Raw genomic sequence first — 57,671 nt, forward strand, 5'->3', positions numbered from 1 at the left:
GCTCTTTGACTATTTTTAAAAACAACATTTCCTCCGCTGGCATTTCCAAAGACGAAGAATCCTTGTCCAACAGGGATGTAAGGTTGGGGTGGTATAGCTTTGCTTGTTGAACCTGCTCCACTAATAAAATCAACACCAGTTGAACTTGGGGCAACACCTCCTGAAATATTATAGATGCCATACCCTCCTTGATAACCTGAGAGATTGTGCGTGGTATTTGAGGCGTAATGTTCCCAAAAATAGAGTGCTCCATCAGTAGCTGGGATAGTTGTTGTAACGTCAATGCGTAATATATTATCGTTTATAAATTTGTCTGCATCTAAGGCAGATGGATATGGGTTTCCAACAAGCAACAATTGATTTGCAGTAACAGTGTTCGTTATTGTACCATTATTGGGTTTTCCCACAAAGGTCAAATTTTGAGTAGCAGTTGCCGCACCACTTCCTTTTAGGGTAAAACCTTTGCCCGCTGTTAATGAACCAGTTTCCAGAATTTGTATCCAATTGGCATAATTATTACTGGCATTGTCAAATTTGTAAATCCAATAACGGGCTAAACTGATGGGATTTCCAGGTGATCCATTGTATCCATTAACCCAATTTATAGCAATAGGTACAGCGGGATTTGTACCATCTTGTAAAACACCTCCAACTGTAAATGGATTGTTATTAGTGGTGTTGTTAATTGTACCTACAGGGGAACTCCAATAATTGTAATTGTATTTATTAGATTGTCCTTGCTGGTCTCGTTCTATTGATCCTGCACTTGTTGCATCCAGGTCGCTGCCTTCCGTTTGTACTAATTGCGAACGGCCAACCAAATCGATTTTTCCATCTAATTTCAAGTAATGGGAAACTTCAATTTTTGATCCCGTAGCTTGCGTGGCTGTAGTTGCAGTTGCTAACAGACTGCTGCCTGTTTCAAGTAATAATGCAAGAGCCTTTTTATTGCCCAATGAAGTTAAGGTATGGCCACTCTTTACTCGGATAATAGTTCCGTCAACTGAATTAGATTCAACTGTACCGTCACTTAATCCATTAGGTGGAGGAGGACCAGTACCGCTTGGATTTTCTACTGATGCACTATTTGGAATATCTTGAACGTCGCCATTTACCCATGTGGTTGACGACGACCATTCCCCAGTAGTAGACGTTTCGTAGGGTAGTGGCGCTGTTTGAAGATCAACTGTATTAATGTTTTTTAAGGCAGCAGTTAATCCGTATCCAGATTTGTCTTTTACGTTGTTAATAGAAAAAGTAGACATTGGATAATAGGCAGTAAGATTAGACCAAGGAATTGCCTTTATTTCGTTAAGTGTAATTGTATTGGGAATAATGACACCATTTGTGATTCCTGCATTATTTATGATTTCTTGATTCATCACATACTTCAGTTGCATTGCAGTTAACGCTACATTCCAAATTCGAACTTCATCAATAGACCCCTCAAAAAATGCTGTGGGTGCAATTCCATTGGCAGCAGCAATTAAAAACGAGTTATTACTACTTGTTGGTGCACTTGCAGCTACACTGTTTTTATTTACTCCATCAATGTAAATTTTAGCGTTTGTTCCATCATATACCACCCCAATATGATGCCATTTTCCTGTATTTATAGCAGAATAAGAAGTTATAGTGTTACCATTCCAGCTCATCTCCGCCTTGCCGTTAGTATTAATTTTCAAATCATATCCTTGCGTGAAAGCACTGTTTCTCTTTGATAAGATTGTCATGTTTGTTTTCGTAGATTTTACCCAAGCCGATACCGTAAACTGAGCATTTAAATTCAATACATTCCCTGCATCTAGGTAATCATTGATCCCATCGAATTTGATGCAACGAACAAAAGGTTTTTCAGGTGCATATCCAAAAGTGATATATTTAGTTCCATCAAAGTTATAAGTAGTTTCCAGACTGCTTCCATTAACAGTCATAATTCTCGCTTCGGAGGTGGCGTCAAATGTCGGAGTGCTTGAAATAAGCATTACATAATCCCCAGTTGCAGTCGCAGCAGCGGTGTAAGCCGCAGCAATTTGAGTAGTAGGAATCGCTACTTTACAAGTAGATACGTCGCCGCCAGTTTCAACCACTTTCCAAATTTTAGCGATTCGTTGGTAACTAACATCAGTAGTTAATGCTGGTGAAATTCCCGAACTTAAATTAACCGTTACTGCTTGTGCTGTCAGTGCGCCACCATTATTACCCCAAACCAAGAATTTTTTATCGGTATCGAAAACATTGGTATTGGCTATATTGGTAGGGGCAATTTCACCTAATCCAATGATGATTCCATTTGCATTGTTGATACTTCTGGATTGTTTCTGGGTTAACTTGGTGATATCGTCTCGTCCTATACCAGCAATGTCATAATTATATCCGGTTGCTGTAGCGTCCCAAATAATATTTCCATCAGAATTCGTATAATTCATAGCAGTACCGTTGACTCCTAAGGTAATCCCGTATTTTATAGCTAAATAGCTTCGAATGTTACTTCTTTTCGTCTCTGAGGTTCTTGAGCTGTAGGTAATCACTTCAGCGACTTTTGCATTTAGCGTTCCATCTATGCCTTTACTTCTTCCAATCCAGTACTTGCTATCGGAAACATTAGCAAATGAGGCAGATGCTGATGAATTAGTACCAACATTATTACCATTATAGTAAAGTTCTTCAGCAGTTGCAGAATTTGTTGAGTTATTTCGTGCACTTATAATTCCTGCTGAACTATAGGTGGCGCCTGCACTTGCGTCAGCGACACCATAGCCGTTATTAGAACCAGTTGTAGTTCCAATTGAATAGGATAATATTTCGCCTGTAATTCTAGTGGTGTAGTCGCCAAATCCTATTCCTGTTTCATCATTTTCGGTAATAGATGGATTTTTATCGCCGGTAAAGATCGCCATTTTTGGTGTAAGTACAGTTACGGGTGTCTTTGGAACTAGCACGACAAAAGACTCCTGACTATAAAACCCGGAAGTACCCTTTAAATATTGTCTTTTTGGTGAACTATCACCATATGTTGTAGAAATAGTGCTGTTATTTGTAAAGTCTACTACGGAGTTAAAATTTAAATTATCGAGCGAATTATTTTTATACTTTGGAGCTCCTTCAATTGCCGAAGCAATAGCATCACTACCTTTGGCTTGAGTTTTCCATGTAGAGACATCCGTATCATTTATAACTGATGTTGTGCCATCTAATAAATCGGAGCGTAGCCATAATTGTAGATTGGCTGTTACTCCTCCTGGGCCATTTTGCATGGTTGGTGTTATACGAACTTCACCTCTTCCTCCCGAAGCACCATAATAGCCGTTTGCTCCACTACTACTGTAAGCACCACCACCACCACCACCGATTGCAAAACCTGAATAAGCTCCATTAGAATTATTATCTCCGATACCACCTTTTCCTAAAGCATTTCCTGCACCACCGGCACCTGCTAACATTCCAGTTGCATTTCCACCGTCGCTACTTGAGCCAGCACCACCACCACCACCACCAGAATAACCTTTATCACCACTTCCAATACCGGCAGCACCGGTTGCCCCATTTCCTCCATTGTATTTTATATCACCAATACAATTTACTGCTTGACCTCCAGGTGAGCCTTCACGCTGTTGATTACCAGCGCCAATTCCGCCGACGGCAAGTATTGTTGTAAGATTATTAAAATAAGAATCCCCACCATTTATAGCAGTTAATGAACCCCCATTAAAAACTCCGCCTGCGCCAACGTTAACTGTATATACGGTTCCAGGGGTAACACTGATGTCACTTTTTGCGTAAGCACCACCACCACCACCACCATATCCGTCACCCGCACCTGTACTAACAGCGCCGCGACCTCCGCCACCCCATGCCTCAACAGTTATTCTAGTGACTCCTGCGGGACAGGTCCATGTCGATGTCCCGCTAGTCTGAAATGTAGCTGGAATACTTTGTGCAGTGGTGAAATTTGCTACTAGTAAAAAAAACAGCGCTAAAATACTGCGGCACAAATTGTATAAAATTGTTGTATTAAATGAATTGTTGTATTTTGAAGTTTTATTATCACTTTGCAAGTATTGTTTGGGCAAAACAGTAATTGACAAGAAGTATATTTGTTTCATAAAAATTTAACTAAGATTTGGTATCCAAAAATAACGTATTACCTCAGAAAAGTACTGTTATTAAAGCTAAAATTTTATGTAGTTGAACGGATTTTTGTAGCTGTTAATCGACAAAATCGTTAAACAGATATAAATTTGTTAGTAAAATGTTTATTTTGTTTGATTTGTAACACTGGATTTCATCGGATTTTAAATGCTTTTTGTCGTATTTTTTAATTCTTACAAAGCTGGACGTAAGATGTTTAGCATATTGGATTTGCAATTGATTATTAGTATAACCAGGCAACTTGTGGCAGTGCTTCATAAGACTCAAATCGAAGTTATTTGCATAAATTTTTGTAACAATTTTACAAATGGGAAGCTTTACCTTGCCAAGAGCTTTCTTTTATTGCAAACCGCATGAAAATGCATTCAACAGTTAAAAAACATCTATTTTCATACGGTTTTTATGGCCATACCACGTTTCCTTTTTTTTTTGTGATACGCTGCGGATAAAAATAATCCACTTATGATTAATCATGAAAAAATTGACAGATGGATGTAACTCGAATTTTTATCATTGCCCTTTTTAATTTCTTATTGACTATGTAATTGTTTTACTCTAATATAAAACCTGCAAACAGACGTATAGAAATATCAGTTTTGAACCTGTGGCAATTTGGTACGAAAGTAACTTGCAGTAGTTGAAAAATCGACCGTTACATAACTTCATTAAATTTAAAAAATAGGTATCCTTTGTAGTATTCTTAGGTATTGACATTTAATAATTTAGAAAAATTAATATTTTTCGAGACTAATTTTATTTATAAAAATAATTGGATTTTTTGACACATTTACAGGTGAGATTAGTTTCTAGGAAATAACCTATTTTTCAATATAATTTCATTTTTTGAAGAAGGTTTCATTTGCTTGCGAACAATATAATGCAGGTTCGAAAATCATGATTAATTATTGATTAAAATACATTGAACTTTAAGTACGCATGGTGAAAAAAATAGGAGGAATGGTTTAACTTATTATAAAAAAAACCACTCGGTTAGGAGTGGCTTTTACAGTGATGCTTTTTGATTAATATATTATTTTTTTGGAAACAACAGTGTCATCTTCCAAAGTGATTTTCACAATTAAGCCTGCGGTCATTTTGGTTAAATGATTCAACGTATATTTTAAAGCGCTTACTTTTTTATAACTGTCAATTTTTCTGCCCAATAAATCATAGACAACGATATTTTTTATCAGTTGGTTTGACGATTGAACGGTCACGTTTTGATTTACGATGACATTTACTTCATTGGTTGTGGCCAAATTAAATGTATCCGTTCCTAAAGTTTTATTTGTGAAAAGAAGAACAAAACGTTCGTCAAAATCACCAATTTCTGTTTTAAAAACATAAGGCGCTTCTTTTAAATCATGAATAACATTTTGTACTTTATCTTCTAAATAGATGTTTTGGGTGTCAAAAAGACCATCTATATGATCAATTCGTACCGACAGTTCTCCAGAAATTTCAGAATTATAGCCTAATGGGATATGGTCATTTTCATCAAATGGTAATCCGCGTCCTTGAATGGTTAGTTGAGCTTCGGGTATAATAGAGTAGAAGCTAACATCGTTTCCTCCCAATGATTCTCCGTCAAAACTCCGGTCTAAATGTTCTGTCGCGCCCGCTACATATCCTAATAATGTTTGACTAAAAGCTCCTGAGTTATTGGTCAAGTTCAACCAAATACGGTGTCTTTCTATTTCGGGAACACTCTTTGGAATGGCTTCGTTTTTTTGGTTGTTAGTTAATTTAAAAAAATCTCCATTTTTCCCTTCTGTACCCACACGCATGCTATTATTGAAAGTGGCATTTAAGGTTGTACCATTTGTCATGCTATTAGCCGCTTTTACAAAGAAAGATTGCCCACTGGCAATATAGCCGCTTGGCACGGAGCCTCCTGTACTTGCGGCAGCTGTTGCTGTTCCCCCAGTCGTATTGAAGACAGCATAATCATTTTCTGTGTAGTTTAATACATAATCGCCATAAAAAGGATCCGCATAGGCACTGCTTGGTTGGGCATTGTGTGTCCAAAGATATAAAGTCCCATCAATAACAGGTACATTAGAAGCAAGATTTAAGAATGTTGCTGCATTAATCGCGGAAGGATAGGGATTACCTATGAGGTTCCATTCGTCATCCTCGTCGTTAACGCCTATCGTACCGCTTAGAGTTCCTTTTTGTATTGGAGTTGTTATATCACCATTGTTAGGTGTTCCCACAAATGTGGCGGTGTAAGATGTCTTAATAGTTGAGCTAAAAGTGTTGGGGGCTCGTACAATATATCCTTTGCGAGGATCCATTTTTGTGATGGAAGTTTCACTTTGCCAGTTGCCAGGCCCATTTGAAATTGTTGGTATCCAAGAAAACATCAAAGGACTATTAGGAGATAATAATCCTAAAGTAAAATTAGAAGCTAATGTTACTGGCGTACTCCAATAGGTGTAATCGAGTTTAGACATTGGTTGCGTTATCCTTTGAATATTTGCGATTCCGGTATTAGCGACATTATTTGTTTGAATTAGACTGGCATTGTTGGCTATATTAAAACTTCCTCCTGCTGTTACTGTTACTTTATCAATAACAATAATTGTATTTCCGGAAGTAATATTTAAAACGGAAGCTGCATTTGTTAATGCTAGATTATAAGCATAAGCTAAATCTGAAGTAATTGGATTTGGAGTTATGTTAGAAACTTCTACGCAGTTGCTGGTTGTAGGTTTACCAGGAGGATACCAGTTACTAGGTTGATTATAATTAGAATTAACGGATCCATTCCATGTTTTGGTATTATTAGGAACAGTAATAGTTTTGTTTATTACACAACCATTTGGTAAAGTTGTTTGTGCTGTAAAATCCCACTGGGTTCCTGTGGTTACATTTGGTTTTGCATATACCGTAGCAAGAGGGGTCTTTCCATCATAAGGAATAGTTGCATTTAGATCAGAATATAAATCAGCTACATTTGTACCACCCCAAACAAAGGTTGAAGTTAAAGGTTTTGTTCCAAATAATTTTACATTATCTAATGCGTAACCTTCGTCCCAGCCAGCAGAATATCTGAATCTGAATTTTAAATTAGCCTGATTGATAAAAGATGTAAAATCTACCGTCTTAGTTGCAAAATTCCCTGCACTTCCATCATCGGTTGTATAAGTTATTACTGGTGTAGTAGACCATGTTGTTCCGCCGTCTGTGGAAACTTCAATATCAATTTTATCGGAAGTTCCGTAGTCAGCGTAATAATGATCAAAAGTTAAAGTAAGATTTGTAAATCCATTGGTGTTAATGGCAAAAGATTGTATGGTTGTGTTTACTGTTGTTCCGTCTGCAGTATCTGAAGTAGTAAATGCAAATTTATTTTCGCTAGTACCTGCCCCTCCAGAATTAATCGCGGGCTTAAAAACATTGGTATTTATTGGCAAATAAGAACTAGTTTTTACATTCCATTCTTCCGCTAAAGGGGTATTTCCTTTAGTATTAAAATTACTGATGGAGTATGGTTCAAAATTTCCTAAAGTTCCTCCTTCAAAATTTTCAGTAAATAGATCTTCAATTGCAGAATCGCCGCTTGCACCAATAGTCAATATTGTACCAGATCCGCAAATGGTTGGTAAAGCGGGAGAAAAAGCAATATTGGCAATGGGATAAATAATAGCTTTTACGGCCACCCTAACTAATGATTCGCAACTACCATTATAAGAAGATACATAGTAAGTTGTGGTTGCGGAAATTGATGGCGTTGTCCAAGATCCAGTAGCAGTAGTACCTAATAAAGACCCTCCAGTTTTAGCAGAATACCATCTAAATTCTGTAGCACCACCGTCACTAGCTGCTCCTATATTGACAGTTCCAGTGCCACAATTTGTCCCGCTGGTTACTAGACTTATTTTTGAAGCACAATCAGAAACAATACTTATGGTGAAATCTTCAGCTTCACCTGTAGAATAACCTGTATCACAAGCTAATATAGTGGATGAATCGCCATAACTTCTGGTTCTGACCCGCATTCTATAATTACCCGGGCTTTGGGATGTTGGTACAATAAATCCGAAAGAAGTATCGTTTGTGGCGGTTGTTCCAGTTGTGTAAACTTTTTCTCCTGCATCTAGAAAATCGCCGTCGGAATTCCAATCTATAAAAACGGAAATGAAAGATCCAGTAGGACCTGTTACATCAATATTTAAATTTATTGCTCCTCCGGGAATTTGCCTCCCCAAAATTATCGAAGAATTATCGTCATACCCACTTGCATTATACCCTGCCGATGAACTACTTACCAAATCTTGTAATGTACCTGTGGTTGCTAGGCCATCTATGTAAGTTGTAGAAGTTGTAGAAGAGGGAGCACAATAAGTTTGTGTAACAGTTAAATTACCAGGAGTTGATGTTGCATTGCCACAAGCATTAGTTGCTTTTACTTTATATTTAAAACCTGTCATACTTGACGGAGCGGCAGAAATGGTTAAGGTAGGTGTAGTGGCTCCACTATAAACACCTCCATTTGTAATTATTGAATAGTTTGTGCCGCCATCAGTACTTACTTCCCAAATAATGCTATCCGGACTATTTGCTATTGTGGATGTAAAAGTAGTGCTAGTACCTGAAGCAATAGATTTATTTGGTGGTGTGGTAACTGTAGGTGCCGATGTACATGCGACTGCTGCAGTAACATTTAAAGTGTAATCTTCGTAAGTTCCATATGTTCCCGTGTAACAAGGGGTTGGTGTTCCCAAATCTATCGCACCAATCCTAATTCTGTGATTCCCTATTGTGGCTCCTGACGGAATGGCAATTGTAGCTGCTAAAGTTGCGGATGTAACGCTGCCCGAATACACATTTTCACCAGTATCATTAAAATCTAAATCATCATTCCAGTCTACCCAAATTATCAATTGATAAGCATAGGATAATGTGGAAGTAGTTATATTTATAGGTACAGATGTTCCTTTAATCCCAGTACCTATCATAGCGGTATAATCGCCATAATTAGTAGTTTCGGCAGCTGTGGTATTATTTACGGTGCTAAAAGATACATTAGTAATTCCTGATGCGTCTACTGAACTTGGAGCAGGAATACAATATCCGGTCAAGGTGGTGCCGGTTCCGGTTAATGCTCCACCCGTTTTGTATACAGGTCCGCCGGCACAATTGGTATCGTTATAAGCAAAGATAAAATAATAGTAGGTTGTGCCAGAACTTAAACCAGTTTCGGGTATGGATGTAGTAGCAGCACTTTGAACAAAACTGAAGGCAGCACCTAAAGTGGCAACGTTAGCAGTTGTGTAAATAGTTCCATTTACCGGCTGGGAGGGTGGGGTACTTGTTAATGAACGAACTATCAAATAGCCGCTTGCAGCTGGTGACGATGCCGTGAATGTAAAGGGTAGTGAAGTACTAGTTTTAGTTCCTAATACAAATACGGTTGCTTGAGTAGGGGCGTTGCATGTTGTGTTTGCTATACTTATAGTGTAGTCCTCAGTTTCTCCGTATGTTCCTGACATAGTACAACTCATTCCTGAACCTGAAGCAACGGTTGTGTTATATGCATAACGGACGCGCATTCGAGTTATTCCAGTGGTTGCACCTGCAGGAATAGGAATAGAAATTGTTTTTGTTGTGCTAGGATTAATGGCATTACTGACAAGGAAAAATTCCCCGGAATCTGAAAAACTTCCGTTCTGATTAAAATCAATCCAGACGCCAGCACCATGTGTGCCTGAACCATTTCCAACACTTAGATTAAAGTTGTAGCTTGAGCCTCTAAGTACGGTAGTAGTTTGTGTTCCTGTCGCAGCATAGTTAGTATAGCCACCAGCACCGCAAGTTGAAGTGGTGTTGAGTGTGTTGAAGGTTACATTGCTAATAAAATCGTTTACAGTACAATTTAGATTGCCTGCTGGAGTGCAATAACTCTCTGGTTGTACGTTATCATATTCTATAATTGATATATCATCCAAAATCATCTGAGCTCCGTCGCCGGTCGAATATAAATTGAAACCAATATATTTTATTTCATTTGAACTAACCGTGAATCCAGCTGTATATTTAACGTAACCTGTTGAAGTTACATTATAGGTAGATCCTGCATTTAAAATAATATCAGAACCGGTTGCAGCTTTCATTGCAGCATTAGTAGCTGTTGTACTTTTCATAATTTTAAGCATCCCGGTGGTTACACTTGCTTTTGCATATACAGTTACGAGGTAAAATTTTCCAGTATTTAGTGACAAGGTGTTGTTTGTAATTATAGATCCGTCATAGTACTTACTATTTCCAGTTGATGGTGAAGTGATTTGTACAGATCTTGCCGCGAGATTACCTCCTGTTGTTTGAATATTAAATGATGAGCTGTTAGTATTTGATAAAATTGGTACAGAATCTACACTTTCAAATCCTGTACTCCACAAAGTAGTCTGCCCATTCATCTCATTTCCTAAGAAAAATAGAAAGAACAAACTTAAAAAGGCTATGATAGTTTGGGTGTTATTTTTGGGTGTTTTTGCAGTAGTCTTGGAACAAATTCGACTATAATTTATAATAATAAACTTACATTTTTTATTTTTGTAATAGTAATTTTTGATCATAGGATTTTGTGGTATTATTTGCCGCAAAAGTACCTTATTGATTTTTGTAAAACAACATTTTAACGATTAAATGTTATATTTTTTGACGTAGTTTATCGGATATTTTGCTACTTTCATCGATGATTATGAGGTTTTTATGAAATTCAGTGTAGTTTAAGCCAATTATACGTTAAAAAAGATAAATTAATTGGTATCTGTTTTTGCCTCTAAATGTTGAAAAAAAATTTTTTTTATTATGAAAAATGCAATTTTTTGTAAGAAATAGATTTGATATAAGTGAGCATTTCGAATAGCTCAAATGATTCCAGTTTTTTTTGCATCAATTGGGCAAAAAATCGAATAAGTATATTTTTTTCTGTAAGGGAATACGTGATTTTAATACGAGAAAGACGCACACTATTACTTTTCGCACATTGAGTCATAAAAAAAGTAAATCAATTAGTTTCATAGAAATAATTTCCCCAAACAGATGATGACGAACTAGATTATTAATTTTAGCTTAAGTGGAGTGTGTGATATTTAAAATTTATTTTTATTGTGTTGACCGTTATGTTATTATTATTGTTTTTAAGCATTTTATTTTTATTACTTTGTAATCTATAATCTTTAACACAAAACCTACCCAATAGATGCTTCTAATTGTCACTAAATATTTAATTCCCAAAGGGTATCGTGGATTGACTGCGTTTCCCTTTGTCTTTGTGAAATATCGGGTCGACAAAGAAGATCAGGTTTTTGTAAATCACGAAAAAATTCACCTCCGCCAGCAAGTGGAATTACTGGTACTTCCTTTTTTTATTTGGTATTTTCTCGAATATCTTGTAAGATTGATTCAGTATAAAAACACTGAAATAGCCTATCGGAACATCAGTTTTGAGCGGGAAGCCTATGCCAATGAACTCAATTTAGAGTATTTAAAACACCGCCCTTTCTTTCGATTTTTAAAATATAATGTCAAAAAGAAGTAGTTATAATCGCACTTACAAATTGTTTTTTTTAGCAAAAAATTGACCGCGAGTTCGCTAATTAAAAAAGAAAAAATTTAATTAGAGAATTCGCGGTTTAAATTTTCTTACCTATTTCTAATCTTTATTCCCGACCTACTTTTACACTGTTTTTATAGTATTAATCTAAAACCTTAGCTCTTATGGTTTAAGGTTTTTTAAGTTCAATTTAAATATAAGAAAATTCATGTAATTTAGTTATAAACATGTATTTCATCGATTTTTATAGCTTTTTAACGTATTTAGTACTCTTGTCAAGCTTTCTTTTGTTGTAACTTTATCAAAAAAAAGAGCCTATTTGTAAATTTTACCCAAATTTTTTTTTATTCCTAAGAATTTGCTGATTAATTAATTCAGCTTCTGTTAATCAATTAACAATCAGATATCTGAAATGTATAATAATTTGCAACCTTGGAATCCAAAAAAAAGCAAAGTGTTCTGTAAAATTCAGATTCATTTTTTACGCAGGTAAAATTACAGTGGAGCATAAAAGTATTTTTAAATTAATTAAATCCACCTGTTTATGAGCACAAAAATACTAAATCGATTATTCCTGTTTATTTTCGGGTTTCTAGTTCAAAATTTTGCAAATGCACAAATGTTTGTTAGTCCAAACACTAACGTTTTTGTTAACAATGAAGTGGTGTATGTGAAGCAGGACTTAGAATTAAATGCGGCAAGTAGTAATTTTTACTTAAGAAAAGATGCGCAATTGCTTCAAGGAACTACAGTTGCCGGAGCCAATAAAGGCTTAGGGAATTTATCCGTTTTTCAAGAAGGATCAACTAATAATTTTCAATATAATTACTGGTGTTCTCCTGTTGGAGGAAATATAGCTACTGCGGGAAATGCTACTTTTGGTATAACGCAATTAAAAGATGTCGCTGATTTAACGACTAGTAATGCCCCAAGTATTTTGGCATCGAACAATTATAACGGCACAGCAAGTCCTTTGGCAATTGCTCCTTATTGGATAAATAAACTCACTCCTTTAAATGGGAATTATAACTGGATTCAAGTGGGTTCAACGGCTACTTTGAATGCTGGCGAAGGTTTTACCATGAAGGGAACATCAGGAACTAATGCCATAACAGTAAATGGGGTTCAAAATAACCCAGGAAGCAAACAACGATATGATTTTAGAGGAAAGCCAAATGACGGTACAATTTCTATTCCTGTCGCAACGGCACAGTTCACTTTAACTGGAAATCCATATCCATCAGCAATTGACTTGTCAGCATTTTTGACCGATGCGACGAATTGTACCGGTATTGCTTATTTCTGGGAACAGGATAAAACAGTAAATTCACATTATATAGCAGACTATAAAGGAGGTTATGGAACATTTTCACCTGTAAGTAGATTAGGAAGCGGCATTTATGTTGCGGCAACTTTTTACTCTTACGATGGATCTGGGAACGAAATAATTTCAACTGGAATGGGGGCTAATTATGAAAGACGCTTTTGTCCTGTCGGTCAAGGTTTTATGATAGACGGCGCCGCTAATGGAACAGTTGATATGAAAAATAGTTATAGAGTTTTTGTTAAAGAAGGTGCTGCAAATTATTCGCAGTTTGAAAAAATTGCAAATAGCACTAAAACTAATGACAGTAATGGAAAATTGGCTGCTGTTCAGTCTGTTTCGGGTTTTGATTATAGTACGGTAACAATAACTCCAACGCCGCAAATTAGGTTTAATACCTTATTAAATAATCAAGGAGTGCGTCAATTAGCGTTGGCTTTTATTCCGGAAGCGACAGACGGGGTGGATCATGCCATGGATGCACTGTCTTCGGGTGATGATTCGAGTGCCGATGTCTATTTTGTTTTGGACGATTCAGAATATATCATTAATGCATTAAAATTTGATATTGATAAAAGCATTCCTATTGGTTTTAAAAATGCCCAAGAAGCTAATTACAAAATTACTGTCAAAGAGATTTTAAATTTTAATGCTGCGAATAATGTTTACTTACACGATAAAACGGCTGATTTATATTATGACATTAAAAATAGTTTTCACGAGATGACCTTGCCTGCCGGAGTCAATAATAAACAATATGAAATTACCTTTAAGACTAAAACTACTTTAGGGCTTAATACGGAAGCCACTCAAAATTTTGTCGTGTACCAAAACAATGCTACTAAAAGTTTAACAATTAATAATGCGTTATTGATGGATCTTGATGCGTGTAGTTTGTATGATGTGGCTGGGAAAATAATTTTTAGTAAGAAGGATTTGGGCGTCAATTCCACTTATAAATTTTCTACATCAGGACTAAGTGACGGTATTTATATCGTTAAACTATCCACAAAGGATAAAATAGAAGTGGGTAAAAAAATTATCATTAAAAATTAAAATTGTAGGAAAGAGCAAAAAAATAGAAGTGCAATATGTTAAGATTGCACTTTTTTTATATATAAATTTTATCTTTGCAGAAAACATACTTGGTTTGAATCAACAAATAGCATTAGAATTTCCAAACTCTATTTCACTGCATATCAAAAGGGAAGATTTGATTCATCCTTTCGTTTCTGGAAATAAGTTTAGAAAGCTAAAGTATAATTTGCTTCAAGCAAAAGCGGAGCATCAGGAAATTTTGCTAACTTTTGGAGGTGCGTTTTCCAATCATATTGCGGCAGTAGCTTTTGCAGGGAAAGAAAAAGGATTCAAAACTATTGGTATTATTCGAGGGGATGAACTGAAGGACAAAATTTCGGAAAATCCAACCTTGACATTTGCTCAAAGCTGCGGAATGCAATTCGAATTTGTTAGCAGAGAATCCTATCGGTTAAAAAACGAAATTCCATTTTTGGAAAATTTAAAACAAAAATTTGGTGATTTTTACCTTATTCCAGAAGGAGGAACCAATGCATTGGCCATCAAAGGCTGTGAGGAAATATTAAATGAAAAAGATGCCGACTTTGATTATATCTGCTGTTCAATTGGAACAGGTGGAACCATTTCGGGACTTATTAACAGTATTTTGCCACACCAAAAAGTTTTAGGATTTCCAGCATTAAAAGGGGATTTTTTAACGGATGAAATTCGTAATATTGTAATAAATAATAATTGGGAATTGCTAACGGATTATCATTTTGGAGGCTATGGGAAAGTAAATAGTGAGTTAATCGCATTTATAAACCAGTTTTTCAAAGAAAATAACATTCCTTTGGATCCTATTTATACTGGAAAGATGGTTTTTGGCGTTATAGATTTAATACACCGGAACTATTTTCCAGCTCAATCAAAAATTTTACTCATTCATACTGGTGGAATTCAAGGAATTCAAGGGATGAATATGAAACTAAGAAATAAACAATTACCAACAATCGACATCAATGTTTAAAAAAATTATACTCATTCTCATCCTAATAACTTTAGTAGGCTGTAACGCAGCTAAACCAGTTGTTATCACTACTAAAAAAATGCCTTTGAATCAAAAGAAGGTGATTGTTCATACTACTAAAGTAACAAAAGTAACAAAAGCGCCAATTACGACAAAAACAATAGCAGCAAAAACAATAGTTACAAAGACAGCTTTAAAAAAGCCTGTTGTAGAAAATCAGCCAGAACAAGAATATCCTAATCAAATAACGGAAGTAATAGTTTCAACTTCGCAAACAGTAGTTAGTAGTGATGTGGTCGTTAACTATGTCGCTCAATTCAAAAATGTAGCGATGGATAACATGAGAATTTATGGCATTCCGGCTAGTATTGTTTTGGCGCAGGGAATTTTGGAATCAGGAGCTGGAAGAGGTGATTTGGCGGTAAATGCTAATAATCATTTTGGAATAAAATGCCATGAAGATTGGAGAGGCGATACCATAAGACATGATGATGATTCAGATCAGGAATGCTTCAGGAAGTATGATAATGTATCGGAATCTTTCAAAGATCACGCCCTGTTTTTAACCAGTAGAGGGAGATATTCTAATTTGTTTGCCTTGTCAAAAGGAGATTATAAAGGATGGGCAAGAGGATTAAGAACTGCAGGCTATGCAACAGATCCTAAATATCCTAATAAATTGATTTCCTATATCGAGCGTTACAATTTACAACAATATGACAGTGAGGTGCTAGGAATTGAATATAAAGCAATTGAAAAGCAATTAACAGCCAAAATTCCTATGGAGGCGATAAAGAATACAAGTCGGGAAGTAACTTCATATCAGGTTCAAAAAGGCGATACGCTTTATTCGATTTCCAAAAAATTCAACTTAGTACTTGAGGAACTAAAACACAAAAACAATCTTAGGGACAATTCCGTTTCAGTTGGGCAACAACTGAAAATCTAAAATTATAAATCTAAAATTTAAAATGTCATATACAAGAAGTAGTCAGCTTTTTGCTGAAGCAGAAAAAGTAATTCCTGGAGGTGTAAATTCACCGGTAAGAGCCTTTAAAGCAGTGGGTGGAACCCCAATTTTTGTCAAAAGTGCCAAAGGTGCTTATTTGTATGATGAAGATGGAAATCGCTTAATTGATTACATTAATTCATGGGGCCCAATGATTTTAGGCCATGCTTATGAACCGGTTGTACAAGCTGTAATTGAAAAAGCAAAATTAGGAACATCTTTTGGAATGCCCACAGAATTAGAAACACAAATTGCTGCTTTAGCCGTTTCTATGGTTCCAAATATTGATAAGATAAGATTCGTAAATTCAGGTACCGAGGCTTGTATGAGCGCCGTAAGACTGGCTCGCGGTTATACCAAAAAAGATAAAATAATAAAATTTGCAGGTTGTTACCATGGTCATTCCGATTCTTTCCTGATTCAGGCGGGAAGTGGTGCAATTACTTTCGGGTCACCGAACAGTCCTGGAGTTACTGCTGGTACCGCAAAGGATACGTTATTAGCAAAATACAATGATTTAGAAAATGTTGCCACATTAATTGAAGCTAATAAAAACGAGATTGCCGCGATTATCGTTGAACCTGTTGCAGGGAATATGGGTTGTATTCCGCCTAATAGAGGTTTTTTAGAAGGCTTACGCCAATTGTGTACAGACAATGATATTCTATTAATTTTTGATGAAGTAATGACGGGATTCAGACTCGCAAGAGGAGGAGTTCAGGAATTGCTGAATGTGAATGCCGATATGGTGTGCTTCGGGAAAGTAATAGGAGGAGGATTGCCGGTAGGAGCATTTGCTGCCCGCGCAGAAATTATGAATTATCTGGCTCCATTAGGACCGGTTTATCAAGCGGGAACATTGTCAGGAAATCCATTAGCAATGGCTGCGGGACTGGCAATGTTACAAGCGTTAGATGCTGATCGAGCAATTTTTAAAAGATTAGAAGAAAAAACTGCTTATTTGGCCGCAGGAATCGACAAAGTATTGAAAGCGAACAACGTTGTTTATACAATCAATAGGATTGGATCTATGATTTCAGTTCATTTTGACGAGGCTCCGGTAGTTGATTTTCAAACGGCTGCGAAAGGAGATAATGAAACCTTCAAAAAATTCTTCCATGGTTTATTGCAAGAAGGGATTTATATCGCCCCATCGGCTTATGAGACTTGGTTTATTACTGATGCATTATCTTATGAAGATTTAGATTTTACCATTCAAGCAGTAGACAAAGTTTCCAAAACATTTTAAACGAAAAAAAGACCCAAATTTGGGTCTTTTTTTATGAAATAAGATGAAATATTTCAAGTAAATGGATTATTTTTTGTCCTCCATATTTGCTGGTTTCCCGTTTTTATGGCGCATCATTCTGTTTTTCATTCCGTGATGTCTTTTCCCTTTCATGTCTTCCCATTTTTTAAATTGTTCTTGATTAAGAATTTTTTTCATTCTTTCTTTCATAACAATTTGTTCATCTAACATCTTGTTTTTTCTTGCAAACAGTTCATCAGAAGTGAGTTTTTTACCAGCCTCTTTATTGGCTTTCATTTCCATCATTCTTGCTTCTCTTTTGGCACTATTCTCAGCAATGATTTTACCCATTTCTTTTTGTTGTGAAGCATTTAAATCCAACTCCAATGTCATTTTTTTTAACATCAGTTGATTTCGCTGTTCTGGAGTAAATTTTTCCATTTCAGCTCTATCATGTCTTTTACCTGTTTCTTTTTTGTCTTGAGCAAAGCTTGTCATTCCAACAATTAACAATGCAGCAATAATTAATCTTTTCATTTTTATTGTTTTTAAATTATACTAATAAGACGAGGATAGTTAAGTAAGGTTTAATTGTTAACAAAAGTTTATAGTTTCTATTCTTGAAGAATTCCCATTGACTAGTCTCATAAAACAGTATGGTTTTCAATGAAGTAAATAGTACTTCATGATATTTATCAGTTTTTAAACTGTTTTCTTTATCGAATTTTGTGCTTTGTTTAATAAATCATCAAACGCATGAAAACAACTAAACCGTTACATACTTTCCATATACCAGTGATGGGACTTGCTTACACCATAGACAGTCCAATTCGCGTGGCAAAATATGGGATATCCTCTGTGATTTCGATTATAGACGATGATCTTATAGAAAAAATGAATGCTTTTTATAGCAAAAAATTCAACCTTCCATATCAGGAAATTTCCCAAAAAATCCATGATTATCGTGCGGAACGCATTACATCTTATCTAAATTTGGTAGATAAAATCGTAAAAGATAAATTCGAAAGTTTCAAGAACGAATTGGCGGAAAGCAAACTGGCATTAGAAAATTATATGGCCATGTTACCGAACAAATCCGAGATCAAAAAAGGACTTCAGAATCTAATGGATGACGGAATCGCCTTTAAGGAAAACATCAAGAATTATCTTGAAAACAACCTGACCGCAGGTGAGATTGATGTCAATATCATGACCAAAGTCGATAAAGATAATTTCATAAAAGAGGAACAATTACCGGCTGCTTACAATGATGCTCATGCTTCACTTCGCGGTTTTGCTAATAGTACGTTGACTTCTTCGGTGGTGCTTTCAGCAGGAATGAATCCAAGATTGTACAGTTATTTCGAAAATTTCGATGTCTTTTTCCCGGATACCAACAATACTTTGAAGAAGAAAATTATTCTAAAAGTGAGTGATTTCCGTTCGGCAATGATTCAAGGGAATTTTTTAGCCAAAAAAGGACTTTGGGTTTCTGAATACCGGATTGAATCCGGATTGAATTGTGGCGGACATGCTTTTGCTACTGATGGGTATTTGTTAGGTCCTATTTTGGAAGAATTCAAACAGAAAAAAGAACAATTGATTCAGTCTGCGCATGATTTAATGGTCAAAGCTTTAGCGCAAAAGAGATTGCACGTTCCTGAACAACCATTGGATTTAAAAATTACCGTTCAGGGCGGAGTAGGCACGGCCGAAGAACATGCCTTTTTATTGGATTATTATCATGTGGATTCTGTGGGTTGGGGTTCTCCATTTTTATTGGTTCCCGAAGCTACTTCTGTTGATCAAGCCACAAGAGAATTATTGGCAAAAGCCAAAGTAGAAGATTTGTATTTGAGTCATATTTCTCCTTTGGGAATTCCATTTAACACCTTAAAAGGAACAACGAATGAGCATTTAAAACTCAAGCGTATTCATGATAATAATGCAGGAAGTTCTTGTCCTAAAAAGTTTTTGGCGTTAAGCAAAGAATATGGGGCTAAAGGAATTTGTTCTGCTTCCAAAAAATTTCAGGATTTAAAATTGGAGGAGTTGGACACCAAGAAAGATACTTTGACTGCCGAAATGTTTGAAAATGCAAAAAATAAAATCACCGAAAAATCGTGTCTTTGTGTTGGTTTAGCCAATGCTTCCTATCTGGAAAATGAGATCAAGATTAAAGGACAGGCGCAAGGTGTAGTCATTTGTCCGGGACCTAATATGGCTTATTTTGACCATGAAGTTTCCCTTTCTGAAATGGTGCAGCATATTTATGGAAACACTTCGGTATTGAACGTTAAAAACCGTCCGAATATGTTTGTGAAAGAATTGAAAATGTATGTAGATTATTTGAAAAATGAAATCGCAACTGTTTCTGCCGAAATAACTGCCCCGCAAATTAAAAAATGGAATTCCTTTAAAAATAATTTGATAGAAGGAATTGGGTACTATCAATCCTTATTTTCTTCTTCATTTTCTTCTCAAACCAATGTTAATAGTATTCATTTGCTAGACTTTTATAAAGAGGAATTGTTTGGAATAAAAATTCCTGAACTGGAATTGGTTTAAATAGAAATCGGCTTGAAATTATTCAAGCCGATTTTTTATTTCCTAATAATGAATTTAATGTTTTTATTATCTATCCTTCCGCATAAGTAATCTTAGAAATGCAATGCAAACCCAATATTAAATTGTAAACTGTTGTCGTAATATTGTTTATGTGTAGCCATATTATAGCGAATTCCAGGTTCTATACTTACATTTTTTCCTAAAAATAAGGCATAACCTACTTGAGCACCAACATATGTTGGATTAGCATCTGCATTACCAAAACCTACACCGTTATACGAAAGCTCAACAGGAATCATACTTTTAAAATAATATTTGGCTCCGATTTTATAAGCAATAGGTTCATTTTGTCCTGCTATACCATTATCACCATAACCTAATCCTAATTTTAGCGCCAGATTGTTTTTGATGAAATAACCGCCCTCGACTCCAATGTTGTAAGCAGTAACACCGTCAGAAGAAGTTAGGTACAATGAAGTAGAACCTACATTTTTACCAAATCCAGTATTTACTTCTACGAGCCATTTCCCTTTTGAAACTTGGCCTTCTTTTGCTTGACCATTTGCAAATCCAAATGCAAATAACGCAAGGGCAGCTAAAATAATTTTCTTCATATTTATTTGTTTGTTTTTTGTTCAAACAAAAATAGAATTAAAACTTATTTAAATAAGAAATTTATGACATATTTAACTAAAAGTAAATTTTAAAAAAATCATACTATCTACTTGGTTTTGTAACATAAACATATTGCAATATGAAGTATTTTCATAAAAAAAGGAGCTTCAATTTGAAGCTCCTTTTATATATATATTTCTCGAATAAACTTATTCTTTCAATCTACAGGCCTTACTTTCTCCAACAACCACAACTTCGGTCATTCCCAAAGAAGATAAGTTTTTCATGGCTTTATCCCATTTCTTCCCACTCAATTCTGATTTGATTTTTAGTAACCCAAAATCCATTTGGTTTTCATTGGTTTTCAACAGCGCAACAATCAATTTTTCGTCATCTTCCAATTCAATTTGAACTTGCTTTTTCTCTGGTCGCATTTGCGGGAACAACAACACTTCTTGAATAGAAGCATTATTTGTCAAATACATAATCAATCGGTCCATTCCTATTCCCATTCCTGATGTTGGAGGCATTCCGTATTCTAACGCTCTCAAGAAATCTTCATCGATAATTCCCGTGGCTTCATCATCTCCTTTTTCAGCCAAACGCATTTGGTCTTCAAAACGTTCTCTTTGATCAATTGGGTCATTCAATTCCGAATAAGCATTTGCCACTTCTTTACCACAAACCATTAATTCAAAACGCTCTGTCAATTCCGGATTATCGCGGTGTGATTTACACAAAGGCGACATTTCCTTTGGATAATCAGTGATGTAAGTAGGCTGAATATAATTTCCCTCGCATTTCGCACCAAAAATCTCATCGATCAATTTTCCTTTCCCCATTGTAGCATCCACGTCAATTCCCATGCCTCTTGCAGCATCAAAAAGTTCAGTTTCACTTTTTCCAGAAATATCAAAACCAGTAAAATGTTTGATAGAATCTGTCATCGTAACACGAGCATAAGGTGCTTTAAAGCTGATTTTGTGTTCTCCAAAAGTAACTTCACTAGTTCCGTTTACCGCAATGGCACAATATTCCAGCAAATCTTCGGCAAATTTCATCATCCAATTGTAGTCTTTGTAGGCTACATATATTTCCATGGCAGTAAATTCCGGGTTGTGCGTTCTGTCCATTCCTTCATTACGGAAATTTTTCGAAAACTCATAAACCCCTTCAAAACCACCAACAATTAATCTTTTTAAGTACAACTCATTCGCAATACGCATGTATAAAGGCATATCAAGCGAGTTGTGGTGTGTGATAAAAGGACGCGCTGCGGCACCACCAGGAATTGGTTGTAAAACAGGTGTTTCCACTTCGAGATATCCTTTATCATTAAAGAAAGTACGCATCGCATTGAACAATTTTGTTCTTTTGATAAACGTTTCTTTAACGTGATCGTTTACCGTTAAATCTACATAACGACGACGGTATCTTTGTTCCGGATCAGCAAAAGCATCGTGTGTTTTTCCGTCAGCATCCGTTTTTACAACAGGAAGTGGTTTCAAGGCTTTTGCCAAAACTGTCAATCCATACACATGGACCGAGATTTCACCCACTTGCGTTTTGAAAACCGTTCCGCGAACCCCAATAAAATCGCCAATATCCAATAGTTTTTTGAAAACCACATTGTACATCGTTTTCTCCTCATCAGTTGAAATATCATCTCTCGAAACATAGATTTGAATACGTCCTTCAGCATCTTTCAATTCTGCAAATGACGCCTTTCCCATGATACGCTTACCCATCAATCGTCCTGCTAAAACAACTTCTTTCCCTTCGTACTTCTCGAAATCGGCTAGGATTTCGCTGGAATAAGCGGTTGTGATAAATTCGGCTGCTGGATAAGGCTCGATGCCTAAATTGCGTAATTCGGTAAGTGCTTCTCTACGTAATATTTCTTGTTCGGATAATGCCATTTTATGCTGTTTTTAAGAGCGCAAAGATACTGTATAAGTAGCAAAGTAACAAAGTGCTAAAGGTTTTTTGGAGCTATTTCCAGCTTTCCGTTGCAATCTTTTTATTTTTGGCAGCAAAAATAAAAAGGATTTCCACTATAATCTGGGCTAGGAATTGTAGTTATTATTCTACATTTGACAAAAAATAACGATTCAAAATCATAAAAATTGAAAAATAAAATTTACGCCTTTATACTTTTAGTTATTCTAACAACAAGTTGCCAAATCACCGAAACCATCCATCTAAACCAAGACGGTTCCGGAAAAATAGAAACCGAATCACTTCGCGACGAACACAGCTACATGCAATTAGCGGGTGAAAATTATTCCAAAGAAGAAAAATTCGAGGATACAACTTACGTTTTTAAGGATTTCATAGCGAAATATGCGGAAACATTTTCGAAACTTCCAGAATTCGAAAAAGCTGTTTTTCAAAAGTTTTCAAACGTGAATGTTCACATCAAGAAAAGTTCCTACGAGAAAGAATTTAGAACAAAAATCAATCAAAACTTCGATAAAATTTCAGCAGTTCCTGATTTATACAAAACCCAAGAATATGCGGATGATTTAGAACATAATTATGCCTTAACTGCCGAAGAACATTATTATAGTGTAAGTTATGCTTTTGACGGAAGTCTTTTTAAAAGAATAGTAAAAATTACAGATCCAGTTGAATTAAAAAAACAGCAAGATAAAATTTCAGAATTGAAAACTCGAGTAGCCAATTTTAAAATCAGCCAGCCGTATGTTTTAAAATATCATTTTCCTCGAAAAATAAAGTCAGTTTCGAATGCAAATGCAAAAATTTCCGAAGACAAAAAATCATTGGAATTACAATTTCTGATATCGGATTGTTTGCAAAATCCAGAAAGTACAAATTTAGAAGTGATTTTAGAATAATAATTTTAAACTTAAAGATGTATTGGAACACTGTATTATTCATTCTTGAAAACTTTGTACCTTTGCCAATAAAAAATAAGGAAACGAAATAGGATCGCTTCGTTCCTCGCAATGACAAATGAACAAAACCATCCAACTCCAAGATTTAGGAACTAAAGATTACAAGGAAACTTGGGAATACCAAGAAGAATTGTTCAAAGGAATCGTCGATTTAAAAATTCGAAATCGCAGAGAAGAACTTGACCTCGAAACCCCCAATTATTTTCTTTTTGTAGAACATCCGCATGTGTATACTTTGGGTAAAAGTGGTGATTTAAGTAATTTGCTTTTATCCGAAAAACAACTCGAAGCCAAAGGAGCGACTTTCTATAAAATCAATCGTGGTGGTGATATTACTTATCACGGGCCAGGTCAAATTGTAGGTTATCCAATTATTGACTTAGAAAATTTCTTTACTGATATTCATAAATACCTGCGTTTCCTAGAAGAAGCCATTATTCTTACACTTCAAGAATATGGAATTTCTTGTGGCAGAAGCGAAGGCGAAACCGGAGTTTGGTTAGGCGTAGGAACACCATTTGCAAGAAAAATATGTGCTATGGGTGTTCGTGCTTCGCGTTGGGTAACCATGCACGGATTTGCACTAAACATAAATGCTGATTTGGGTTATTTTGATAATATTATTCCGTGTGGTATTCGCGGTAAAGCCGTAACTTCATTAAACGTAGAACTCGGTGTTGAAAAAGTAAATGAAGAAGAAGTAAAAGAAAAAATCCTGAAACATTTCACGGAGTTATTCGCTTGTGAGTTTCAACCTGCAATTAATAATCGTTAATCTACAATCGAAAATTAATGGCAATTTCAATAACAAAAATCAATTTCACCTTAAATTCTCTTGACTGCGCATAAATCTGCAATCAAAAATCGTTAATCTACAATCTTAAATCAAATTTCTAATTTAAGTTGTTCAGGTAGCAATTTGAAGGTCATTCGATGGTATTTCGTTACGCCATATTTTCTAATCGCTTCACGGTGTTCTTTGGTGGGATATCCTTTGTTTTGTTTCCAATTATACATCGGGAATTCTTCATGAATCCGGTTCATGTACTCATCGCGGTACGTTTTTGCCAATACCGAAGCTGCCGCAATACTCATGAATTTGGAGTCTCCTTTTACAATACTGGAACTCGGAATCGAGGTGAGAATCTCAATTTCATCATCTGTAAAAATTTTTCCACTTATATTTTTTATCCCTTTTTTTCTAATAAAAGGACTGTTTCCGTCCACAATAATATATTCCGGTTGTGGTTTGAGTTTTAAAACACATTCTTGCATTGCTTTTATAGATGCATTCAAAATGTTAATAGAGTCAATTTCTAACGGTTCAAGATGTGTTACTGCAAACGTGATGGCTTGTTGCTCGATAATCGGTCGTAATTTTTCTCTGGCTCTTTCAGATAATTGCTTGCTGTCATTCAGAATTTCATTCACAAAATCATTTGGAAGGATTACTGCCGCCGCTGTAACGGGTCCGGCGAGACAACCACGACCAGCTTCATCAGTTCCCGTTTCTAAATTTGGTGTTAAAAAATAAGGGCTTAACATTAAATTAATTTTGACAAAAATACAAGTTTATGTCTTAAAATCTACTCATAATTTCATTTTCTGGAGGGATAGTATCGTTATTCTCGTTTTTTTATTTAAAACTATGTTGAAAAGTAATTATATTATTATTTAAAAAACTTTGTTTCTTTAGGAAATAATTATGATGTTTGCCGAATAACTAATTCAAATAATTTAATATGAGATTGAAATTCAAATGGATTTTTTCGCTATTGCTAGCGTTATCTATGCAGTTTTCTTTTGCACAAGAGAGAACTGTTTCTGGTGTTGTTTCTGGCGGGTCTGGGCCTATTCCAGGAGTAAATATTATCGTTAAGGGTACAAAAACAAGTGCACAAACTGATTTTGATGGAAAATATTCTATTAAAGCAAAGACTGGAGATGTTTTGGTTTTTTCTTTTGTGGGTATGATGGAAACTACCAAAACAGTTACTGCATCGAATGTTGTAAATGTATCAATGCAAGATGGAGTAAGTTTGAATGAGGTGATTGTTCAGACTAACTTAGGTTATTTTTCTAAAGATTCAAGAAAGTTGTCTTCCTCTGTTTCTACTGTTTCTTCAGATGAGATTACAAAACAATCTCCGGCTATAACTATTCAAAATGCGTTGCAAGGTCAAGCTGCTGGAGTACAAGTTACAGCTGCTAATGGAAAACCGGGAGCGGCAGCCTTTGTTACTGTTCGTGGAGCGGTAAGTATTACAGGTGGTTCAGCTGAGGCTATTTACGTAGTTGATGGTGCTTTTGTAAGTGGAACTGAAGCTTCGGCATTAAGTTCTAGTGACATTGAATCTGTTTCGGTATTAAAAGATGGAGCTTCTGCTGCTATCTATGGAGTTCGTGGAGGAAATGGAGTTGTTGTAATTACTACCAAAAAGGGTAAAAATGCAAAAGCTAAATTCCAATTCAATAATTCAATTGGTTTTACTGAAAAATTGAAAGATCCGTTCCGTATGATGAACGCAGATGAGAAAATCAGATACGAAGGCTTAATTGGTCAAGGTGGTTCCATAGGAAAAACTCCGGCTGAAGTGGCATTGTTGCGTTCTTATGATCACAATTGGCAAGATGATTTGCTAAGAAAAGGGTTTGTTCAAAATAATAATTTTTCTTATTCTGGTGGTAATGATCAGTTTACTAATTTTATGTCTGTTGGATATACTGAAGATTCTGGGATTATTGATAAGCTTAAAGGATTCAATAGAATTACAGCAAGATACAATAGTGAATACAAAGCTAATGAACACGTAAAATTTGGCTTTAATGTTGGGGGTTCTTATGAAAAATTTAATGATTCTAGAGACCGTAACAATGCTCAAAATCCGATTCGTGCAATGTATGATTACAATCCATATGAGCCGTTTTATGCAAGAGATGCTAATGGAAATATAGTTAATGACGTTTTGGGAAATCCGACTTATAATACAAATTTAGCTGCTGGTTTTCCTATTCAAGAAGCTATTGTAAATAATACAGAACAACGTCGTTTTTTCAGAATGTATGGTCGTCCGTATGTTGAATTAGGAATTGTAAAAGATTTAAAATTCAAAACGCAGATGAATATGAATTATGAGAGATATCAAAGAGAATCATTTACAAAACCATCCTCTTTCTTGGATTTAATTGTAGGTGATCCTGCAGCTAGAGGTTCAAAAACAGATAACGGTTGGGATTCTTTCGAGTACCAGCTAACGAACAGTTTGAATTACAAATACAGCATAAACAGTAAACACAATTTTGATGCTACTGTTTTATACGAGTATTACAAATATAACTTTAGATCCTATACTATGACTAGAAAAGGATATGTAAATGGTGATTTGCCTACTGCAGGTACTGCAGTGGTAGGTGTTCCCGCAACTGGACGTACTGAGAATGCTACAGTCAGTTTCTTTGGAAATATAGATTACGATTTTAATAATAAATATTTAGTTTCATTATATGGAAGACGAGATGGTTCATCTGTATTAGGAACTAATAATAAGTATGAATTCGCTAAAGGTGCTTCTGTTGGTTGGAATGTTACTGAAGAATCTTTTATGAGCAATGCTAAATGGCTTAATAATTTGAAATTAAGAGCTTCTTATGGAGAATTAAATTCAACAAATGGAATCGGTAGTTACAGCGCACAAAATATATTTGCAACTACTCCTTACGGAGGTGGTATAGGTACTATTCTTACAGGTAATAATGTTGGAAATAACAACCTAAAATTCGAAAAAGCAAAGAAAAGCGAGATAGGTATTGAAGCGGCGGTATTAAATAATTGGTTGACATTCTCTGGTTCTGTATTTAAGGATAAAAGAATTGGTTTCATATACAGTGATAATACTACTGTTGGAACTGGATTTTCAACACTTATTAATGCAGGAGACTGGACTTCTAAAGGTGCGGAATTGGAGTTGAAAGCTTTTGCTATTAAAAATGAAAATACTACTTTGTCTTTTTACGTTAATGCAGCTGTTTTTGATAGAAAAATTAACACATTAAACCGTCCTGAAGATCCTAACAACCAACTTATACGTGGTTTAACAGTAAATAAAGTGGGTCTTAGTCCTGATGATTTCTTCCTTGTGCCTTATGCAGGAGTTAATGCTACTAATGGTCGTGCAATGTATAGAAAATTAGATGGTACATTAACGGATGTATATAGCTCAGGTGATAGAGCATTTACTGGAAAAACTCCTTATGCTAAATATGAAGGTGGTTTTGGTATGCAGTTTGCGTATAAAGGTTTTGATTTATCAACTGACTTTGTTTTCAAACAAGGAAACTACACGTACAACTACATGTGGCAGAATATGACTGCGGATGGATCTGCACCATTTAGAAATCAAGCAGTAAATGCTTTCGATTTCTGGACTGCAACTAACACAACAGCTACATTGCCAGCTCCAAGACCAATATCAGGAATTGAGTCAAATAATGTATCTGATCGTTTCTTAGAAGACGCAAGTTACATTAGATTTAGAAATCTTAATGTTGGATACAAATTTACTAAGAAAGCGTTCCCTAATTTACCATTAGATGAGTTTAGAATTTATACTCAAATGCAAAACTTATTTACATGGTCTAAGTTTAATGGTGATCCTGAGGTAGGTATTGGTAGCGCAGAAAACCAAACTGGTACTCAAGCGAATCCATTAATTCCGGGTCAGTTTGCCCTTTATTCTTATCCTAATGTTAAAACATTCCTTTTCGGAATTTCAATTAATTTATAATTAAAATAATTATGAAAAAAATAATATACCTTTTTGCTTTATCTATCGCATTAAATTCATGCACGGATGAAGATATAACCTTTAAACCATATAATTCTGTTAGTGAGACCATCGTTCTTCGTACTGCATCTGATTTTGAAAATGCAGTAACTGGAGCATACTCTTACATGATTAAAAATGGTGGTGCAGGTGGTTACGGATCAGAATTTATTATCGATTCTGAAGTAATGACTGACAACGTTATCTTAAGTGTGGAAGGACGTCAATCTAACGCAAGTGGTTTTAGATTACTTTCTGTGCCTAACAGTTCACATTTTGAATATTACAACAGTGCTTATAGAGCTGCTGAGGCTGCAAGTAGAGTAATTAATAATATTACCAATATTCCTCAAGATGCAGCTAGAGATAATATTGAAGGTCAAGCTCGTTTTATTAGAGCATTAAACAACTTTGACATGGCTAGGATTTATTCTAAAATCCCGACACAATCCACTGATGCTAATGCTTCTTTAGGGATGTATTACCTAGATGTTGTAGCGCCTTTTTCTAAGCCTACAAGACCAACAGTTGCGGATTCGTACACGAAGATTTTAGCAGATTTGCTGATTGCAAAAGACAAAATCGGAACAAGCAATACGTATGCATCTGGAAAAGCTTCTAAAGCTGCAGTATATGCTTTGTTATCTAGAGTGTATTTGTACATGGGTGACTATCCTAAGGTAATTGAATTTGGGAATCTTGCGATAGCTGGAAATACGGTTTGTCCTCGAGCTAACATGGTTGGTTTGTGGGATGATGTATATACTTCGACCGGTTCGGGTGTTTTATTTAGATTAAGAATTGATCAAGTGGATGGTGTTACTCCAGGTACTGTTTGGTCACAAACAGTTACGCAAGGTATTCGTTCTGAGTATGTAGTGCCTAAAAGTTTTGCAGATTTATTTATTGCAACTGATATCAGGAAAGCTGCTTACATGAAAACTAGTGCTTACAATGGTAAGATACAAAATCATGTGATTAAGTATGATGGTAGATTAACAGGTAACCCTGCTATTGTTGATATTAAAGTATTGCGTTTAGAAGAAGTTTATTTAAACATGGCAGAGGCGCAATATAGAATTAATGGTGGAGGTTTGACTTTCCTAGATGCAGTAAGATCTCAAAGATATTCTTCATTCGTGACTGGAAATGAAACAGGTGCAGCATTACTAAATGCTATTTTACTTGAAAGAAGGTTAGAGTTATCATTTGAAATGGATCGTTTCTTTACTTTAAAGAGATTAGGTCAATCGATGGTGAGAAACGCTGTTGAAGGAGATTATGCAGATGGTACTGGGACTAAAGTAGAAACTATAGCTCTAACAATTCCTGCTGGTAACTATAAATGGCAACTTCCTGTTCCACAATCTGAAATAGATTTGAACAGTAACTTAAAGCAAAATCCAGGTTACTAGTTTGTGAATAAAAACAAATATAAACAGCCTCCCTTTTTTAATCATTTGGGAGGTTTTTTTATTTTCAATAAATTATAATAACCTAACCTCGATCGAAATCTAATTACTAATTTTTTTAAAAATGAAAAAAATATTATTTTTTATATTCATATTTCAACTATCTGTTGCTCAGAATGTAGAAGAACGAAATAAGATTAAACAATCTTACAATAAAGAAAAGATTACTAATTTCACGGCTAATTTATTAGAGTCTCAAAAAGAACAAAAAAAAAGCATTCAAGCCTATAAACTTAAGTATAAGCTAGTGGACTCAGAAACTAGCTCTCTTCAGCGCATTTACGATGGTTTGCCTTTTTTTTATACCGTTGAAAATGATGAGTCGATAGTGACAATTCGTGCAAATTCTTTGCAACCTAATGGTGATTTAGGACTTAATCTTACAGGTTTTGGTATTACTGCTGGAGTTTGGGACGGAGGTAAAGTTAGAGAAACGCATCAGGAATTATCGGGATCAAAGATAGTATTTGGTGATGGGGCATCCTCTTTTAGTGCGCATTCTACGCATGTTACTGGTACTATTTGTGCTAAAGGTTTTGTTCCAAGGGCAAGAGGTTTTGCTTATCAAGCAAAAGCTAAAACTTTTTTTTGGGACAGTGACGTTGAAGAAATGACAACTTTTGGAGGTGAAGGTTATTTAGTTTCAAACCATTCCTATGGTTATGGTATTACAAATTCTTTTCCTACTTCTAGATTTGGTTATTATGATCAAACATCAGCTGATTTTGATAAAATTTCTGAAGTATTCCCGTATTATCAAATTGTTATTGCAGCAGGAAATTCAAGAAATAGCTCGCATCCACAAATCAATGCTAAAGGTGGTTTTGACATGCTGTCCGGTAGTGCTGTTTCTAAAAATTCTCTTGTCGTAGCAGCTGTAAATTCTGTTCCTTTATACAATGGTCCTTCCAGTGTTGCAATGAGTTCTTTTAGTAATTATGGACCAACGGATGATGGACGAATAAAACCAGACATCAGCGCAAAAGGAGTTGGGGTGTATTCTTGTAATTTCTTAACAGATTCTACGTACGAGATTTTAAGTGGTACTTCAATGGCAGCACCAGCAATTACAGGACTAATAGTATTATTGCAACAACATTACAATAACTTAAATAAAGTATTCATGAAGGCTGCAACTGTTCGAGGACTTTTATGTCATAGCGCGGATGAAGCAGGAGTATCTAATGGACCGGATTACGAATATGGTTGGGGTTTAGCTAATGGTAAAGAAGCAGCTAAATTGATAAGCTCAAACGGAACTTCATCATTAATTTTAGAAACGTCTTTGAGTGACAAGGTAGCCTTTACAAAACAAGTTACTGTCTCTGGTGGACGACCATTGGTGATTTCAATTGCTTGGACTGATCCAGTTGGTTTTGGATCTGTTGTAACTCCAATTACTGAAGACAATAGAACCCCCAATTTAGTTAATAATTTAGATCTTAAAATAATTGATAATAGTGGTACTGTCTATTATCCGTGGAAATTAGATCCTACATCTCTTAATAATGGTGCTACCCAAAACTCTGATAATAATGTCGATAACATAGAGAAAGTATTTATCGAAAATGCCCCTGCTGGAAAGTATACAATTCAAGTGACTAACAAGGGAACATTGTCTGGAGGGACTCAAGATTTCACTTTGATTGGTGAGGGTTTTAATAATCTGAATTTAGCCTCTTCTGATTTTGAGATAAATGATGCTATTAGCTTATACCCTAATCCTACTCAGGAAAATCTATTTTTTGACTTACCAGCTGCTTTTTCGCCTACTTATATTATGATTTATGATGTAACAGGCAAATTAATTCGTACTTTAATATATGAACAAAAAAATAATGTCAAAGTTTCTGATCTTTCCTCTGGAATGTATTTTATTAAATTTAGTAGTGAAGGTAAAACTATTAATTCAAAGTTTTTAAAGAAATAGAGAGCAAGATTTCCAAATTAAATAAAAATCATCCACTTATACTGGATGTTTTTTTTTTATGATGATTATCATTTACCTTTACCCTGATTTTTATTATAAAACAATTGCCTAACTATATCCTTTTCAAATGAGAATTTTCCTTTTTTTTATTTTTGTATCATTCTCCACTATGCTATTTTCTCAAGAAAGAAATAGTCAAAATTTAGACTCCAATAGTAAATACAATAGGTCTGACACTATAAAAAAAGCGAAACAACCAGTTGCCACAATCGATTTGTATCGTGTGATTACGATAGACCGCGATACCACTTATATTGACACCTCACTTACCATTAAGAGAGAGTACAGCCATAATTATTTGAGAAAAGATACTTTTGGACTGTTAGCTTTTGCGAATGACGGTCAAACCTACAATACGCTTCAGTATAGTTTAACTGATTTTTCTGCTTTTCCTGAGTTTGGATTCAAAGCAAAACATTTCAATTTTTTGGAAGCAAACCAAATACGATACTACTCTGTGGCAACTCCTATAACAGAATTGTATTTTAAGACGACAATCAAAAAAGGACAGTCGGCAGATTCATTTATTACTTTAAATACTTCTGAAAACCTTAATTTTTCTATTGCTTATAAAGGATTGCGCTCTGAGGGACAATACATAAATCAATTAGCAAGCACGGGGAATTTTAGATTTACTGTGAGTTATAATACTAAAAACAAGCGATATTATTCCAATGCGCATTACACCTATCAAGACATTTTAAATCAAGAAAATGGGGGAATCACCACAAATAATGATTTTGAAAGTGAAGATCCAAATTTTAATAATAGACAAAGACTGGAAGTCTTTTTAAACGATGCTAAATCATTTCTTAAGGGGAAAAGAATTTTTGTAGATCACAATTTTAGAATTAATCCTACCAAAGGAGCTAATAATTTATATATAGCGCACCAATTCAATTACGAAAATAAATTTTTCGAATACAATCAGGCTACAGTTCCTTCCAATGTTGGTTCTCAAACTGTTTATCGCTTTGGTGCTTCTTTTGTAGGCAGCGGGATCAACGATCAAACCCATTATAATAAAATGTATAATAAACTGGGGTTAATTTACGAGAACACGACTCTTGGGAAATTTCAGTTTTTTGCAGAAGATTTTAGATCAAACTATTTCTACAATCAGATTTTGATTTTTGACAATAAAACAGTTCCAAGCTCTTTGAGCCAAAATATAAACAATGTTGGAGGTCAATATGAGTATCAAAAAAATAAGTGGAATGGGAAATTTTTATATTCAAGATCCGTTACAAATCAATCTTTGTCGAATTTAGACGCCAAGTTGAAATACGATTACAATGATGAAACGGAATTAACATTTTCATATCAAAATATAAACAAATTGCCAAATAACAATTATGATTTGTATCAAAGTAGTTACGTACAGTACAATTGGTCTAATGATTTCAAGAATGAAAAAATAAATTCTGTATCAGCTAATGCCGTGACTCCTTGGGTTAACGCGTCGCTCCAATATTCGATATTAAACGATCACCTTTATTTTGCAGATGTTTCTACAGATGCCCAAATATTGGCCCGTACCCAAATAATTGCGCCAGCACAATACGACAAAACCATAAATTATCTATCCATAAAAGCCAGCAGAGAATTTAATTTTGGGAATTTTGCTTTAGATAATTCTATTTTATATCAAAAAGTGGGTCAACAGGACAAAATCCTAAACGTTCCTCAAATTGTAACGAGAAATACTTTTTACTACTCCAATTATTTTTTCAAAAAGAATGCATTATTTTTGCAAACTGGCATCTCACTGAATTATTTCACTAAATACCTAGGAAATGAGTACAATCCTGTAATTGGAGAATTTTTTGTTCAAAACAAAAAAGAAATTGGCAATTATCCAAACCTTGATTTTTTCATTAATGCAAAGATTCAAAGAACCCGGATTTATTTCAAAGCTGAACACTTCAATTCTTCGTTGACAGGAAATAATTTTTATTCGTCACCTAACAATCCGTACCGTGATTTTACAATCCGTTTTGGGTTAGTTTGGAATTTCTTCAATTAATTTTAGTAGCGAAAGATTAGGCATTTTAGCAGTGATACTTCCTGCTATCAGCTATATCTCTCCACTGCGTTGCGAGGATGCCTCCCGACGCTTCGGGACCATCAGGGCTAAAAAGGTAGGAATTTGCTAATTGCTAAACATTTTTTTAATTCTATCTTTGCATCATTAACAGATTTCGGTAAACTTATACACTCAAATGAAATATTCAGAAAATATATTAGGCACCATAGGGAACACGCCATTAGTAAAACTTAATAAAGTGGTTGCTGGTGTGGATGCATTAGTACTTGCTAAAGTGGAGACTTTTAATCCGGGAAATTCAGTAAAAGACAGAATGGCCGTGAAAATGATTGCTGATGCCGAAGCTGACGGTCGATTAAAACCAGGAGGAACTATTATTGAAGGAACTTCAGGAAATACAGGAATGGGATTAGCTTTAGTCGCTATTATAAAAGGATATAAATTGATTTGTGTGATTTCTGACAAGCAATCCAAAGAGAAAATGGACATCCTTCGTGCTGTAGGCGCAAAGGTGGTCGTATGCCCTACTGATGTGGAGCCAACAGATCCACGTTCTTATTATTCAGTTTCAAAAAGACTGGCGGAAGAAACACCTAATTCCTGGTATGTAAATCAGTATGATAATCCATCAAATGCAATTGCGCATTATGAACAAACAGGACCTGAAATTTGGGAACAAACCGATGGGAAAATTACTCATTTTGTTTCTGGTGTGGGTACTGGAGGAACAATTTCTGGTGTTGGAAAATACTTGAAAGAGAAAAACCCAAATATTAAAATTTGGGGAATTGATACGTATGGTTCTGTATTTAAAAAATATCATGAAACAGGAATATTCGACGAAAATGAAATCTATTCCTACATCACAGAAGGAATTGGTGAAGACATTTTGCCTGAAAATGTAGACTTCTCCGTGATAGATGGATTTACAAAAGTAACCGATAAAGATGCCGCAGTTTATACTCGTAAAATAGCTCTTGAAGAAGGTATCTTTGTTGGAAATTCAGCAGGTGCGGCTATAAAAGGATTGTTGCAACTTAAAGAACATTTCAAACCGGAAGATGTAGTTGTGGTTTTATTCCACGATTCTGGAAGTCGTTATGTGGGTAAAATGTTCAATGACGATTGGATGCGTGAAAGAGGTTTTCTTGACGAAGAAATTACAAAGGCCGAAGATGTTATCAAAGATCATATCGATAAACCATTAGTAATTGTTCGTACGGAAGAATTAGTTTCTCACGCTATTGAACGTATGCGTAAATATAAAATCTCTCAAATACCAGTGATTGATATTACAGGATTTGTTGGTTCTGTTGATGAATCTGATTTGTTTCAAAGCTATGTTTCGGACAAAGATGTAGCCGATAAACCAATTAGGGAAGTTATGGGTAAACCCTACCCAATTGTTAAACTTGGGACAGCTATAGAAGAAGTTTCGAAACTATTCACCAAAGACAATCAAGCCGTTTTGGTTGATTTAGGAAATGGGAAACATCATATTATCACAAAATATGATATTATTGGTTCGATAAAATAGATTTTCAGTCACAAATATTAAATTATACAGCACGAATTTCACTGTTTTTGAAGGTGAAATTCGTGTTTTTCTTTAGACTTAAATAACAAAATGCAATGAATTTTACAGCAATAGATTTTGAAACTGCAACTGCATTCCATCCTTGTTCTGTGGGGATTGTTACTGTTGAAAACGGAGTGATAGTGGATGAATTTGTAAGCCTGATAAAACCCCCAAATAATTTATATTCCCCTTTTACGATACAAGTCCATGGAATTTATCCGCGAGACACCATGAATGCAAAAACCTTTGCGCAAGTATTTCCTGAAATCAAAAAAAGGCTCGAAAATAGAGTGGTTGTAGCTCATAACGAAAGTTTTGACAGAAACGTTTTGGCTAAATCGATGGCGCTTTATGGTTTGGATTACGCTGATTTGAATATTGCTTCTCGTTGGGAATGCACCGTGAAAATTTATAAAGCCAAAGGATTAAAACCAACCAAATTAAGTGATTGTTGCCGTGAAATGAAAATTCAGCTAAACCATCATGAAGCTCTATCTGATGCTCGTGCTTGCGCCAAATTGTACATGTTACGTTAGATTTGGCTTTTTGGTCTAAAATTGATTTTGTAAAAAGGTAGGAGTTATTGTATATTTTAGTACTTTAGTTGTTCCTCTTTTTATCAATAATCAAAATAGTCTTAAAAATGAAAGAAGATTTTCTCCATTACCTGTGGAAATTCAAAAAGTTTGACACCATAAATTTGAAAACTTCGAACGAAGAGGAAATCACAATCATCAATGTTGGACAATATTTGGAACTAGCCGGCCCTGATTTTTTCAATGCCCAAATTACCATTGGCAATCAAAAATGGGCTGGAAATGTGGAAATTCATCTTAAATCTTCGGATTGGTATGTGCATCATCATGAGAGAGATTCGGCATATGAAAACGTAATTCTTCATGTCGTTTGGGAACATGACACTGAGATTTATAGAAGCAATAACACTGAAATTCCGGTATTGGAACTCAAAAAATATGTTGAAAAAGCAACGGTAGCTAATTACAAATCGTTATTGTCTCCAAAATCATGGATTTTTTGCGAAAAGCAACTAAAAGACATCAACGAATTTACTTTTAAAAACTGGCAGGAACGGTTGTTTTTTGAGCGATTAGAAAGAAAATCAAAACCAATATTTGATTTATTAGAGCAAACAAATTCGGATTGGGAGGCTGTTTTATTTATCCTTTTAGCGAAAAATTTCGGGCTGAATACCAATGGAGAGATTTTTATGACAATTGCCCATTCGATCCCTTTTTCCGTAATAAGGAAAGAAAGTTTTGAAGTCGAAAATTTAGAAGCTTTGCTTTTAGGTACGGCTGGTTTGTTGGATTCAGAAAAAGAAGATAATTATTTTAAAGATTTAAAATTTCGGTATTATTACCTTTTACATAAATATCAGATAGAGAAAAATTCCATTGAACCAGTGCAGTTTTTTAAGCACCGACCAGATAATTTTCCAACAATCCGATTGTCTCAATTAGCTAATTTATACCATAGTCAGCAGAATTTATTTTCAAAAATCAGCACTGTAAGCTCACTAGTGAATACTTATAGGATATTTGAAGTTTCTGCTTCTGAATATTGGCAAAACCATTATCAGTTTGATAAAGATAGTCCAAAGAAAAAGAAAGCACTTTCGAAATCATTTATCGATTTACTTGTCATAAATACAATAATTCCGCTTCAGTTTGCTTACGCAAAAAGTCAGGGAAAGGAAGTTTCTGAAGATTTATTATGTTTAGTAAATGAGGTCCCCCCCGAAAAAAATGCAATTATAGATAAATTTTCTTCTTTTGGAATAAAATCGAAGAATGCTTTTGAAACGCAATCGCTTCTACAACTCAAAAATGAATATTGCAATAAAAGTAAATGTTTGGAGTGCGCTGTGGGGATGGAATTATTAAAAAGCAATTAGAAATGAGATAACTATAAAATTTCGTAATTTTGCCGGTAACTTACAATTCATCAAAATGTCTGCGATAATAAAACTAAAATTCTTTTTTGAAAAACATGGTTTTCATGTTTCTTCACGTTTAGCTGACACATTGGGAATGCGTGCCAGTAGCGTTAGGCTGTTTTTTATATACTTGTCGTTTGTTACTGCTGGATTGTGGTTTGCCGTGTATTTGACGTTGGCTTTTTGGATCCGCTTGAAAGATTTAATTCGAGCCAAACGCACATCGGTTTTCGACTTGTAATCGAAACCAAAATATAAAAAAAGGGACTATAAAGGTAATGCACTTTATAGTCCCTTTTTAATTTATTTAAAGAAAATTATTCTTTTGGATTGTTCAATACGCTATTCTTTTTACCGTAAATAAAATAGATTATTACACCTATAGCCATCCAAGCGAAAAGTCTTAGCCAGTTTGTCCAACCTAAACCTGCCATCATCAATACGCAAGTGATAACCCCTAAAATTGGAACTAAAGGCACCCATGGCGTTTTGAATTCTCTTACCATATTTGGTTCTTTTTTTCTAAGAATTATAACAGATACACATACAAGTGAAAATGCAAATAACGTTCCTATACTGGTCATATCTCCTACAATATCTCCTGGAATAAAGGCTGCAAATAATCCAACAATTACTAAAATTGCAATATTTGCTTTATATGGAGTTTTGTATTTTGAATGCAAATCGCTGAATGCTTTTGGTAATAAACCATCTTTACCCATAGCATAAAATACTCTGGATTGTCCTAATAACATCACTAAAATCACAGATGAGAATCCTGCTAATATGGCAATAGTTACTAATTGACCTAACCACGCATAACCGATCATATATTTATTGATTGCAAAAGCTACAGAAGCTTCTTTTCCACCAGTTCTAAAATCATCTACTGTGGCTACTCCAGTCAATACATGAGCAAAAAGGATGTATAACACGGTACAAACTGCAAGTGATCCTAATATCCCTATGGGCATATTTCTTTTAGGGTTTTTAGTTTCTTGTGCAGCAGTACTTACGGCGTCAAAACCAATAAAGGCAAAAAACACAGTTCCTGCAGCTCCAATTATTCCCCAAAAACCACCAAAATTATGATCGATACCATGTTCATCTGTAAAAATTGAACTTGCTGGGATATAAGGTGTATGATTTGCTGGATTAATAAAATTCCAACCAACAACAATAATTAATATTACAATAACAACTTTTACAACTACGATGATTCCGTTTACAAAAGCTGATTCTTGAATTCCTTTTATCAATAATAAACTGATAACCGCGACAATAAATAAAGCGGGTAAGTTGATTATTCCATGTTCTCCAGTTACCAAATCTGATTGAAATGGTGAATGAGAAAGAGAATAAGGAATTGGACTCATATGGAGCACATTAATCAGCAAATTGTTTAGATATTCACTCCAGGCGATTCCTACCGTTGCAGCTCCTACAGCATATTCAAGGATTAAATCCCAACCAATAATCCAGGCTAAAAATTCACCCATGGTGGCATAAGTATACGTATAAGCACTACCCGAAATTGGAATTGAAGAAGATAGTTCTGCATAGCATAATCCAGCTAAGGCGCATCCAATTGCTGCAACAATAAATGCTATTGTTACTGATGGCCCTGCATTTTGTGAGGCAGCCATGGCAGTTCTTACAAATAATCCTGCACCTATAATGGCGCCAATTCCTAATGCGATTAATGACCAAGCGGTTAGTGTTCTTTTTAATCCCTTTTCAGAATCGGCTGCTTCTGCTAAAAGCTGAGCCAATGGTTTTCTTTTCCAAATAGACATGTTTTATGGTTTTTTTTGTTATTAAGGTCCAAATGTATTCTTTTTTATAAAAAATAAAAACAATAATTAAGTTTTAAGTTGTTAAAACTGTGATTTTAATTTTTTTTGAGATGTAATTAGGAGGTAAGCTTTTTTTCTACCCATAAATTTGAAGGTTTAAGTGGTTCGTAATAACAATTTTGAGTGGACTTTCTAAATATTGTTTAAAGTGATTGGTGAGTCCTAAAATATTTCCTATTTTTAAAGTTCGCAAAAATCAATTTGTTAGATTTAATTAATTCGAATGGCATTTAATACAATAAATGAATATTTTAATTTTACACGAGAGCAACGTAAAGGTATTTTTGTATTAGTTGCAATTATTGTCGTTTTACAGCTGCTTTATTTTTATGTTGATTTTAGTGTTTTGGCAAAAGACTTTCCAGAGAAACGGAAATGGCTGTCACTTCAATCTCAAATTGATTCCATGAAAATGGATCGTAAAACCGAATCTCCTAAAATTTATCTTTTTAATCCAAATTTCATCACAGACTATAAAGGATACAAACTGGGAATGTCTGTTAAAGAATTAGATCGACTTTTTGCTTTTAGAAAAGAAAATAAATACGTTAATTCGTCTAAAGAATTTCAGCAGGTAACACAAATTTCTGATTCTTTGTTAAATGTGATGGCTCCGTTTTTCAAGTTTCCGGATTGGGTTAATAATAAAAAACAGTTTAAAGTCTATGAAAAATATCCAAATATGGCTTTCACCAAAAAGGAAAAAATAGTCTTTATCGATATCAATGAGGCTACACAGGAAAATCTAATAAAAATATACGGAATAGGAGAGGCTATTTCACTTCGTATTTTAAAGCTAAAAGAAAGTCTTGGAGGTTTTGTTTCTATGGAACAGATGAATGACGTTTGGGGATTATCTCCTGAGGTTATTGCCAACTTGAATACTCATTTCAAAGTTTTAGCGCAACCAAAAATTAAAAAAATAGATATTAATAACGCTTCATTAAAGGAACTTTCTCAATTTTCTTATTTCAGATACCCGTTGGCAAAAGAAATTGTAACGTATAGAAGTATGAACGGAGATATTAAAAATATTGAGGATTTAACAAAAATTAAGGGTTTTTCTGTTGATAAAGCAAAGATAATTGCCTTATATTTGGACTTTAATTAGAAGTTTATAATTTGCTGCATTAAAATTGTTTAAATTACTGCAAAATGGATGTTTTGTTGTACATTTTTTTTAAAACTGTCGCTTTATTGTGAAACTCAAAAAAACTTATATCTGAAATAGAAAGCTGCTGCTTTTTGTTTCAATCACTTAAATTTGTTAAAGAAAATACTAGTTATATGAATTCAATTTATTTTACAGAAGAACATCAATCATTTAGAAACAGTTTAAAAGATTTTTTACAAAAAGAAGTCGTGCCTCATATTGAAAAATGGGAGAAAACAGGCGCTATTGAACGCTTTATATGGAAAAAGTTTGGAGAAATGGGCTTTTTCGGAATAGGCTATCCGGAGGCTTATGGAGGATTGAATTTAGATTTATTTTATACCGTTATTTTTTTAGAAGAACTTCAAAAAATTAAATCATCTGGTTTTGCGGCTGCTATGTGGGCACATTCTTATTTAGCTATGACCCATTTGAACGCAGAAGGTGACGAAAGAATAAAACAAGATTATTTAGCTCCAAGTATTGCTGGGGAAAAAATAGGTGCGTTGTGTATAACAGAACCATTTGGCGGTAGTGATGTTGCTGGTATGCGTACTAATGCAGTAAGAAAAGGAGATAAATATATTATCAATGGTTCTAAAACATTCATTACGAACGGTATTTATGCAGACTATTACATTGTTGCTGCAAAAACAAGTCCTGAGCTTGGGAATAAAGGAATAAGTATCTTTTTGATGGATAGCAACTTGAAAGGTGTTTCTGCTGTTAAACTTGATAAGTTAGGTTGGAGAGCTTCAGATACTGCAGAAATAGCATTTGATAACGTGGAAATTCCGGTAGAGAATTTGATGGGAGAAGAAGGAAAAGGGTTTCCATATATTATGCAACATTTTGCTTTGGAGCGTTTGATTATGGCTATAAATGCTCATGCAAGAGCGGAGTATGCAATTGATTATACAATTGAATACATGTCGCATCGCGAGGCTTTTGGAAAAAAAATAAATAAGTTTCAGGCCTTGAGACATACCATAGTTGAACATGCAACAGAAGTAGAGCATTGTAAAGTCTTTAATTATGCTGCTGTAGCGCGATTAGACAAAGGAGAATATGTAGTTAAAGAGGCAACTATGGCTAAATTAAAATCTACGAAAGTTGCCGATGAAACAATTTACAGTTGTTTACAAATGCTGGGAGGTTATGGTTATATGGAAGAATATCCTTTAGCACGTTTGTTTAGAGACAGTCGCTTAGGACCAATCGGAGGTGGAACTTCGGAAATTCTTAAGGAGATATTAGCAAAAATGATAATTGATAAACAGGATTATAAGCCAGCGGTGAAATAGTAGCACAATCAAAATAAAAAAAATCATTGATGACCACATGTTTTTATGTTATATTGGTTTGTTTTGAACTTGATACAATCTATTAAATTGCTAATGTTTTACAAGCAGTGCTTGTATGGGATTTATTGAAAGTGTAAGAAATCATAAATTTTAAAAAAGAGTCAATTTGTTATTGACTCTTTTTTTGTGTGAAGGATAGTAGTGAAAATCCTTTTACGAAGCCTTGCGGAGTACAAGATTGCAACGAATAGCCTGACGGCAAAACGGAATGTTGTTTTGGAATTAAATAGTGTATTTGCCGGCACACCAAAAATAAATTGACAATTCATAAGTCATAAGTCAAAATAATGTTTACTTTTGCACACTTAAAGAAAGGGGGTGTCTATATTATGTTAATTATACCAATTAAAGACGGAGAAAATATCGATAGAGCGTTAAAACGCTACAAAAGAAAATTTGATAAAACAGGAACTGTTCGTCAACTAAGAGCACGTACTGCTTTTATTAAGCCTTCAGTTACAAATAGAATCAAAATTCAAAAAGCGGCTTATATCCAAAATATGAGAGATAACTTAGAGAGTTAGTCAATATCTATTAAAATAAATTACCGTTAGTCATTAAAAGTTTTATAACTTTGATGCTAACGGTTTTTTTATGAATACTAAAGACGCATTTCGAGATTATCTACAATTGGAGAAAAAATATTCTCCACATACCGTAAATGCGTATTTGAATGATTTAATATACTTCGAAACATTCAACAAACTTCATTTTAATCAGGAAAACGTTGAGCAGGTGAATTACAGCCAAATTAGAAATTGGATTGTTTCGCTTGTGGATGCTAATTTGTCAAATGTCTCCGTCAATAGAAAAATTGCTTCCCTAAAAGCATTTTATAAATTTCTATTGAAAATAAAACAGATAGATGTCAGTCCTTTGTTAAAGCATAAAGCGCTTAAGACTCCAAAGATATTGCAAATTCCGTTTTCTGAAAAAGAAGTATTGGATGTGTTAGTCCATATGCAAAGTCCTGTAGGTTTTGAAGAAATTAGAAATAAGCTTATCATAGATTTATTTTACACTACAGGAATGCGTAGAACGGAGTTGATTCACATTAAAATTAGCAATGTTAATTTGTCTGGTCATACAATCAAGGTGCTTGGTAAAAGAAATAAAGAAAGAATACTTCCCGTTTTGCCAATAATTACAGAGCAATTCTCGTTGTATGTAAGAGAGCGATTGTGTCTGGAATCCATTGTTGATAGTGAATATTTTTTTCTCACAAAAAAAGGGTTAAAATTAAACGATTCCTTTGTGTATCGATTAATAAATACCTACTTTAGTACAGTGTCAGAGAAGGTAAAAAAAAGCCCGCATATATTGAGGCATACGTTTGCAACTCATTTATTAAACAATGGGGCCGATTTAAATTCAGTGAAAGAATTGTTAGGTCATTCAAGTCTGGCATCAACTCAAATTTATACGCATAACAGTTTGTCTGAACTAAAAAAAGTGTACCAAGAGACGCATCCAAGGAATAAAAAATAATTCATGAAGTGTTTAACTATTAAAAAAAATGATTATGAAGGTAAGTATTCATGCAGTTAACTTTACAGTTGACAAAAAGCTAGTAGATTTTGTTCAAGAAAGAATGGATAAATTAGAAAAGTACTATGACAAAGTAGTATCAGCAGATGTTTTTTTGAAAGTTGAAAAGACAAGTGTTAAGGAAAATAAATGTGCCGAGATAAAATTAAATATTCCAGGCGATGATTTTTTGGTGAAAAAGCAGTGCAAAACTTTTGAAGAGGCGGTGGATCTTTCGATAGAATCTCTGGAGCGATTATTGGTAAAAAAGAAAGAAAAAATAAGAGAGCAGATATAATATGAATTTTTTATTAAAAAATGTTTTGATTGAGAGATAAAATCTATACATTTGCAGTCCGTTAGAAATAGCGGACTTTTTTTGTTGATTTTGCCAGCGTAGCTCAGTTGGCTAGAGCAGCTGATTTGTAATCAGCAGGTCGTGGGTTCGAGTCCCTCCGCCGGCTCAAAATAAAACTGAGGTTTTGATAGGTTGAAATAAAATAAGAAAAGAGGGGAGATACTCAAGCGGCCAACGAGGGCAGACTGTAAATCTGCTGTGTAAACTTCGCAGGTTCGAATCCTGCTCTCCCCACAAATTTAGATTTGAAAATCTAAAGTTTAAAACTCTGCCGGTGTAGCTCAGGGGTAGAGTGCTTCCTTGGTAAGGAAGAGGTCTCGGGTTCAATTCCCGACATTGGCTCAAGTAAGTAGGAGATTGAAATTAAATATATAACTAGATTAAAAATTAAGTAAAATGGCAAAAGAAACCTTTAACCGTAACAAGCCCCACTTAAACATTGGTACAATTGGGCACGTGGATCACGGAAAAACTACATTAACTGCAGCGATAACTAAAGTGTTATCTGATGCTGGTTACTGTCAAGCAAAATCATTTGATCAAATTGATAATGCACCAGAAGAAAAAGAAAGAGGTATTACAATTAATACATCACACGTTGAGTATGAAACTGCTAATCGTCATTACGCTCACGTTGACTGTCCAGGTCACGCGGATTACGTAAAGAACATGGTTACTGGAGCTGCTCAAATGGATGGTGCTATTCTTGTTGTTGCTGCTACTGATGGACCAATGCCACAAACACGTGAGCATATCCTTTTAGGTCGTCAGGTTGGTATTCCTAGAATGGTTGTATTCATGAATAAAGTGGATATGGTTGATGATGAGGAATTACTTGAATTAGTTGAGATGGAAATCAGAGACTTGTTATCTTTCTATGAATATGATGGAGATAATGGTCCAGTTGTTCAAGGTTCTGCTTTAGGTGGATTGAACAATGATCCAGTTTGGGTACCAAAAATTCTTGAATTGATGGAAGCTGTAGATTCTTGGATCGAAGAGCCAATAAGAGATGTTGCAAAACCTTTCTTAATGCCTGTTGAAGATGTATTCTCAATTACTGGTCGTGGAACTGTTGCTACAGGTCGTATCGAAACAGGAGTTGCTAATACAGGAGATCCAGTTGAAATCATTGGTATGGGAGCTGAAAAATTAACTTCTACTATTACTGGAGTTGAGATGTTCCGTAAAATCCTTGATAGAGGAGAAGCTGGAGATAACGTAGGTATTCTTTTAAGAGGTATTCAAAAAGAAGACATCAAAAGAGGAATGGTTATTTGTAAGCCAGGTTCAGTTAAACCACACGCTACTTTTAAAGCGGAGGTTTATATCTTGAAAAAAGAAGAAGGTGGTCGTCACACACCATTTCACAATAATTACCGTCCACAGTTTTACGTACGTACAACTGACGTAACAGGTATCATTACTTTGCCAGCAGGTGTAGAAATGGTTATGCCTGGGGATAACTTAACTATTGATGTAGTATTGCTTAGTGCAATTGCATTAAATGTTGGTTTACGTTTTGCTATCCGTGAAGGTGGTAGAACAGTAGGTGCTGGTCAGGTAACTGAGATAGTAGCTTAATCCTATTAAATAAATTATAAAGCCAGTGACGCCTAGGTTGTTGCTGGCTTTTAACAAACGGGCGTAGTTCAAGGGTAGAATAGCGGTCTCCAAAACCGTTGATGGGGGTTCGAATCCCTCCGCCCGTGCAAATAAACTAAATCATAATGGCAAAAGTTGTTAATTATATATCGGATGCATTCGAAGAATTAAAGTCAAATGTAACTTGGCCTGAGTGGGCTGAAGTACAACGTCTAACAATTATTGTGGCTGTCTTTTCAGTAGTATTCGCTTTGGCAACATGGGGAGTTGATGAAATTTTCGCCAAAGCCTTAGCTGGATTTTTTAACTGGATAAAAGCATAATTTTTGTTATGGCAGATAATAGTATAAAAAAGTGGTATGTCGTTAGAGCAGTAAGTGGACAAGAGAATAAAGTGAAAGCATACATCGAAACTGAGATCGCAAGATTAGGGATGGGTGATTATGTTTCGCAAGTTCTGGTTCCTACTGAAAAAGTGGTTACTGTTAAGGAAGGGAAAAAAATAATCAAGGATAAAGTTTATTTTCCTGGTTACGTAATGATTGAAGCAAACCTAATTGGAGAAATACCTCATATTATTAAGTCTATAACAAGTGTTATTGGTTTTTTAGGTGAAACCAAAAATGGTGAGCCTGTTCCATTGAGAGTTTCTGAAGTCAACAGAATGTTAGGTAAAGTGGATGAGTTGGCTGTTAATACGGACACTCGTTCTATCCCATTCAATATAGGAGAAACTATAAAAGTTGTTGATGGTCCATTTAACGGTTTCAACGGTACCGTTGAAAAAATAAATGAAGAAAAGCGTAAACTTGAAGTAATGGTTAAGATTTTCGGAAGAAAAACACCATTAGAATTAAGTTTTATGCAAGTTGAAAAAGTATAATTTTTGTTACATCTATAATATCCATCATAATCGCTTCCAATGATTATGGTGTTAAATTTTTTAAAAAATGGCTAAAGAAATTAGTAAGGTAGTTAAACTACAAGTTAAGGGAGGTGCTGCGAATCCATCGCCACCGGTTGGACCTGCTTTAGGAGCTGCTGGGGTAAACATCATGGAGTTTTGCAAGCAATTTAATGCTAGAACTCAAGATAAACCCGGCAAAATATGCCCAGTACAAATTACTGTGTATAAAGACAAATCATTTGATTTTGTTGTAAAAACTCCTCCAGCAGCAGTTCAGTTAATGGAAGCTGCAAAGCTAAAATCTGGTTCTGGTGAGCCTAATCGTAAAAAAGTAGCTAGTGTTACTTGGGAACAAATTAGAGCTATTGCTGAAGACAAGATGCCAGACTTAAATGCATTCACTATGGAGTCTGCAATGAGTATGGTTGCTGGAACAGCTAGATCTATGGGTATAACTGTATCAGGAGATTCTCCTTTTTAATTAAGAGAAAGACATGGCAAAATTGACAAAAAAGCAAAAAGAGGCTGCTTCAAAAATTGAAAAGAACAAACTATATTCTCTTAAAGATGCTGCGGCATTGATAAAAGTAGTTGCTTCTGCAAAATTTGATGAGTCTGTTGATATCGCAGTTCGTTTGGGTGTAGATCCAAGAAAAGCGAATCAAATGGTTAGAGGTGTGGTAACATTACCTCATGGAACTGGTAAAGACGTTAAAGTATTAGCATTGGTTACTCCAGACAAAGAAGCGGAAGCTTTGGCAGCAGGAGCGGACTTTGTAGGTCTTGACGATTATTTACAAAAAATCAAAGACGGTTGGACAGATGTTGATGTAATCATCACGATGCCTTCTGTTATGGGTAAATTAGGTCCATTAGGTCGTATATTAGGACCTAGAGGTTTAATGCCTAACCCTAAAACAGGTACTGTAACTATGGATGTTGCAAAAGCTGTTGCAGAGGTAAAAGCTGGTAAAATTGACTTTAAAGTTGATAAAACTGGTATAGTGCATGCAGGAATTGGTAAAGTTTCTTTTGGAACTGAACAAATTATTGACAATGCTCACGAAATTATTCAAACATTAATCAAACTTAAACCAACTGCGGCTAAAGGAACTTACATCAAAAGTATTTACCTAACTAGCACAATGAGTCCTGCAATTGCATTGGATCCTAAAGCAGTATAATTGGTAGTTAAAAATTTTTAGTATGACTAGAGAAGAAAAATCAATCGCGATTGAAGTTTTAACTGCACAGTTAGCCGGTACAAACATTGTTTATGTATCTGATATTTCTGGAATGAATGCAGAAACTACTTCAAACTTGAGAAGAGCTTGTTTTAAAGCAGGTATTAAATTAGAGGTTGTAAAGAACACTTTGCTTGCAAAAGCAATGGAAGCTTCTGATAAAGAATTTGGTGAGCTTCCATCTGTATTGACTGGAAACAGCGCTATCTTCATTTCGGAGATTGCTAATGCACCTGGAAAAATAATTAAAGATTTCAGAAAAAAGTCGGCTACACCTATATTAAAGGGAGCTTATGTTAATGCTGAAGTTTATATTGGAGATGATCAATTAGATGCATTAGCAACTATTAAATCTAAAGAAGAGCTTATCGGCGAAATCATTGGATTGCTTCAATCACCAGCTCAAAGAGTTATTTCTGCTCTTCAAAACCAATTCGCAAAAAGCGAAGAGGCTTCAGAAGAAGTAGAAGCATAATAAAAATAGAGTTTTGCTCTAGTTTTTATTTAAAAAAGCGCACAATAAATAAATTATATTTTTACAAATCATTTTAAAACGATAGAAAAAATGGCAGATTTGAAACAATTCGCAGAACAATTAGTTAACCTTACAGTAAAAGAAGTTAACGAATTAGCAACAATATTAAAAGATGAATACGGTATCGAACCAGCTGCTGCAGCTGTAGTAGTTTCTGGTGGTGGTGAAGCTGCTGCTGAAGATGTTCAAACAGAATTTACAGTGGTATTAAAAGCAGCAGGTGCTTCTAAATTAGCAGTTGTAAAATTAGTTAAAGAACTTACAGGTTTAGGTTTGAAAGAAGCTAAAGATGTAGTTGATAGCGCACCAAGTAATGTAAAAGAAGGTGTTTCTAAAGAAGAAGCTGAAGGGCTTAAAAAATCTTTAGAAGAAGCTGGAGCTGAGGTTGAGCTTAAATAGTTTAACTCTTTTTGAGAACTAGGTTTAGGTCTTTGGATATATATCCAAGACCTAAACCATTTTTCGTATAACAAAAGTCTACCTTGTATAAGTACATATTAGTCTTTTAAAATAATTCATTTTACCCATTACGAGGAAAAAAAATTAACAGATAATAAGAAAGTAGTTATCTTAAATTGGTTTTTAAAGATGTAATGGTTGTAAAAGAAAAGTGTAAATAAACAATATTTACACAAAAAAATTACTTTTTTAATCAAAATTTTGTCAATTGATGCTAACAAATCAGACTGAAAGATTGAATTTTGCCTCTACTAAAAATATTCCTGACTATCCAGATTTTCTAGATGTTCAGGTTAAATCGTTTAAAGATTTTTTTCAATTAGAAACTAAATCTGACGAAAGAGGCGACGAAGGGCTTTACAATACCTTCATGGAAAACTTCCCTATTACTGATACAAGAAACAATTTTGTATTAGAATTTCTTGATTATTTTGTAGATCCCCCACGTTACACAATTCAAGAATGTATAGAAAGAGGTCTTACTTATAGTGTGCCTTTAAAAGCAAGGTTAAAACTGTATTGTACAGATCCAGAACATGAGGATTTTGAAACAATTGTTCAAGATGTATATCTTGGTACGATTCCTTATATGACACCAAGCGGTACCTTTGTTATTAATGGTGCTGAGCGTGTAGTTGTTTCTCAATTACACAGATCACCAGGTGTTTTCTTTGGTCAATCATTCCATGCAAATGGAACAAAATTATATTCTGCTAGGGTAATTCCTTTTAAAGGTTCTTGGATAGAATTTTCTACAGATATAAACAGCGTAATGTATGCTTATATTGACAGAAAGAAAAAATTACCTGTAACTACTTTATTCCGTGCAATTGGATTCGAAAGAGACAAGGATATCCTAGAGATTTTCGATCTTGCAGAGGAAATTAAAGTATCTAAAACAGGACTTAAAAAATATATCGGTAGAAAATTAGCTGCTCGTGTATTGAATACATGGCATGAAGATTTCGTAGATGAAGATACTGGTGAAGTAGTTTCTATCGAACGTAACGAAATAATCCTTGATAGAGATACAATTATCGATAAAGATAATGTGGAAGAAATCATTGATTCTAACGTTAAATCTATTTTGTTGCATAAGGAAGATGCTAATCAAGGGGATTATGCCATCATTCACAATACGCTTCAAAAAGATCCAACAAATTCTGAAAAAGAAGCTGTTGAGCATATCTACAGACAATTGCGTAACGCAGAACCGCCTGATGAAGAAACTGCTCGTGGTATTATAGATAAATTATTCTTCTCTGATCAACGTTACAACTTAGGTGAAGTAGGTCGTTATAGAATGAATAAAAAACTTGGTTTAGATATTCCAATGGAAAAGCAAGTGCTTACCAAAGAAGATATCATTACCATTGTAAAATATTTGATTGAATTAATCAACTCTAAAGCAGAGATTGATGATATTGATCACTTATCAAACCGTCGTGTTAGAACAGTTGGAGAACAATTGTCTCAACAATTCGGTGTTGGTTTAGCTCGTATGGCCAGAACCATTAGAGAGCGTATGAACGTTAGAGATAACGAGGTGTTTACACCAATAGATTTGATTAATGCTAAAACATTATCATCTGTTATCAACTCTTTCTTTGGAACAAACCAGTTGTCTCAGTTTATGGATCAAACGAATCCACTAGCGGAGATAACACACAAGAGAAGATTATCTGCACTAGGACCAGGTGGACTTTCGAGAGAAAGAGCAGGTTTTGAGGTACGTGACGTTCACTATACGCATTACGGACGTTTATGTCCAATTGAAACTCCAGAGGGACCAAACATTGGTTTGATTTCATCTCTAGGTGTTTATGCTAAAGTAAACGGAATGGGTTTCATCGAAACGCCTTACCGTAAAGTAACTAATGGAACTGTAGATTTAGTTTCTACTCCAGTTTACTTAAGCGCAGAAGAAGAAGAAGGAATGATGATTGCTCAGGCAAACATTCAAATGGATGCTACTGGAAAAATTACTGCCGAAGACGTAATTGCACGTCAAGAAGGTGATTTCCCAGTAATTGAACCAACAAGAGTAGATTATACCGATGTTGCTCCAAACCAAATTGCTTCTATCTCAGCTTCTTTGATTCCTTTCTTAGAACATGATGATGCGAATAGAGCCTTGATGGGATCTAACATGATGCGTCAGGCCGTACCATTAATTCGTCCTGAAGCTCCAATTGTTGGAACTGGTTTAGAGCGTCAAGTTGCTTCTGATTCTAGAGTTTTAATTAACTCAGAAGGAGATGGAGTTATTGAATATGTAGATGCAAATATTATCACTATCAAATACGATCGTTCTGAGGAAGAAAGAATGGTAAGTTTTGAGCCTGATGAAAAAACATACAATCTAATTAAATTTAGAAAAACCAATCAAGGTACAAGTATCAATCTAAAACCTATCGTTAGAAAAGGGGATAGAGTGGTTCCTGGACAAGTATTGTCAGAAGGTTATGCGACTCAAAATGGTGAATTAGCTTTAGGTAGAAACCTCAAAGTTGCATTTATGCCATGGAAAGGATACAACTTTGAGGATGCGATTGTAATTTCTGAAAAAGTAGTTCGTGACGATATTTTTACCTCTATTCACGTTGATGATTATTCATTAGAAGTTAGAGATACTAAATTAGGTAACGAAGAATTAACGAATGATATACCAAACGTTTCTGAAGAAGCTACTAAAGATTTAGATGAAAATGGTATGATTAGAATTGGAGCCGAGGTTAAACCTGGTGATATTCTTATCGGAAAAATTACTCCAAAAGGGGAATCAGATCCTACTCCGGAAGAAAAATTGCTTCGTGCAATCTTCGGGGATAAAGCAGGTGATGTGAAAGATGCTTCGTTAAAAGCATCACCATCTTTACACGGTGTTGTTTTAGATAAAAAATTGTTCGCAAGAGCAGTAAAAGATAAACGTAAACGTACACAAGACAAGGATGCTTTAGGAGCGCTTGAAATGGAGTTTGAAGTTAAATTTGTTGAATTGAAAGACAAATTAGTTGAAAAACTTTTCTTGATTGTAAACGGAAAAACCTCTCAAGGTGTAATGAATGATTTGGGTGAAGAAGTTTTACCAAAAGGTAAAAAATATACTCAAAAAATGCTTTATGCTGTTGAAGATTTTGCTCACTTAAGTAAAGGTCAATGGGTTGCTGATGATGCAACTAATAAAATGGTTAATGATTTAATTCATAACTATAAAATTAAATTGAACGATTTACAAGGGGCATTACGTAGAGAGAAATTCACAATTACAGTTGGTGATGAATTGCCAGCAGGAATTTTGAAATTAGCTAAAATTTATATTGCTAAGAAACGTAAACTGAAAGTTGGGGATAAAATGGCAGGACGTCACGGTAACAAAGGTATTGTTGCTCGTATTGTTCGTCATGAAGATATGCCTTTCCTTGAAGACGGAACGCCAGTTGATATCGTGTTGAACCCATTAGGTGTACCTTCGCGTATGAACATTGGTCAGATTTATGAAACAGTTCTTGGTTGGGCTGGACAGAATTTGGGTAGAAAATTTGCTACACCAATTTTTGACGGAGCAACTTTAGACCAAATTAATGAATTGACTGACGAAGCTGGAGTGCCACGTTTTGGACATACACATTTATATGATGGTGGTACAGGAGAGCGTTTCCATCAAGCGGCAACAGTAGGAGTTATCTACATGTTGAAACTTGGACATATGGTTGACGATAAAATGCACGCACGTTCTATAGGTCCATACTCGTTGATTACTCAACAACCACTTGGGGGTAAAGCTCAATTTGGAGGCCAACGTTTTGGAGAGATGGAAGTTTGGGCACTTGAGGCTTATGGAGCATCAAGTACGCTGAGAGAAATCTTGACTGTGAAGTCTGATGATGTTATCGGTAGAGCTAAAACTTACGAAGCAATCGTTAAGGGTGAATCTATGCCAGAACCAGGATTACCTGAATCATTCAACGTATTAATGCATGAATTGAAAGGTCTTGGACTTGACATTCGTTTAGAAGAATAAATAATAATTTGTCACTGTAGAGACGCGATTATTCGCGTCTCTACTTTGGCATTTATAAAGGTTTTTAGGATTTATACCCGTAACCCGTTCCGATTTTTTATTTAAACCAATAGGTTTTGTAAATAGCACTTCAAAATTTTTATTTGAAGTTTAGAGAAGTAATTCGAGGTACTGTTAATAGTCGCAAGTCAAATGTATTAAAGTCTTAAAGTCGTCAGCGGCTTTCGACCTTCGACTTTCAAACTTTCGACTTAAACAAGAATCAATTTTTAATTGCAAATAAATCAATAGTAAAAACTATGATGAATAATAGAAATAATAACAATAAAGATAAAAACCCTGTAAAAAGGTTTAATAAAATCTCAATAGGACTTGCTTCTCCTGAATCTATCTTGAAAGAATCAAGAGGTGAAGTATTAAAGCCTGAAACTATCAACTACAGAACGCACAAACCAGAGCGTGATGGACTTTTCTGTGAACGTATTTTCGGACCAGTAAAAGATTTTGAATGTGCTTGTGGTAAATATAAAAGAATACGTTACAAAGGAATCATCTGTGACCGTTGTGGTGTTGAAGTTACTGAGAAAAAAGTACGTAGAGACAGAGTAGGTCACATCAATCTTGTTGTGCCAATTGCTCATATCTGGTATTTCCGTTCTCTTCCAAATAAAATTGGTTATATCCTTGGACTTCCTTCTAAGAAATTAGACATGATTATCTACTACGAAAGATACGTAGTAATCCAAGCAGGTATCGCTAAAAATGCAGAAGGTGAATCAGTACAAAGATTAGACTTTTTGACAGAAGAAGAATATTTAAATATTTTAGACACTCTTCCTGCTGACAACCAGTATCTTGATGATTTTGATCCTAATAAATTTGTTGCCAAAATGGGAGCAGAGTGTATTATGGATTTATTAGCAAGAATTGATTTAGATCAATTGTCTTACCAATTGAGACATAACGCTAATAATGAAACGTCTAAACAACGTAAAACGGAAGCATTAAAAAGGTTACAAGTTGTGGAATCTTTCCGTGAGTCTAACTTGAACCGTGAGAATCGTCCTGAATGGATGATTATGAAAGTGGTACCAGTTATTCCACCAGAATTACGTCCACTTGTGCCACTTGATGGAGGTCGTTTTGCAACTTCAGATTTGAATGATTTATACCGTCGTGTAATTATACGTAACAACCGTTTGAAAAGATTAATGGAGATTAAAGCTCCAGAAGTTATCTTAAGAAACGAAAAACGTATGTTGCAGGAATCTGTAGATTCACTTTTCGATAATACTCGTAAAGCATCTGCAGTAAAAACAGAATCAAACAGACCATTAAAATCTTTATCTGATTCCCTTAAAGGTAAACAAGGACGTTTCCGTCAAAATTTACTTGGAAAACGTGTGGATTATTCTGCTCGTTCGGTAATTGTTGTTGGACCTGAATTGAAATTATCTGAGTGTGGTATCCCTAAAGATATGGCTGCCGAATTATACAAACCTTTCGTTATCCGTAAATTGATAGAAAGAGGAATTGTAAAAACGGTAAAATCAGCTAAGAAAATAATAGATAAGAAAGAGCCTGTAGTTTGGGATATCCTTGAAAATGTAATCAAAGGTCACCCAATATTACTGAATCGTGCTCCTACTTTGCACAGATTAGGTATCCAAGCATTTCAACCAAAATTAATTGAAGGAAAAGCAATCCAATTGCACCCTTTAGTTTGTACTGCATTTAATGCGGATTTTGATGGGGATCAAATGGCAGTTCACTTACCGTTAGGACCAGAAGCTATTTTGGAAGCTCAATTGTTAATGTTGGGTTCTCACAATATCTTGAATCCTGCAAATGGTGCTCCAATTACGGTACCTTCTCAGGATATGGTTTTGGGTCTATATTATATGACCAAAGAACGTTTATCAACTCCTGAGCTTAAGATTTTAGGAGAAGGAATCACTTTTTATTCTGCTGAAGAAGTAAATATTGCTTTGAATGAAGGTAGATTAGAATTGAATGCTTCTGTAAGAATTAGAGCAAAACACTTTAATGAAGCAGGTGACTTAGTTTACCAAATCATAAAAACAACTGCAGGACGTGTATTATTTAATGAAGTAGTACCGGAAGCAGCTGGATATATCAATGATGTATTGACTAAGAAAAATCTTAGAGACATTATTGGACACGTTTTAAGTTCTACTGATGTGCCTACAACTGCTGCTTTCTTGGATAACATGAAAGACATGGGTTACAAATTTGCCTTTAAAGGTGGTTTGTCATTCTCACTTGGAGACATTAGAATTCCAGAACAAAAACCAAAATTAATTGCAGACGCCAGAGAACAAGTTCAAGGGATTTCTGCTAATTATAACATGGGTCTTATTACTAATAACGAACGTTACAACCAAGTTATTGATGTTTGGACTTCAGCGAATGCTCAACTTACAGAATTAGCAATGAAAAACATTAGAGAAGACCAACAAGGTTTCAACTCTGTGTATATGATGCTTGATTCTGGAGCGAGGGGTTCCAAAGAACAAATTCGTCAGTTAACCGGTATGCGTGGTTTGATGGCTAAGCCAAAAAAATCTACTGCTGGTGGTGGTGAAATTATTGAAAACCCGATTCTTTCTAATTTTAAAGAAGGTCTTTCTATCCTTGAGTACTTTATTTCTACTCACGGTGCGCGTAAAGGTCTTGCGGATACGGCATTGAAAACTGCCGATGCAGGATATTTAACAAGAAGATTGCATGATGTATCTCAAGATGTTATTGTTAACATCGATGATTGTGGTACACTTAGAGGTGTTGAAGTTTCAGCATTGAAGAAAAATGAAGAAATAGTTGAAACTTTAGGAGAAAGAATTTTAGGACGTGTTGCATTGCAAGACATAATTAATCCTTTAACTAATGATATTCTTGTACGTTCAGGCGAGCAAATCACTGAAGCATTGATGAAACAAATTGAAGCTTCTCCAATTGAGAAAGTAGAAGTTCGTTCACCACTTGTTTGTGAAGCATTGAAAGGTATTTGTGCAAAATGTTACGGTAGAAATTTAGCTACTGGAAAAATGACACAAAGAGGAGAAGCTGTTGGTGTTATTGCAGCTCAATCTATTGGAGAACCAGGAACACAGTTAACATTACGTACATTCCACGTTGGAGGGGTTGCGGGTGGTATATCTGAAGAGTCAAGTATCGTTACCAAATTTAATGGTAAACTTGAAATTGAAGATTTAAAAACTGTTAAAGGAGAAGATAGTGAAGGTAATGCAGTTGATATTGTAGTATCTCGTTCTACGGAATTGAAATTAATTGATGAAAGAACAGGTATTTTATTAAGTACTAATAATATTCCTTACGGTTCAAGTATCTTCGTTAAAGACGGTCAGTCGGTTGTTAAAGGAGATGTAATCTGTAAATGGGATCCATATAATGGAGTTATCGTTTCTGAATTTACCGGTAAAATTGCTTACGAAGAATTAGAGCAAGGTCAATCATTCATGGTTGAAATTGATGAGCAAACTGGTTTCCAAGAAAAAGTAATTTCTGAATCAAGAGCTAAAAAATTAATTCCAACTTTATTGGTTTACGGTAAAGACAATGAATTAATTCGTTCTTATAACTTACCAGTTGGAGCCCACTTGATGGTTGAAAACGGGGAGAAAATTAAAGCAGGTAAAGTATTGGTAAAAATCCCTCGTCGTTCTTCTAAATCAGGAGATATTACAGGAGGTTTACCAAGAATTACAGAGTTGTTAGAAGCTCGTAATCCTTCAAACCCAGCTGTTGTTTCTGAGATTGATGGTGTTGTTTCTTTTGGAAAAATCAAAAGAGGTAACCGTGAGATCGTTATCGAATCTAAATTTGGTGATGTTAGAAAATACTTGGTTAAATTATCAAGCCAAATTCTAGTTCAAGAAAATGACTTCGTAAGAGCAGGTGTACCATTATCTGATGGAGCAATTACTCCAGATGATATTTTAAGAATTCAAGGACCAGCAGCTGTTCAACAGTATTTGGTAAATGAAATTCAAGAAGTATACCGTCTACAAGGGGTAAAAATCAACGACAAACACTTTGAAGTAGTAATACGTCAAATGATGCGTAAAGTAAGAGTACAGGATCCAGGTGATACTTTATTCTTAGAAGATCAATTAATTCACACTAAAGATTTTATCGTTCAAAATGATAAATTATACGGTATGAAAGTAGTTGAAGATGCTGGAGATTCTAGTGCATTGAAAGAAGGTCAAATTATTACGCCTCGTGAATTGCGTGATGAAAACTCTCTATTGAAACGTACAGATAAAAATCTTGTTGTGGCTCGTGAAGTAGTTACTGCAACTGCAACACCAGTTTTACAAGGTATTACAAGAGCGTCGCTTCAAACAAAATCGTTTATTTCTGCTGCATCGTTCCAGGAAACTACTAAAGTATTGAATGAAGCTGCAGTTGCAGGTAAAATCGATTACTTAGAAGGATTGAAAGAAAATGTAATTGTTGGTCATAGAATTCCTGCCGGAACTGGTATGAGAGAATATGATAATACAATTGTAGGTTCAAAAGAAGATTATAATGATATGATGGCTAATAAAGAAGAATATATTTATTAAGGTATGAGTAATTCTAATCAACAACAAGAGCAAATCAACATTGAATTGGATGAAAAAACTGCCGAAGGAATTTATTCCAACTTGGCAATAATCAATCATTCTTCTTCAGAATTTGTTTTAGATTTTGTAAGTATTATGCCTGGTATTCCTAAGGCTAAAGTAAAATCAAGAATTGTCTTGACACCGCAACACGCCAAAAGGTTACTGAAGGCTATTGGAGAAAATATTCACCGTTTTGAAGTCGCTCATGGCGAAATAAAAGACACAGAACAACCTCCGATTCCTCTTAATTTTGGTCCTGCAGGACAAGCTTAATTGTAATAGAATAATAGAAAAGGCTTCCGCAACAGTGGAAGCCTTTTTTTTTGTGCCAATTTTTTTCGGATGTTCTTGTCATCTGTGAATTGCTTTTTCTAAAGCCAAATAGTTTTGGTTTGTTTAATTTTTACAGGAATACATCGAGAATTATCATGTAAAAAATACACATTTTGCAGTTTAACGGATAAAAAAGTTGTTCATCGGAAATATTTTTTACTAGTGCATTTAAGTTCTAGTTTCGCTCAAAATAATAGATGACAATCATCTTTTGTAAAAAAATAATATATTCCATGAACAACTTTTCTAAACAAAACAATAATAATAAAATCACAACTATCTTTATAATGGTGGTGTTTGCTTTATTTTGTAATGTTTCTGTTTTTAGTCAAACTAA

The 57,671-nt window shown here is 34.9% G+C and carries 39 protein-coding genes and 4 tRNA genes (2 of these 43 running past the window's edge); 36 read left to right on the forward strand and 7 right to left on the reverse strand.

The window, feature by feature from the left end; all coding sequences use genetic code 11:
- Both IWX84_RS06150 and IWX84_RS06155 read right to left on the reverse strand, forming a co-directional pair.
- Nucleotides 1–4,106, reverse strand: partial view of a LamG-like jellyroll fold domain-containing protein gene (locus IWX84_RS06150; protein ID WP_196849866.1) — the 5' portion only. It extends 784 nt beyond the left edge of the window; only the first 4,106 of its 4,890 coding nucleotides appear in the window; the start codon lies at nucleotides 4,104–4,106; its stop codon lies off the left edge, out of view.
- 1,068 nt (nucleotides 4,107–5,174) lie between these two features.
- Complete coding sequence (locus tag IWX84_RS06155; protein WP_196849867.1) at nucleotides 5,175–10,733, reverse strand: GEVED domain-containing protein; 5,559 nt, start codon at nucleotides 10,731–10,733, stop codon at nucleotides 5,175–5,177.
- A 629-nt stretch (nucleotides 10,734–11,362) separates the two neighbouring features.
- Between IWX84_RS06155 and IWX84_RS06160 the strand changes: the two genes are divergently transcribed.
- From IWX84_RS06160 to hemL, 5 genes are all read left to right on the forward strand, one after another.
- On the forward strand, nucleotides 11,363–11,701 hold the full coding sequence (locus tag IWX84_RS06160; protein ID WP_196849868.1) for a hypothetical protein: 339 nt from the start codon (nucleotides 11,363–11,365) through the stop codon (nucleotides 11,699–11,701).
- A gap of 559 nt (nucleotides 11,702–12,260) precedes the next feature.
- Nucleotides 12,261–14,096: a T9SS type A sorting domain-containing protein gene (locus tag IWX84_RS06165; RefSeq protein ID WP_196849869.1), complete on the forward strand. Its 1,836-nt coding sequence runs from the start codon at nucleotides 12,261–12,263 to the stop codon at nucleotides 14,094–14,096.
- 94 nt (nucleotides 14,097–14,190) lie between these two features.
- Entirely contained in the window at nucleotides 14,191–15,087 is an 897-nt protein-coding gene (locus IWX84_RS06170; protein WP_196849870.1) for a 1-aminocyclopropane-1-carboxylate deaminase/D-cysteine desulfhydrase, read from the forward strand.
- Nucleotides 15,080–16,036 (forward strand): glucosaminidase domain-containing protein, encoded by a 957-nt coding sequence (locus IWX84_RS06175; RefSeq protein WP_196849871.1) that lies wholly within the window; start codon nucleotides 15,080–15,082, stop codon nucleotides 16,034–16,036. Before IWX84_RS06170 ends, IWX84_RS06175 begins: the two co-directional genes overlap by 8 nt.
- A gap of 22 nt (nucleotides 16,037–16,058) precedes the next feature.
- A complete protein-coding gene (hemL, locus tag IWX84_RS06180) occupies nucleotides 16,059–17,345 on the forward strand; it encodes a glutamate-1-semialdehyde 2,1-aminomutase (protein ID WP_196849872.1) in 1,287 nt (428 codons plus the stop codon).
- 66 nt (nucleotides 17,346–17,411) lie between these two features.
- Here the strand turns inward: hemL and IWX84_RS06185 are convergent, their stop codons facing one another.
- A complete protein-coding gene (locus tag IWX84_RS06185) occupies nucleotides 17,412–17,882 on the reverse strand; it encodes a hypothetical protein (protein ID WP_196849873.1) in 471 nt (156 codons plus the stop codon).
- A gap of 219 nt (nucleotides 17,883–18,101) precedes the next feature.
- Here IWX84_RS06185 and IWX84_RS06190 point away from each other — a divergent pair, with 219 nt between their 5' ends.
- Entirely contained in the window at nucleotides 18,102–19,913 is a 1,812-nt protein-coding gene (locus IWX84_RS06190; RefSeq protein ID WP_196849874.1) for a hypothetical protein, read from the forward strand.
- Between the two features lie 92 nt (nucleotides 19,914–20,005).
- Here the strand turns inward: IWX84_RS06190 and IWX84_RS06195 are convergent, their stop codons facing one another.
- Both IWX84_RS06195 and lysS read right to left on the reverse strand, forming a co-directional pair.
- A complete protein-coding gene (locus IWX84_RS06195; RefSeq protein WP_196849875.1) occupies nucleotides 20,006–20,527 on the reverse strand; it encodes a hypothetical protein in 522 nt (173 codons plus the stop codon).
- Nucleotides 20,528–20,737: 210 nt separating this feature from the next.
- Entirely contained in the window at nucleotides 20,738–22,447 is a 1,710-nt protein-coding gene (gene lysS, locus IWX84_RS06200) for a lysine--tRNA ligase (RefSeq protein ID WP_196849876.1), read from the reverse strand.
- 207 nt (nucleotides 22,448–22,654) lie between these two features.
- Here lysS and IWX84_RS06205 point away from each other — a divergent pair, with 207 nt between their 5' ends.
- Together IWX84_RS06205 and lipB are read left to right on the forward strand one after the other, a co-directional pair.
- On the forward strand, nucleotides 22,655–23,386 hold the full coding sequence (locus IWX84_RS06205; protein ID WP_196849877.1) for a hypothetical protein: 732 nt from the start codon (nucleotides 22,655–22,657) through the stop codon (nucleotides 23,384–23,386).
- Between the two features lie 118 nt (nucleotides 23,387–23,504).
- The gene (gene lipB / locus IWX84_RS06210) at nucleotides 23,505–24,221 is read left to right on the forward strand and encodes a lipoyl(octanoyl) transferase LipB (protein WP_196849878.1); all 717 of its coding nucleotides are present in this window, start codon (nucleotides 23,505–23,507) and stop codon (nucleotides 24,219–24,221) included.
- A gap of 110 nt (nucleotides 24,222–24,331) precedes the next feature.
- Here lipB and IWX84_RS06215 read toward each other — a convergent pair whose 3' ends face one another.
- A complete protein-coding gene (locus tag IWX84_RS06215) occupies nucleotides 24,332–24,991 on the reverse strand; it encodes a ribonuclease HII (protein WP_196849879.1) in 660 nt (219 codons plus the stop codon).
- Nucleotides 24,992–25,188: 197 nt separating this feature from the next.
- On the opposite strand from IWX84_RS06215, the gene IWX84_RS06220 reads away from it, so the two are divergent.
- The 8 genes from IWX84_RS06220 to IWX84_RS06255 all read left to right on the forward strand — a co-directional run bounded on the left by IWX84_RS06220 (nucleotide 25,189) and on the right by IWX84_RS06255 (nucleotide 37,555).
- Entirely contained in the window at nucleotides 25,189–28,230 is a 3,042-nt protein-coding gene (locus tag IWX84_RS06220; protein WP_196849880.1) for a SusC/RagA family TonB-linked outer membrane protein, read from the forward strand.
- An 11-nt stretch (nucleotides 28,231–28,241) separates the two neighbouring features.
- Nucleotides 28,242–29,684 (forward strand): RagB/SusD family nutrient uptake outer membrane protein, encoded by a 1,443-nt coding sequence (locus tag IWX84_RS06225; RefSeq protein WP_196849881.1) that lies wholly within the window; start codon nucleotides 28,242–28,244, stop codon nucleotides 29,682–29,684.
- 121 nt (nucleotides 29,685–29,805) lie between these two features.
- Nucleotides 29,806–31,671, forward strand: coding sequence for a S8 family serine peptidase (locus IWX84_RS06230; protein ID WP_196849882.1), 1,866 nt, complete (start codon nucleotides 29,806–29,808; stop codon nucleotides 31,669–31,671).
- Nucleotides 31,672–31,798: 127 nt separating this feature from the next.
- The gene (locus tag IWX84_RS06235) at nucleotides 31,799–33,757 is read left to right on the forward strand and encodes a putative porin (RefSeq protein WP_196849883.1); all 1,959 of its coding nucleotides are present in this window, start codon (nucleotides 31,799–31,801) and stop codon (nucleotides 33,755–33,757) included.
- A 196-nt stretch (nucleotides 33,758–33,953) separates the two neighbouring features.
- The gene (locus IWX84_RS06240; RefSeq protein WP_196849884.1) at nucleotides 33,954–35,315 is read left to right on the forward strand and encodes a pyridoxal-phosphate dependent enzyme; all 1,362 of its coding nucleotides are present in this window, start codon (nucleotides 33,954–33,956) and stop codon (nucleotides 35,313–35,315) included.
- A 95-nt stretch (nucleotides 35,316–35,410) separates the two neighbouring features.
- Complete coding sequence (locus tag IWX84_RS06245; RefSeq protein WP_196849885.1) at nucleotides 35,411–35,893, forward strand: 3'-5' exonuclease; 483 nt, start codon at nucleotides 35,411–35,413, stop codon at nucleotides 35,891–35,893.
- 107 nt (nucleotides 35,894–36,000) lie between these two features.
- Nucleotides 36,001–37,272 carry a DUF2851 family protein gene (locus IWX84_RS06250; RefSeq protein WP_196849886.1) on the forward strand — a complete coding sequence of 424 codons (1,272 nt, stop codon included), beginning with the start codon at nucleotides 36,001–36,003 and terminating at the stop codon, nucleotides 37,270–37,272.
- Between the two features lie 55 nt (nucleotides 37,273–37,327).
- Nucleotides 37,328–37,555, forward strand: a complete 228-nt coding sequence (locus tag IWX84_RS06255; protein ID WP_066082307.1) for a PspC family transcriptional regulator — start codon at nucleotides 37,328–37,330, stop codon at nucleotides 37,553–37,555.
- A gap of 76 nt (nucleotides 37,556–37,631) precedes the next feature.
- On the opposite strand, the gene IWX84_RS06260 is transcribed toward IWX84_RS06255, so the two are convergent.
- Entirely contained in the window at nucleotides 37,632–39,110 is a 1,479-nt protein-coding gene (locus IWX84_RS06260; protein WP_196849887.1) for an amino acid permease, read from the reverse strand.
- Between the two features lie 283 nt (nucleotides 39,111–39,393).
- On the opposite strand from IWX84_RS06260, the gene IWX84_RS06265 reads away from it, so the two are divergent.
- From IWX84_RS06265 to IWX84_RS06360, 20 genes are all read left to right on the forward strand, one after another.
- Nucleotides 39,394–40,281 (forward strand): ComEA family DNA-binding protein, encoded by an 888-nt coding sequence (locus tag IWX84_RS06265; RefSeq protein ID WP_196849888.1) that lies wholly within the window; start codon nucleotides 39,394–39,396, stop codon nucleotides 40,279–40,281.
- A gap of 176 nt (nucleotides 40,282–40,457) precedes the next feature.
- Nucleotides 40,458–41,627 carry an acyl-CoA dehydrogenase family protein gene (locus IWX84_RS06270; protein WP_196849889.1) on the forward strand — a complete coding sequence of 390 codons (1,170 nt, stop codon included), beginning with the start codon at nucleotides 40,458–40,460 and terminating at the stop codon, nucleotides 41,625–41,627.
- A gap of 389 nt (nucleotides 41,628–42,016) precedes the next feature.
- Nucleotides 42,017–42,211 carry a 30S ribosomal protein S21 gene (gene rpsU, locus IWX84_RS06275; RefSeq protein WP_035670421.1) on the forward strand — a complete coding sequence of 65 codons (195 nt, stop codon included), beginning with the start codon at nucleotides 42,017–42,019 and terminating at the stop codon, nucleotides 42,209–42,211.
- A gap of 70 nt (nucleotides 42,212–42,281) precedes the next feature.
- Nucleotides 42,282–43,175, forward strand: a complete 894-nt coding sequence (locus IWX84_RS06280; RefSeq protein WP_196849890.1) for a tyrosine-type recombinase/integrase — start codon at nucleotides 42,282–42,284, stop codon at nucleotides 43,173–43,175.
- Nucleotides 43,176–43,209: 34 nt separating this feature from the next.
- Nucleotides 43,210–43,512 carry a ribosome hibernation-promoting factor, HPF/YfiA family gene (hpf, locus tag IWX84_RS06285; protein ID WP_196849891.1) on the forward strand — a complete coding sequence of 101 codons (303 nt, stop codon included), beginning with the start codon at nucleotides 43,210–43,212 and terminating at the stop codon, nucleotides 43,510–43,512.
- A gap of 92 nt (nucleotides 43,513–43,604) precedes the next feature.
- Nucleotides 43,605–43,678 (forward strand) — tRNA-Thr (locus IWX84_RS06290).
- Nucleotides 43,679–43,725: 47 nt separating this feature from the next.
- Nucleotides 43,726–43,806, forward strand: a tRNA-Tyr gene (locus tag IWX84_RS06295).
- A gap of 36 nt (nucleotides 43,807–43,842) precedes the next feature.
- Nucleotides 43,843–43,914: transfer RNA gene (locus tag IWX84_RS06300), tRNA-Thr, on the forward strand.
- A gap of 54 nt (nucleotides 43,915–43,968) precedes the next feature.
- The gene (tuf, locus tag IWX84_RS06305) at nucleotides 43,969–45,156 is read left to right on the forward strand and encodes an elongation factor Tu (RefSeq protein ID WP_196849892.1); all 1,188 of its coding nucleotides are present in this window, start codon (nucleotides 43,969–43,971) and stop codon (nucleotides 45,154–45,156) included.
- Nucleotides 45,157–45,213: 57 nt separating this feature from the next.
- Nucleotides 45,214–45,284 (forward strand) — tRNA-Trp (locus IWX84_RS06310).
- An 18-nt stretch (nucleotides 45,285–45,302) separates the two neighbouring features.
- On the forward strand, nucleotides 45,303–45,500 hold the full coding sequence (gene secE / locus IWX84_RS06315) for a preprotein translocase subunit SecE (RefSeq protein WP_196849893.1): 198 nt from the start codon (nucleotides 45,303–45,305) through the stop codon (nucleotides 45,498–45,500).
- An 8-nt stretch (nucleotides 45,501–45,508) separates the two neighbouring features.
- Nucleotides 45,509–46,060 carry a transcription termination/antitermination protein NusG gene (nusG, locus tag IWX84_RS06320; protein ID WP_196849894.1) on the forward strand — a complete coding sequence of 184 codons (552 nt, stop codon included), beginning with the start codon at nucleotides 45,509–45,511 and terminating at the stop codon, nucleotides 46,058–46,060.
- Between the two features lie 67 nt (nucleotides 46,061–46,127).
- Nucleotides 46,128–46,565: a 50S ribosomal protein L11 gene (rplK, locus tag IWX84_RS06325; RefSeq protein ID WP_035619182.1), complete on the forward strand. Its 438-nt coding sequence runs from the start codon at nucleotides 46,128–46,130 to the stop codon at nucleotides 46,563–46,565.
- A 13-nt stretch (nucleotides 46,566–46,578) separates the two neighbouring features.
- On the forward strand, nucleotides 46,579–47,268 hold the full coding sequence (rplA, locus tag IWX84_RS06330) for a 50S ribosomal protein L1 (RefSeq protein WP_066082291.1): 690 nt from the start codon (nucleotides 46,579–46,581) through the stop codon (nucleotides 47,266–47,268).
- A gap of 22 nt (nucleotides 47,269–47,290) precedes the next feature.
- Entirely contained in the window at nucleotides 47,291–47,803 is a 513-nt protein-coding gene (rplJ, locus tag IWX84_RS06335; protein ID WP_196849895.1) for a 50S ribosomal protein L10, read from the forward strand.
- A 90-nt stretch (nucleotides 47,804–47,893) separates the two neighbouring features.
- Nucleotides 47,894–48,262: a 50S ribosomal protein L7/L12 gene (gene rplL, locus IWX84_RS06340; RefSeq protein WP_039109063.1), complete on the forward strand. Its 369-nt coding sequence runs from the start codon at nucleotides 47,894–47,896 to the stop codon at nucleotides 48,260–48,262.
- Nucleotides 48,263–48,533: 271 nt separating this feature from the next.
- Nucleotides 48,534–52,346 carry a DNA-directed RNA polymerase subunit beta gene (gene rpoB, locus IWX84_RS06345; protein WP_196849896.1) on the forward strand — a complete coding sequence of 1,271 codons (3,813 nt, stop codon included), beginning with the start codon at nucleotides 48,534–48,536 and terminating at the stop codon, nucleotides 52,344–52,346.
- A gap of 299 nt (nucleotides 52,347–52,645) precedes the next feature.
- Complete coding sequence (gene rpoC, locus IWX84_RS06350) at nucleotides 52,646–56,959, forward strand: DNA-directed RNA polymerase subunit beta' (protein ID WP_196849897.1); 4,314 nt, start codon at nucleotides 52,646–52,648, stop codon at nucleotides 56,957–56,959.
- 3 nt (nucleotides 56,960–56,962) lie between these two features.
- Complete coding sequence (locus tag IWX84_RS06355) at nucleotides 56,963–57,274, forward strand: DUF3467 domain-containing protein (RefSeq protein ID WP_196849898.1); 312 nt, start codon at nucleotides 56,963–56,965, stop codon at nucleotides 57,272–57,274.
- Nucleotides 57,275–57,567: 293 nt separating this feature from the next.
- Nucleotides 57,568–57,671: the beginning of a hypothetical protein gene (locus IWX84_RS06360; RefSeq protein ID WP_196849899.1), read on the forward strand. 235 nt of this gene lie beyond the right edge of the window; the window shows 104 of its 339 coding nt (coding positions 1–104); it begins with the start codon at nucleotides 57,568–57,570; its stop codon lies beyond the right edge, outside the window.

Origin of the sequence: Flavobacterium sp. CG_9.10 (assembly GCF_015752245.1) — a bacterium.
In the GTDB taxonomy this organism is placed as follows: domain Bacteria; phylum Bacteroidota; class Bacteroidia; order Flavobacteriales; family Flavobacteriaceae; genus Flavobacterium.

Coding starts and splice junctions, on each gene's coding strand:
- rplJ (WP_196849895.1), top strand. CDS start 47,291: ATGACTAGAGAAGAAAAATCAATCGCGATTGAAGTTTTAACTGCACAG.
- IWX84_RS06255 (WP_066082307.1), top strand. CDS start 37,328: ATGTCTGCGATAATAAAACTAAAATTCTTTTTTGAAAAACATGGTTTT.
- hpf (WP_196849891.1), top strand. CDS start 43,210: ATGAAGGTAAGTATTCATGCAGTTAACTTTACAGTTGACAAAAAGCTA.
- IWX84_RS06240 (WP_196849884.1), top strand. CDS start 33,954: ATGAAATATTCAGAAAATATATTAGGCACCATAGGGAACACGCCATTA.
- rpoB (WP_196849896.1), top strand. CDS start 48,534: ATGCTAACAAATCAGACTGAAAGATTGAATTTTGCCTCTACTAAAAAT.
- IWX84_RS06265 (WP_196849888.1), top strand. CDS start 39,394: ATGGCATTTAATACAATAAATGAATATTTTAATTTTACACGAGAGCAA.
- IWX84_RS06220 (WP_196849880.1), top strand. CDS start 25,189: ATGAGATTGAAATTCAAATGGATTTTTTCGCTATTGCTAGCGTTATCT.
- IWX84_RS06215 (WP_196849879.1), bottom strand. CDS start 24,991: ATGTTAAGCCCTTATTTTTTAACACCAAATTTAGAAACGGGAACTGAT.
- tuf (WP_196849892.1), top strand. CDS start 43,969: ATGGCAAAAGAAACCTTTAACCGTAACAAGCCCCACTTAAACATTGGT.
- IWX84_RS06235 (WP_196849883.1), top strand. CDS start 31,799: ATGAGAATTTTCCTTTTTTTTATTTTTGTATCATTCTCCACTATGCTA.
- IWX84_RS06270 (WP_196849889.1), top strand. CDS start 40,458: ATGAATTCAATTTATTTTACAGAAGAACATCAATCATTTAGAAACAGT.
- rpsU (WP_035670421.1), top strand. CDS start 42,017: ATGTTAATTATACCAATTAAAGACGGAGAAAATATCGATAGAGCGTTA.
- rplA (WP_066082291.1), top strand. CDS start 46,579: ATGGCAAAATTGACAAAAAAGCAAAAAGAGGCTGCTTCAAAAATTGAA.
- IWX84_RS06355 (WP_196849898.1), top strand. CDS start 56,963: ATGAGTAATTCTAATCAACAACAAGAGCAAATCAACATTGAATTGGAT.
- rplL (WP_039109063.1), top strand. CDS start 47,894: ATGGCAGATTTGAAACAATTCGCAGAACAATTAGTTAACCTTACAGTA.
- IWX84_RS06165 (WP_196849869.1), top strand. CDS start 12,261: ATGAGCACAAAAATACTAAATCGATTATTCCTGTTTATTTTCGGGTTT.
- IWX84_RS06160 (WP_196849868.1), top strand. CDS start 11,363: ATGCTTCTAATTGTCACTAAATATTTAATTCCCAAAGGGTATCGTGGA.
- IWX84_RS06185 (WP_196849873.1), bottom strand. CDS start 17,882: ATGAAAAGATTAATTATTGCTGCATTGTTAATTGTTGGAATGACAAGC.
- hemL (WP_196849872.1), top strand. CDS start 16,059: ATGTCATATACAAGAAGTAGTCAGCTTTTTGCTGAAGCAGAAAAAGTA.
- IWX84_RS06225 (WP_196849881.1), top strand. CDS start 28,242: ATGAAAAAAATAATATACCTTTTTGCTTTATCTATCGCATTAAATTCA.
- lysS (WP_196849876.1), bottom strand. CDS start 22,447: ATGGCATTATCCGAACAAGAAATATTACGTAGAGAAGCACTTACCGAA.
- IWX84_RS06175 (WP_196849871.1), top strand. CDS start 15,080: ATGTTTAAAAAAATTATACTCATTCTCATCCTAATAACTTTAGTAGGC.
- IWX84_RS06195 (WP_196849875.1), bottom strand. CDS start 20,527: ATGAAGAAAATTATTTTAGCTGCCCTTGCGTTATTTGCATTTGGATTT.
- IWX84_RS06260 (WP_196849887.1), bottom strand. CDS start 39,110: ATGTCTATTTGGAAAAGAAAACCATTGGCTCAGCTTTTAGCAGAAGCA.
- IWX84_RS06280 (WP_196849890.1), top strand. CDS start 42,282: ATGAATACTAAAGACGCATTTCGAGATTATCTACAATTGGAGAAAAAA.
- rplK (WP_035619182.1), top strand. CDS start 46,128: ATGGCTAAAGAAATTAGTAAGGTAGTTAAACTACAAGTTAAGGGAGGT.
- rpoC (WP_196849897.1), top strand. CDS start 52,646: ATGATGAATAATAGAAATAATAACAATAAAGATAAAAACCCTGTAAAA.
- IWX84_RS06230 (WP_196849882.1), top strand. CDS start 29,806: ATGAAAAAAATATTATTTTTTATATTCATATTTCAACTATCTGTTGCT.
- IWX84_RS06190 (WP_196849874.1), top strand. CDS start 18,102: ATGAAAACAACTAAACCGTTACATACTTTCCATATACCAGTGATGGGA.
- IWX84_RS06250 (WP_196849886.1), top strand. CDS start 36,001: ATGAAAGAAGATTTTCTCCATTACCTGTGGAAATTCAAAAAGTTTGAC.
- IWX84_RS06155 (WP_196849867.1), bottom strand. CDS start 10,733: ATGATCAAAAATTACTATTACAAAAATAAAAAATGTAAGTTTATTATT.
- lipB (WP_196849878.1), top strand. CDS start 23,505: ATGAACAAAACCATCCAACTCCAAGATTTAGGAACTAAAGATTACAAG.
- nusG (WP_196849894.1), top strand. CDS start 45,509: ATGGCAGATAATAGTATAAAAAAGTGGTATGTCGTTAGAGCAGTAAGT.
- IWX84_RS06245 (WP_196849885.1), top strand. CDS start 35,411: ATGAATTTTACAGCAATAGATTTTGAAACTGCAACTGCATTCCATCCT.
- secE (WP_196849893.1), top strand. CDS start 45,303: ATGGCAAAAGTTGTTAATTATATATCGGATGCATTCGAAGAATTAAAG.